Source organism: Micromonospora sp. RTBAU3-60 (genome assembly GCF_054963695.1).
On record NZ_JBUEGB010000029.1, the window covers coordinates 1 to 57,162 of the forward strand.

General features: G+C 70.1%; 52 protein-coding genes and 1 pseudogene (1 of these 53 only partly in view). 37 read left to right on the plus strand and 16 right to left on the minus strand.

Annotated features, from left to right (window positions below; all coding sequences use genetic code 11):
- Window positions 1-53: 53 nt before the first annotated feature.
- Entirely contained in the window at window positions 54-929 is an 876-nt protein-coding gene (locus ACY34I_RS24820; protein WP_462757433.1) for a cytochrome P450 family protein, read from the minus strand.
- Window positions 930-1,171: 242 nt separating this feature from the next.
- On the opposite strand from ACY34I_RS24820, the gene ACY34I_RS24825 reads away from it, so the two are divergent.
- On the plus strand, window positions 1,172-1,567 hold the full coding sequence (locus tag ACY34I_RS24825) for a hypothetical protein (RefSeq protein ID WP_462757434.1): 396 nt from the start codon (window positions 1,172-1,174) through the stop codon (window positions 1,565-1,567).
- Between the two features lie 7 nt (window positions 1,568-1,574).
- Here ACY34I_RS24825 and ACY34I_RS24830 read toward each other — a convergent pair whose 3' ends face one another.
- The gene (locus ACY34I_RS24830; protein ID WP_148797350.1) at window positions 1,575-1,793 is read right to left on the minus strand and encodes a DUF397 domain-containing protein; all 219 of its coding nucleotides are present in this window, start codon (window positions 1,791-1,793) and stop codon (window positions 1,575-1,577) included.
- 66 nt (window positions 1,794-1,859) lie between these two features.
- On the opposite strand from ACY34I_RS24830, the gene pepN reads away from it, so the two are divergent.
- Complete coding sequence (pepN, locus tag ACY34I_RS24835; protein ID WP_462757435.1) at window positions 1,860-4,376, plus strand: aminopeptidase N; 2,517 nt, start codon at window positions 1,860-1,862, stop codon at window positions 4,374-4,376.
- A gap of 69 nt (window positions 4,377-4,445) precedes the next feature.
- On the opposite strand, the gene ACY34I_RS24840 is transcribed toward pepN, so the two are convergent.
- Window positions 4,446-5,642 (minus strand): FAD-dependent oxidoreductase, encoded by a 1,197-nt coding sequence (locus tag ACY34I_RS24840; RefSeq protein ID WP_462757436.1) that lies wholly within the window; start codon window positions 5,640-5,642, stop codon window positions 4,446-4,448.
- Between the two features lie 213 nt (window positions 5,643-5,855).
- Window positions 5,856-6,503 (minus strand): PadR family transcriptional regulator, encoded by a 648-nt coding sequence (locus ACY34I_RS24845; RefSeq protein ID WP_462757437.1) that lies wholly within the window; start codon window positions 6,501-6,503, stop codon window positions 5,856-5,858.
- 150 nt (window positions 6,504-6,653) lie between these two features.
- On the opposite strand from ACY34I_RS24845, the gene nadD reads away from it, so the two are divergent.
- The 6 genes from nadD to ACY34I_RS24875 all read left to right on the plus strand — a co-directional run bounded on the left by nadD (window position 6,654) and on the right by ACY34I_RS24875 (window position 10,931).
- Window positions 6,654-7,250 carry a nicotinate-nucleotide adenylyltransferase gene (gene nadD, locus ACY34I_RS24850; RefSeq protein ID WP_073838284.1) on the plus strand — a complete coding sequence of 199 codons (597 nt, stop codon included), beginning with the start codon at window positions 6,654-6,656 and terminating at the stop codon, window positions 7,248-7,250.
- Window positions 7,251-7,359: 109 nt separating this feature from the next.
- Window positions 7,360-7,764, plus strand: coding sequence for a ribosome silencing factor (gene rsfS / locus ACY34I_RS24855; protein WP_073838283.1), 405 nt, complete (start codon window positions 7,360-7,362; stop codon window positions 7,762-7,764).
- Window positions 7,761-8,390 (plus strand): histidine phosphatase family protein, encoded by a 630-nt coding sequence (locus tag ACY34I_RS24860; protein WP_462757438.1) that lies wholly within the window; start codon window positions 7,761-7,763, stop codon window positions 8,388-8,390. The genes rsfS and ACY34I_RS24860 overlap by 4 nt, the downstream gene beginning before the upstream one ends.
- A gap of 48 nt (window positions 8,391-8,438) precedes the next feature.
- Window positions 8,439-9,290 (plus strand): DegV family protein, encoded by an 852-nt coding sequence (locus ACY34I_RS24865; protein ID WP_462757439.1) that lies wholly within the window; start codon window positions 8,439-8,441, stop codon window positions 9,288-9,290.
- A 112-nt stretch (window positions 9,291-9,402) separates the two neighbouring features.
- Window positions 9,403-10,179, plus strand: a complete 777-nt coding sequence (locus ACY34I_RS24870) for an SDR family NAD(P)-dependent oxidoreductase (RefSeq protein WP_462757440.1) — start codon at window positions 9,403-9,405, stop codon at window positions 10,177-10,179.
- A 5-nt stretch (window positions 10,180-10,184) separates the two neighbouring features.
- Window positions 10,185-10,931 carry an alpha/beta fold hydrolase gene (locus tag ACY34I_RS24875; RefSeq protein WP_462757441.1) on the plus strand — a complete coding sequence of 249 codons (747 nt, stop codon included), beginning with the start codon at window positions 10,185-10,187 and terminating at the stop codon, window positions 10,929-10,931.
- A gap of 182 nt (window positions 10,932-11,113) precedes the next feature.
- Here the strand turns inward: ACY34I_RS24875 and ACY34I_RS24880 are convergent, their stop codons facing one another.
- Complete coding sequence (locus ACY34I_RS24880) at window positions 11,114-11,425, minus strand: DUF4190 domain-containing protein (protein WP_462757442.1); 312 nt, start codon at window positions 11,423-11,425, stop codon at window positions 11,114-11,116.
- A gap of 856 nt (window positions 11,426-12,281) precedes the next feature.
- Between ACY34I_RS24880 and ACY34I_RS24885 the strand changes: the two genes are divergently transcribed.
- From ACY34I_RS24885 to ACY34I_RS24905, 5 genes are all read left to right on the plus strand, one after another.
- Window positions 12,282-12,452, plus strand: a complete 171-nt coding sequence (locus ACY34I_RS24885) for a hypothetical protein (protein ID WP_462757443.1) — start codon at window positions 12,282-12,284, stop codon at window positions 12,450-12,452.
- A 351-nt stretch (window positions 12,453-12,803) separates the two neighbouring features.
- Window positions 12,804-16,004 carry a helicase-related protein gene (locus ACY34I_RS24890; protein ID WP_462757444.1) on the plus strand — a complete coding sequence of 1,067 codons (3,201 nt, stop codon included), beginning with the start codon at window positions 12,804-12,806 and terminating at the stop codon, window positions 16,002-16,004.
- A complete protein-coding gene (locus tag ACY34I_RS24895) occupies window positions 16,001-18,760 on the plus strand; it encodes a hypothetical protein (protein WP_462757445.1) in 2,760 nt (919 codons plus the stop codon). The genes ACY34I_RS24890 and ACY34I_RS24895 overlap by 4 nt, the downstream gene beginning before the upstream one ends.
- 46 nt (window positions 18,761-18,806) lie before the next feature.
- Window positions 18,807-21,833: a DUF499 domain-containing protein gene (locus tag ACY34I_RS24900; protein WP_462757446.1), complete on the plus strand. Its 3,027-nt coding sequence runs from the start codon at window positions 18,807-18,809 to the stop codon at window positions 21,831-21,833.
- 252 nt (window positions 21,834-22,085) lie between these two features.
- Window positions 22,086-22,514, plus strand: a complete 429-nt coding sequence (locus tag ACY34I_RS24905; RefSeq protein WP_462757447.1) for a hypothetical protein — start codon at window positions 22,086-22,088, stop codon at window positions 22,512-22,514.
- Window positions 22,515-22,788: 274 nt separating this feature from the next.
- Here ACY34I_RS24905 and ACY34I_RS24910 read toward each other — a convergent pair whose 3' ends face one another.
- Window positions 22,789-23,406 carry a hypothetical protein gene (locus tag ACY34I_RS24910; RefSeq protein WP_462757448.1) on the minus strand — a complete coding sequence of 206 codons (618 nt, stop codon included), beginning with the start codon at window positions 23,404-23,406 and terminating at the stop codon, window positions 22,789-22,791.
- Window positions 23,407-23,730: 324 nt separating this feature from the next.
- Here ACY34I_RS24910 and ACY34I_RS24915 point away from each other — a divergent pair, with 324 nt between their 5' ends.
- Window positions 23,731-24,690 carry a hypothetical protein gene (locus ACY34I_RS24915; protein WP_462757449.1) on the plus strand — a complete coding sequence of 320 codons (960 nt, stop codon included), beginning with the start codon at window positions 23,731-23,733 and terminating at the stop codon, window positions 24,688-24,690.
- Between the two features lie 857 nt (window positions 24,691-25,547).
- Here the strand turns inward: ACY34I_RS24915 and ACY34I_RS24920 are convergent.
- The 3 genes from ACY34I_RS24920 to ACY34I_RS24930 all read right to left on the minus strand — a co-directional run bounded on the left by ACY34I_RS24920 (window position 25,548) and on the right by ACY34I_RS24930 (window position 27,229).
- A complete protein-coding gene (locus tag ACY34I_RS24920; RefSeq protein WP_462757450.1) occupies window positions 25,548-25,718 on the minus strand; it encodes a hypothetical protein in 171 nt (56 codons plus the stop codon).
- Window positions 25,719-26,032: 314 nt separating this feature from the next.
- The gene (locus tag ACY34I_RS24925; RefSeq protein ID WP_462757451.1) at window positions 26,033-26,818 is read right to left on the minus strand and encodes a TIGR02391 family protein; all 786 of its coding nucleotides are present in this window, start codon (window positions 26,816-26,818) and stop codon (window positions 26,033-26,035) included.
- Between the two features lie 129 nt (window positions 26,819-26,947).
- On the minus strand, window positions 26,948-27,229 hold the full coding sequence (locus ACY34I_RS24930; RefSeq protein ID WP_462757452.1) for a hypothetical protein: 282 nt from the start codon (window positions 27,227-27,229) through the stop codon (window positions 26,948-26,950).
- Between the two features lie 771 nt (window positions 27,230-28,000).
- On the opposite strand from ACY34I_RS24930, the pseudogene ACY34I_RS24935 reads away from it, so the two are divergent.
- The 3 genes and pseudogenes from ACY34I_RS24935 to ACY34I_RS24945 form a co-directional block, all read left to right on the plus strand.
- Window positions 28,001-29,594 (plus strand): annotated as a pseudogene (locus ACY34I_RS24935) (ComEC/Rec2 family competence protein); the annotation flags it as partial.
- 131 nt (window positions 29,595-29,725) lie between these two features.
- Window positions 29,726-30,706: a DNA polymerase III subunit delta gene (gene holA / locus ACY34I_RS24940; RefSeq protein WP_462757496.1), complete on the plus strand. Its 981-nt coding sequence runs from the start codon at window positions 29,726-29,728 to the stop codon at window positions 30,704-30,706.
- Entirely contained in the window at window positions 30,703-31,176 is a 474-nt protein-coding gene (locus tag ACY34I_RS24945; RefSeq protein WP_462757453.1) for a hypothetical protein, read from the plus strand. Before holA ends, ACY34I_RS24945 begins: the two co-directional genes overlap by 4 nt.
- 368 nt (window positions 31,177-31,544) lie before the next feature.
- On the opposite strand, the gene rpsT is transcribed toward ACY34I_RS24945, so the two are convergent.
- Together rpsT and ACY34I_RS24955 are read right to left on the minus strand one after the other, a co-directional pair.
- Entirely contained in the window at window positions 31,545-31,811 is a 267-nt protein-coding gene (gene rpsT, locus ACY34I_RS24950) for a 30S ribosomal protein S20 (protein ID WP_462757454.1), read from the minus strand.
- Window positions 31,812-32,013: 202 nt separating this feature from the next.
- The gene (locus ACY34I_RS24955) at window positions 32,014-32,991 is read right to left on the minus strand and encodes a phosphotransferase family protein (RefSeq protein ID WP_462757455.1); all 978 of its coding nucleotides are present in this window, start codon (window positions 32,989-32,991) and stop codon (window positions 32,014-32,016) included.
- Window positions 32,992-33,066: 75 nt separating this feature from the next.
- On the opposite strand from ACY34I_RS24955, the gene ACY34I_RS24960 reads away from it, so the two are divergent.
- From ACY34I_RS24960 to ACY34I_RS24990, 7 genes are all read left to right on the plus strand, one after another.
- A complete protein-coding gene (locus ACY34I_RS24960; RefSeq protein WP_462757456.1) occupies window positions 33,067-33,603 on the plus strand; it encodes a DUF4240 domain-containing protein in 537 nt (178 codons plus the stop codon).
- A gap of 93 nt (window positions 33,604-33,696) precedes the next feature.
- Window positions 33,697-35,577: a translation elongation factor 4 gene (lepA, locus tag ACY34I_RS24965; protein WP_148797338.1), complete on the plus strand. Its 1,881-nt coding sequence runs from the start codon at window positions 33,697-33,699 to the stop codon at window positions 35,575-35,577.
- Between the two features lie 319 nt (window positions 35,578-35,896).
- A complete protein-coding gene (locus tag ACY34I_RS24970; RefSeq protein WP_148797337.1) occupies window positions 35,897-36,178 on the plus strand; it encodes a GlsB/YeaQ/YmgE family stress response membrane protein in 282 nt (93 codons plus the stop codon).
- Between the two features lie 228 nt (window positions 36,179-36,406).
- A complete protein-coding gene (locus ACY34I_RS24975) occupies window positions 36,407-37,699 on the plus strand; it encodes an extracellular solute-binding protein (RefSeq protein ID WP_462757457.1) in 1,293 nt (430 codons plus the stop codon).
- Window positions 37,696-38,682, plus strand: coding sequence for a carbohydrate ABC transporter permease (locus tag ACY34I_RS24980; RefSeq protein WP_148797335.1), 987 nt, complete (start codon window positions 37,696-37,698; stop codon window positions 38,680-38,682). The genes ACY34I_RS24975 and ACY34I_RS24980 overlap by 4 nt, the downstream gene beginning before the upstream one ends.
- Window positions 38,679-39,509: a carbohydrate ABC transporter permease gene (locus ACY34I_RS24985; protein WP_148797334.1), complete on the plus strand. Its 831-nt coding sequence runs from the start codon at window positions 38,679-38,681 to the stop codon at window positions 39,507-39,509. The genes ACY34I_RS24980 and ACY34I_RS24985 overlap by 4 nt, the downstream gene beginning before the upstream one ends.
- 132 nt (window positions 39,510-39,641) lie before the next feature.
- On the plus strand, window positions 39,642-40,286 hold the full coding sequence (locus tag ACY34I_RS24990; protein ID WP_462757458.1) for an MOSC domain-containing protein: 645 nt from the start codon (window positions 39,642-39,644) through the stop codon (window positions 40,284-40,286).
- A gap of 182 nt (window positions 40,287-40,468) precedes the next feature.
- On the opposite strand, the gene ACY34I_RS24995 is transcribed toward ACY34I_RS24990, so the two are convergent.
- Both ACY34I_RS24995 and ACY34I_RS25000 read right to left on the minus strand, forming a co-directional pair.
- Entirely contained in the window at window positions 40,469-41,335 is an 867-nt protein-coding gene (locus tag ACY34I_RS24995; RefSeq protein WP_462757459.1) for a hypothetical protein, read from the minus strand.
- 127 nt (window positions 41,336-41,462) lie between these two features.
- Complete coding sequence (locus tag ACY34I_RS25000) at window positions 41,463-42,248, minus strand: enoyl-CoA hydratase-related protein (protein ID WP_462757460.1); 786 nt, start codon at window positions 42,246-42,248, stop codon at window positions 41,463-41,465.
- 19 nt (window positions 42,249-42,267) lie between these two features.
- Between ACY34I_RS25000 and hemW the strand changes: the two genes are divergently transcribed.
- Window positions 42,268-43,491 carry a radical SAM family heme chaperone HemW gene (hemW, locus tag ACY34I_RS25005; protein WP_462757461.1) on the plus strand — a complete coding sequence of 408 codons (1,224 nt, stop codon included), beginning with the start codon at window positions 42,268-42,270 and terminating at the stop codon, window positions 43,489-43,491.
- Between the two features lie 40 nt (window positions 43,492-43,531).
- On the opposite strand, the gene ACY34I_RS25010 is transcribed toward hemW, so the two are convergent.
- Entirely contained in the window at window positions 43,532-44,149 is a 618-nt protein-coding gene (locus ACY34I_RS25010; RefSeq protein WP_462757462.1) for a DUF4870 domain-containing protein, read from the minus strand.
- A 261-nt stretch (window positions 44,150-44,410) separates the two neighbouring features.
- On the opposite strand from ACY34I_RS25010, the gene hrcA reads away from it, so the two are divergent.
- The 3 genes from hrcA to ACY34I_RS25025 all read left to right on the plus strand — a co-directional run bounded on the left by hrcA (window position 44,411) and on the right by ACY34I_RS25025 (window position 47,385).
- A complete protein-coding gene (gene hrcA / locus ACY34I_RS25015; RefSeq protein ID WP_462757463.1) occupies window positions 44,411-45,433 on the plus strand; it encodes a heat-inducible transcriptional repressor HrcA in 1,023 nt (340 codons plus the stop codon).
- A 73-nt stretch (window positions 45,434-45,506) separates the two neighbouring features.
- Window positions 45,507-46,649 (plus strand): molecular chaperone DnaJ, encoded by a 1,143-nt coding sequence (gene dnaJ / locus ACY34I_RS25020; RefSeq protein WP_462757497.1) that lies wholly within the window; start codon window positions 45,507-45,509, stop codon window positions 46,647-46,649.
- Between the two features lies 1 nt (window position 46,650).
- Window positions 46,651-47,385: a 16S rRNA (uracil(1498)-N(3))-methyltransferase gene (locus tag ACY34I_RS25025; RefSeq protein WP_462757464.1), complete on the plus strand. Its 735-nt coding sequence runs from the start codon at window positions 46,651-46,653 to the stop codon at window positions 47,383-47,385.
- A 176-nt stretch (window positions 47,386-47,561) separates the two neighbouring features.
- Here the strand turns inward: ACY34I_RS25025 and ACY34I_RS25030 are convergent, their stop codons facing one another.
- Complete coding sequence (locus tag ACY34I_RS25030; RefSeq protein WP_462757465.1) at window positions 47,562-48,323, minus strand: SDR family NAD(P)-dependent oxidoreductase; 762 nt, start codon at window positions 48,321-48,323, stop codon at window positions 47,562-47,564.
- 95 nt (window positions 48,324-48,418) lie between these two features.
- Here ACY34I_RS25030 and ACY34I_RS25035 point away from each other — a divergent pair, with 95 nt between their 5' ends.
- The 8 genes from ACY34I_RS25035 to ACY34I_RS25070 all read left to right on the plus strand — a co-directional run bounded on the left by ACY34I_RS25035 (window position 48,419) and on the right by ACY34I_RS25070 (window position 55,883).
- The gene (locus ACY34I_RS25035) at window positions 48,419-48,769 is read left to right on the plus strand and encodes a histidine triad nucleotide-binding protein (protein ID WP_148797324.1); all 351 of its coding nucleotides are present in this window, start codon (window positions 48,419-48,421) and stop codon (window positions 48,767-48,769) included.
- A gap of 21 nt (window positions 48,770-48,790) precedes the next feature.
- Window positions 48,791-50,167: a serine hydrolase domain-containing protein gene (locus ACY34I_RS25040; protein ID WP_462757466.1), complete on the plus strand. Its 1,377-nt coding sequence runs from the start codon at window positions 48,791-48,793 to the stop codon at window positions 50,165-50,167.
- A gap of 130 nt (window positions 50,168-50,297) precedes the next feature.
- Entirely contained in the window at window positions 50,298-51,356 is a 1,059-nt protein-coding gene (locus ACY34I_RS25045; RefSeq protein ID WP_148797322.1) for a PhoH family protein, read from the plus strand.
- An 18-nt stretch (window positions 51,357-51,374) separates the two neighbouring features.
- Window positions 51,375-51,848: an rRNA maturation RNase YbeY gene (gene ybeY, locus ACY34I_RS25050; protein WP_462757467.1), complete on the plus strand. Its 474-nt coding sequence runs from the start codon at window positions 51,375-51,377 to the stop codon at window positions 51,846-51,848.
- Window positions 51,824-53,230: a hemolysin family protein gene (locus tag ACY34I_RS25055; RefSeq protein ID WP_462757498.1), complete on the plus strand. Its 1,407-nt coding sequence runs from the start codon at window positions 51,824-51,826 to the stop codon at window positions 53,228-53,230. Before ybeY ends, ACY34I_RS25055 begins: the two co-directional genes overlap by 25 nt.
- Entirely contained in the window at window positions 53,223-53,609 is a 387-nt protein-coding gene (locus ACY34I_RS25060; protein ID WP_462757468.1) for a cytidine deaminase, read from the plus strand. Before ACY34I_RS25055 ends, ACY34I_RS25060 begins: the two co-directional genes overlap by 8 nt.
- 5 nt (window positions 53,610-53,614) lie before the next feature.
- Entirely contained in the window at window positions 53,615-54,514 is a 900-nt protein-coding gene (era, locus tag ACY34I_RS25065; protein WP_462757499.1) for a GTPase Era, read from the plus strand.
- Between the two features lie 208 nt (window positions 54,515-54,722).
- Entirely contained in the window at window positions 54,723-55,883 is a 1,161-nt protein-coding gene (locus tag ACY34I_RS25070) for an acyltransferase family protein (RefSeq protein WP_462757469.1), read from the plus strand.
- A 142-nt stretch (window positions 55,884-56,025) separates the two neighbouring features.
- Here ACY34I_RS25070 and ACY34I_RS25075 read toward each other — a convergent pair whose 3' ends face one another.
- A complete protein-coding gene (locus ACY34I_RS25075) occupies window positions 56,026-56,799 on the minus strand; it encodes a DUF4097 family beta strand repeat-containing protein (RefSeq protein WP_462757470.1) in 774 nt (257 codons plus the stop codon).
- 102 nt (window positions 56,800-56,901) lie between these two features.
- Here ACY34I_RS25075 and recO point away from each other — a divergent pair, with 102 nt between their 5' ends.
- Window positions 56,902-57,162, plus strand: the 5' portion of a protein-coding gene (gene recO, locus ACY34I_RS25080; RefSeq protein WP_462757471.1) for a DNA repair protein RecO. It continues 612 nt past the right edge of the window; only the first 261 of its 873 coding nucleotides appear in the window; the start codon lies at window positions 56,902-56,904; the stop codon falls past the right edge of the window.

Below are 57,162 nucleotides of genomic sequence, written 5' to 3' on the forward strand. Positions count from 1 at the left end.
GGCGGATAAGACCGGGACCGTCCCACCGCAAGGCGGGACATGCCGATCAGTCGCTAGAGCGCACTGACAGGTAACGGTAGTAGCGGCGTACCTCCTGCACGAAGTTCTCGGTGGCCGCGTCGTCGCCGCGGACCCCGTTCGCGCCACTGCGGATGGTCGTGCAGGGCCAGCGCGGCGAACATCACGAAGCGCCCGACCGCGACGGCGGGGCGGAGGATGTTGAGCAACTCCACCGCGGCGATCCGGCGGGGCAGCGGGCGCCCCTGCTCGTCCTGGTGCTGGGCGACCACCCGCAGGGCGCTGCCCTCCGGCGCGGGCAGGGCCCCCGTGCGGGCCCGCTCGATCAGGTCGCCGGTCCACAGCTCGGCGCGGCGCCGGGCGAGCAGGCCGCGCCAGTGCCGGGGCCCAACCGCGACCGGGGCGTCGATCATGGCGTGCAGGTCGGCGGTGCGGCGCGCCTCGTCGGAGCCGGTCAGCGGCACTCCCGACCAGGCACAGACCGCCCGGGTCAGGAGCCGGCCGACTTCGTCGAAGAGCATCACCGGGCCGGCTCCCGACCAGCCCGGGATCCGGGCCCGCCACTCGTCGTCGAAGAGCTGCCCGAGGTGGCGGATCGCGGCGGCCGTCATGATCGACATGAGCATCGCCTTGCGCGCCCGGTGCGCCGGACCGTCGAGCCCCTGGACGGCGCCGACCCCGGTGAGGGTGAGCTGCCCCCGCAGCGGCATGGCCCCCCGGCGGACGAACCGGTCGTTGTCGTAGAAGAGCTCCGCGGCCGGGCGGCCCCGCAGGCAGATGGTCGGCTCGAGCAGCAGCCGGGTCTCGAAGATGTCCGTGCCGTACCGGTCGCAGCGGTCCCCGACGAACCGGTAGCCCTCGCGGAGGAAGGCCAGGGTGCTGTCCGGGCTGCGGTCGGTGGGGATGGTCATCTGCTGCTCCTGCGGCGCTCGGCGATGGTGCCTTCTACCCGGGGTCGGGGCGGTGAATCCGCCCGTTCGGGCGTTCTGCCGAGGCACCTGCGGCCGGCCGGGGGAGGGGCCAGCGAGGAGCAGCCGGGCTGGCCCCTCCCAGGGAGCGGAAAAGCTGGTTCGCTCCGTGCGGGACCGGCAGTGGGCCGGTCGTGGATCCGTCGGGCACGACCGGCGGCGGTCAACGGCGACGGGGAGGGCGCATGCGGGACAACAGGGCGTTGCACTGGCGGCAGCGGCGGGCGGTGACCGGGCTGAGCGCGCGCCGCGGCGACCGCGCGGAGCCGCTGATCGCGCCTCCCCGGCGGTCCGGGGCCCGGCCGCCCCGGTTCTTCACCGTGCATCTCGGCTTCGAGGCGGCCGATCCGGCCGTCGCCCGGGAGTTGGCCGTCGCGTACGCCGAGGCGCTGGGACTGCTCCGCCCGGAGCTGGCGCTCGGCGCGGCGGCGCTCTCCCCGGCTGACGCCTGGCACCGCGCCGAGCGGCTGTTCTGTGGGGCGCTCGGACCCGACGGCGAGCGCTGCGCGGACGTGGCCGGTCATTCCGGCTTCCACCACGCGCCCGGCCCGGGCGGTCTGGGCTGGGGCGACGGTGACTGACCGCCGCTCAGTCCAGGTCGAACTCGCCGTCCTGGGCACCCGCGACGAAGGCGTCCCACTCGGCCTGGGTGAAGACCAGCACCGGCCCGTCCGGCTCGGCGGAGTTGCGCATCCCGATCAGTTCGTCGACGAAGGCCACCTCGACCGCGCCGTCGGAGCTGTCTCCCTCGGCCCGCTGCCAGACCGCCCGGGAGAGGTCGAAGTCGCCCTTGGGGTGCTGACCCATTGTGTTCCTCCATCGCCACGCGTCACCGGGGACTCCGTTCGGATCCCCATCGGGCAGGATAAGCGGATGCCGAGCCTGACCCGTGTAGAGGCGACCGCGCGTGCCGCGTTGATTACCGTCGAGTCCTACCAGGTGGACCTCGACCTCACCGGTGCCGGCGAGCGGTTCCGCTCGACCGTCACGATCCGCTTCCGGGCGACCCCCGGGGCCGAGACCTTCGCCGAGGTCAAACCCGTGGCACTCCTCGGCGTACGCCTCAACGACCGGGATCTCGACCCGGCCCTCCTCGGCGACAACCGGCTGCCGTTGACCGGGCTGGCCGCGGACAACACGCTGACGGTCAGCGCCGAGATGGCGTACTCGAACACCGGCGAGGGCATGCACCGGTTCGTCGACCCGGCCGACGGCGAGACCTACCTCTACGCGATGTCCTTCCTCGACGACGTGCAGCGCATCTTCGCCGCGTTCGACCAGCCCGACCTGAAGGCGCCGGTGACCCTCTCGGTCACCGCCCCGCCGGAGTGGACCGTGGCCGCCAACGGGCAGCTCGCCGACCGGCCGGCACCCGGGCGCTGGGAGTTCGCCCCCACCGAGCCCCTGGCCACCTACTTCTTCACGCTGATCGCCGGCCCCTGGCACGTCCGGCACGACGAGCACGACGGCATCCCGCTCGGCCTCTACTGCCGGCGGTCGCTGGCCGCCCACCTGGACGCCGACGCCGACGAGATCTTCACCGTCACGAAGCAGTGCTTCGACCGGTTCCACCGGCTCTTCGCCGAGCGCTACCCGTTCGGCAAGTACGACCAGGCGTTCATGCCCGAGTTCAACGCCGGCGCGATGGAGAACCCGGGTCTGGTCACCCTCCGGGACGACTACGTCTTTCGCTCCGCGGTCACCGACAGCCAGCGGGAGCTGCGGGCCACCACCATCGCGCACGAGATGGCGCACATGTGGTTCGGTGACCTGGTCACCATGCGCTGGTGGGACGACCTCTGGCTGAACGAGTCCTTCGCCGAATACCTGGGCACCCGGGTCACCGCCGAGGCCACCCGGTTCGACCAGGCGTGGACCACGTTCGCGATGCGCCGCAAGGCGTGGGGCTATGCGGCCGACCAGCGCCCCTCCACCCACCCGGTGGCCCCGGACGAGGTGGCCGACGCCGCCCAGGCCCTGCTCAACTTCGACGGCATCTCGTACGCCAAGGGCGCCAGCGTGCTGCGCCAGCTGGTCGCCTGGGTCGGCGACGACGCCTTCCTCGCCGGCCTGAACGCGCACTTCGCCAAGCACCGGTTCGGCAACGCCACCCTTACCGACCTGTTGGAGAGCCTCAGCACCGCCAGCGGGCGGGACCTGGCCGACTGGGCCGCGCGCTGGCTGCGCCGCCCGCAGGTGAACACGCTGCGGATGGTGACCGCGGTGGACGCCGCCGGGCGGTGGACCGACGCGGCGGTGGTGCAGACCGCGCCGGAGGCGTACCCGGTGCTGCGCCCGCACCGCATCGGCGTGGCCCGGTACGCGCCGGACGCCCCGGTGCACCGCTTCGAGGTGGACCTGGACCCGGACGCCGACCAGGGCCGCACCGGGCTGAGCGAGCTGATCGGGCAGCCGGCCACCGGGCTGCTGCTGCCCAACGCCGGTGACCTCACCTTCGCCAAGATCCGGCTCGACCCCGCCTCCGCGGACGCGGTGCCGATGCTGCTCCCCGGGCTGGACGACCCGCTGGCCCGGGCGCTGCTCTGGGGCGAGGCCCTGGACGCCGCCACCGACGGTGAGCGTCCGGTGGCCTCGGTGGTCTCGCTCATCGCGGCGGCGCTGCCGGCCGAGACCGAGGTGATCATCGCCGAGGACGTGCTCACGCTCAGCCGCAACCTGGTCGACCGCTACCTGGAGCCGCTGGCCCGGGACGCGGCCCTGCTCCGGATCGCCGAGGCGTGCGCCGCGTTGCTGGCCGGCGCTCCGGCCGGAGGGTCGCTGCAGCTCGCCGCGGCCCGCGGCCTGATCGGCGCCACCGCCGACGCCGGGCTGCTCGCCCGCTGGCTGGCCGGCGACGGCGTACCGGAGGGGCTGGCCGTGGACGCGGACCTGCGCTGGGCGCTGCTGCGCCGGCTGGTGGTGCTCGGTGCGGCCGGCGAGCCGGAGATCGCCGCCGAGGCGGCCGCCGACCGCAGCGCCACCGGCGCCGAGCGGGCCGCGAGCTGCCGGGCCGCGCTGCCCGACGCCGATGCCAAGCGGGCCGCTTGGGAGATCATCACCAGCAACACCGAGCTCTCCAACCGCCTCGTCGAGGCGACCGCTGAGGGCTTCTGGCAGCCGGAGCAGGCCGAGCTGACCGCCGGGTACGTCGAGCGGTACTTCGCCGAGATGCCGGCTGCGGCGCGGCTGCGTACCCCCTGGACGGCCGACCGGGTCGCGTCCGTGGCCTTCCCCCGTTACGCCGTGGCGCAGGCCACCCGGGACCTGGCCGCGGCGCTGCTTGCCCGCGACGATCTCACGCCGGGCCTGCGCCGGCGGGTCGTCGACCTTGACGACGACCTGCGCCGCGCGCTGGTGGCCCGCACCGCGGTGGCCGCCGGCGCGGCCTGACCCGTCCCGCCCGGCCCCACATCGGGTCGGCTGAGCGTGCACCCGATGTGCGCCACCCACGGTGCGGGTTCAGCGTGCGGCCGGAGCCGGCGTCACGGGGGCGTCCCAGTCGATGACGTGCCGCTGCTCGGGGCCGAGCGTCTTCTCCGGGTTCATCGCGATCCGGATCAGCAGCGGCATCAGCACCGGCATCAGCGCCCGGGCCACCGGGCCGGGGGCCTTCGTGCGATTGACCTTCGCCGCTCGCGCGGCGATCCCTTCCACCCGATCGCGCCGCAGGTGCTCGTAGGCGGTGAACGCGGACGGGAGGTCGGGCAGGTCGCGCAGGCAGCGAGCGAGCTGCACGGCGCTCTCGATGGCCAGCGAGGCGCCCTGGCCGGAGCTGTTCGACGGCGCGTGCGCCGCGTCGCCGACCAGCACCATCCGCCCGCGGTGCCAGTGCCGGACCGGCGGCATGATGTGCAGCGAGCCGACCACCTGCAGCTCGTCCTCGCGGCTGGTGCGCAGGAGGTCGGCACCCGGATCGTCGTCGGCGTATGCGGCCCGCAGCGTCCGCAGCCAGTCGGCCGCCGGCACCGCCTGCGCCTCGGTGAGGCTCATCGGCCGCTCCTGGGGCAGGTTGACGCCCCACCGGGTGCCGCCGCCCGGCTCCGGCCAGTAGAGGTAGTAGCCACCCCGGCCGAAGGCGAAGGTCATGGTGCCCGGTTCCGCCTCGACCTCGTGCCGGGCCACCGCCTCGAAGCCGAGCAGCCCGGTGAACTTCGGTCCGGCGGCGTCCGGGTCGATCAGGGTGCGCACCGTCGACCGGATGCCGTCGGCGCCGATGAGGACGTCCGCGGTGGCCCAGCTGCCGTCGGCGAATTCGGCGGTGATCCCGTCGCCCGTCTCCCGCACGCCGGCCAGGCGCTTGCCGTGCTCGACCACCACCCCCTCGGCGCGGGCACGGTCGTGCAGCACGCGGTGCAGCTCGTTGCGGTGCACCACCCGCAACGGCGGCAGGCCCGCCAGGCCGGGCAGGTCGATGCGCTTGCGGCCCACCGCCATCACCGTCCGGCTGATCGGGGTGGCGATCGCGGTGACCGCCCGGTCCGCGTCGACGGTGCGCAGCGCCGCGACGCCGTTGGGCGCGAGCGCGAGTGTGCCGCCGATGCCGTCGGTGGTGCTCCGGTACGCCTCGTACACGGTGGCGGTGATGCCCGCCCGGTGCAGCGCCAACGCGGTGACCGGTCCGGCGACGCCGCCGCCGATCACGATCGCTGTCTTCACTCTGCTCACGGTTCCCTCCCAGGGATCGTCGGTTGTCGTGCGGACGAACCGACCTGGAGGGGAGTCCGGCTATCCTCGTGGTTGCCGCTTCGGGCCGGACGCCTCCGGGTGTCGGTTCGAGGTAGGGCCTGCGTCATGTCGCTCGGGCGAGCCTCATGACACCGGCCCTGAGGGCCCCGGCCTGGTGTTGGCGCACCGTGCCGGGGCCGCCCATCACGGTGCGGAGTCGCTCCTCTCCTCGGGCGCGCCCGGCTCCGCCGGGAGCGCGCCGGTTTCGTGGAAGGCCCGCCATTCGTCCAGGCCGGGGTAGCTGCCCGAGGTGAGCTCGGCCAGCAGGGCGCGGATCCAGGCCACCTCCGCCTCGCGGAGGGCCACGTCGTACTCCGACTCGACGAGGAACAGCCGCGGCAGGGTGCGCAGGTGCTCCACGAGCGTGGCGCGTTCGGCTCCGAGCTCCTCCTCCAGCAGCGCCAGCCGTCGGCGCAGGAGGGCCGTCGCCTCGTCGGGGTGCAGCGCGGCGAGCACCGACAGGCCGGCCCGGAACCGGGACTGCTCGGCGACCGGGGTCGAGACCAGCTCGCGGGTCCAGTCGACCAGCTCCGTCCGACCGGAGTCGGTGATGCGGTAGACGGTGCGTTCGGGGCGCCGCCCTGCGCGGACGCTCTCCACCGCCGCGATCAGGCCGTGCCGTTCCATGTTGCGGACGACGGTGTAGAAGGACCCCCACTTGATGCTCATGTCCTGGTCCTTGCCCCAGCCGCGGAGGGTGGTGGCGATCTCGTACGGGTGCATCGGCCGCTGGACGAGGGCGGACAGCACGGCCAGGGCCAGCAGGTTGCCGACCTTCCGCCGTCCCGACATGTCGTCCTCCACGGATGCTCGCTGACGATTACTCGTAGACGAGTATATGACCGACCGGACGATCGGGGAAGTCCGTACGGAACTCTGCCGGGGGCCGGTGCCGGCAAGGGCCGAGGCTGCCGGCGCCGGGCACCGGCCTACGATCGCGTGGTGGAGGAAGACATCCGGCGGATCGGGATCATGGGCGGCACCTTCGACCCGATCCACCACGGTCACCTGGTGGCGGCCAGCGAGGTGGCGGACCGGTTCGGCCTGGACGAGGTCGTCTTCGTCCCCACCGGCCAGCCCTGGCAGAAGGCCGACGAGGTGGTCAGTTCCGCCGAGGACCGCTACCTCATGACGGTGATCGCCACCGCCTCCAACCCCCGGTTCCAGGTGAGCCGGGTCGACATCGACCGCGGCGGCCCGACGTACACCGTCGACACCCTGCGCGACCTGCACGCCGAGTACGGCCCGAAGGTCCAGCTCTTCTTCATCACCGGCGCGGACGCGCTGGAGCGCATCCTGTCCTGGAAGGAAGTGGACCGGATGTTCGAGCTGGCCCACTTCATCGGGGTGACCCGCCCCGGGTTCGAACTCTCCGACAAGCACCTCCCGGCCGACACCGTCAGCCTGGTGCAGGTCCCGGCGATGGCCATCTCCTCGACCGACTGCCGCGCCCGGGTGGCCCGGGGTGAGCCGGTCTGGTACCTGGTGCCGGACGGTGTGGTGCAGTACATCGCCAAGCGGCGCCTTTATCAGCGGTGATTCCCCCCGAATGTGAGCGTTTGTCCGGGTAATCGGCCAGAACTGACAAGTCGGCGCGCGACCTGGTGTGAGAGGCTTGGAGGGTCGCACGGTTGATCGAAGGAGAACGGTGACAGTTTCCGAACGCGCTCACGAGCTGGCGATGGCCGCCGCCCAGGCCGCGGCCGACAAGAAGGCGCAGGACATCGTCATCATCGATGTGGGCGACCAGCTCGCCATCACCGACGCGTTCCTGCTGGCCGCCGCTCCGAACGAGCGCCAGGTGCTCGCCATCGTCGACGCCATCGAGGAGCGCCTGCTGGAGCTGCCGGAGAAGGCCAAGCCGGTCCGGCGCGAGGGCGAGCGGGGCGGCCGCTGGGTGCTGCTCGACTACGTCGACATCGTGGTGCACGTGCAGCACACCGAGGAGCGCGAGTTCTACGCCCTCGACCGGCTCTGGAAGGACTGCCCGCAGATCCCGTTCGTGGACCGGGACCTGGCCGACTCCACCGCCGGCACCGCCAGCGCGGAATGACCCGCCTGATCATCTGGCGGCACGGCAACACCGACTGGAACGCCACCAGCCGGGTCCAGGGGCAGACCGACGTCCCGCTCAACGACCTCGGTCGTGAGCAGGCTCGCGCCGCCGCGCCCGTGCTGGCCGCGCTGCGCCCCGACGCCATCGTCTCCAGCGACCTGCGCCGGGCCGCCGACACGGCCGCCGCCCTCGCCGCGCTGACCGGGCTGCCGGTACGCGCCGACGCCCGGCTCCGCGAGCGCCACTTCGGCCAGTGGCAGGGCCTCGCCCTCGCCGAGGTCGCCGCGCGCTTCCCCGACGAGTACGCGCGCTGGCGCGCCGGCGACCCCGACCCCGGCGCCGGCATCGAGCACCTCGACGACCTGGGCAAGCGCCTCGGCACCGCCATGCAGGACGCGGCCGACCTGGCCACCGGCGGCACAGTCGTGGTGACCACGCACGGCGGCGGCGCCCGGCAGGGCGTCGGCCACCTGCTCGGCTGGGACCACGCCGTCCTACGCGCCGTCGGTTCGCTGGCCAACTGCCACTGGACCGAGCTGCGCCACGACGACGTCCGGGGCTGGCACCTGCGCGCGCACAACGTCGGGCTCATCACGCAGCCGGCGCTGACCGACGCGGTCTGAGCCATCCGGCCCGGGCGCGCCGGGCCGACATCGGCTAGCGTGCCGGTCATGCCCGTCGCGGTCGTCACCGACTCCACCGCCTACCTCCCGCCCGACCTGGTACGCGCGCACCGGCTCACCGTGGTCCCGCTGACCGTCGTGCTCAACGGCGCCGAAGGGCGGGAAGGGGTCGAGACGTTCCCGGACGACGCCACCCGGGCGCTGAGCGGGCGGCGGGTCACGGCCAGCACCTCCCGGCCCGCTCCGGAGCAGTTCGCGCAGGTCTACCGGGAGCTGTTCGCCGCCGGCGCCGACGGCGTGCTCTCAGTGCACCTGTCGGCCGAACTCTCCGGCACGGTGGCGGCGGCCCGGCTGGCCGCCGCCGAGTTCGGCGACCGGGTCGCCGTGGTGGACAGCCGCTCGACCGGGATGGGGCTGGGCTTCCCGGCGCTCGCCGCCGCCGCGGCCGCCGCCGGGGGCGCGGACCTATCCGGGGTACGCCAGGCGGCCGTCGACGCCATCGCCCGGACCACCATCTTCTTCTACGTGGACACCCTGGAATTCCTGCGCCGGGGCGGCCGGATCAACGCGGCCGAGGCGCTCCTCGGCACCGCGCTGTCGGTGAAGCCGATCATGCACATGCCGGACGGCACGATCGTCGTCCGGGACAAGGTCCGCACCGCCAGCCGCGGCCTGGCCCGCCTGGTCGACCTGGCCGTCGAGGCGGCCGGCGACGCCGAGGTGGACCTGGCCGTGCACCACCTCGCCGCCCCGCAGCGCGCCGAGCAACTGGTCGAGGCGCTGACCGAGCGCCTCGGCGACCGCCTGCACGACACGTACGTCACCGAGGCCGGGGCGGTCGTGGCGGCGCACGCCGGGCCGGGCCTGGCCTGCGTGGTGGTCCACCGCCGCCCGGCGTGACCAGTCTTGCCGCCACTTCGGCGAGGGGACGGTATCCGGTGCGCCCGGACACCGCCGCATCGCCGATGTGCAGTGGCCTTCACGACAGCGGCGGCCACGTCTGCCCGGCAGAATGACGCTCGTGTCGTACGTGGTGACCGGCGGGGGCCGGGGCGTCGGGCGGGCCATCGTGGAACGGCTCGCCGCCGACGGCGGCACCGTGGTGGTCGTCGAGCGGGACGGCGAGGCGCTGCGCTGGCTGGCCGACCATCCCGCCGCCGCCCGGCTGCGCTCGGTGCTCGGCGACGCGGCCGACGAGGACGTCGCCGGGCGGGCCGCCGACCTGGCCGAGTCGGCCGCCCCGCTGGCCGGCTGGGTCAACAACGCCGCCGTGTTCCGGGACGCCTCCCTGCACACCGCGCCCGTGGCCGAGGTGTTCGACCTGATCGCCCAGAACCTGCGCCCCGCCGTGGTCGGCGCCGCCACCGCGGTACGCCGGTTCCTCGCCGCCGGCACCGGCGGCGCGATCGTCAACGTCTCCTCGCACCAGGCCGGTCGGGCGGTGCCGGGCGCCCTGCCGTACGCCACGGCGAAGGCCGCCGTCGAGGGGCTCACCCGCTCGCTCGCCGTCGAGTACGGCGTCCGGGGCGTCCGGACCAACACCGTCGCGCTCGGCTCGATCCACACCGAGCGGCACGCCGCCTTCCTGGACGGACGGGAACCGGCCGAGGCGGAGTGGATCACCGCAGAGCTGGCCCGGCTGCACCCGCTCGGCCGGATCGGGCGTACCGGGGAGGTGGCCGAGGTGGTGGCATTCCTGCTGTCGGAGCGGGCCGGCTTCGTCAACGGGGCGACTGTGCCGGTGGACGGCGGCCGGGCGGCCCTCGGCATCGACCCTGAGGCACGGTGAGAACCGTGGACCGACCACCGATCGTCTTCGTGCACGGCACCCGTTTCGCGCGGGGCCAGTGGCAGCCGCAACTGGCCGCTCTCGCCGCCGAGTTCCAGGTGGCCGCGGTCGACCTGCCTGGGCACGGCCGCCGGTCGGCCGAGCCGTGGGACCTGGAGCAGGCCGCGGACGTGGTGGCCGAGGCGATCCAGGACCTCGACGCCGGTCCCGCGCTGGTGGTGGGGCACTCGCTCGGCGGGTACGTGTCGCTGCACGCCGCCCGACGGCACCCGGACCTGCTGGCCGGGTTGGTGCTGATGGGCGCCAGCGTGGCCACCACGGGGCCGCTGACCGTGCCGTACCGGCTGGTGGCGGCGCTGGTCGCGCGGCTGCCGGCGGTCCGGCTCACCGCGTGGAACGACCGGCTGCTGCGCCGCCTGTACCCACCGGAGGTCGTCGGGGCCACCATCGCCGACGGCTACGCCTTCCACACCCTGCCGGTCGCCTGGCGGGACGTGATGGGCCGGTTCGACGCGACCAGTGTGGCTGCCGTGCGCGCCCCGGTGCTCATCCTCAACGGGGAACGGGACCGGCTGTTCCGCTCCGGGGAGCAGGAGTTCGCCCGGGCCCGCCCCGGCACCCGGATCGAGTTGGTCCCGGGCGCCGGGCACCTCGCCAACTTCGACGCCCCGTCGGTGGTCACCGATGCGGTACGCCGGTTCGCCCGCGAACTGTCGCCCTGTGCCCCGCCTGATAGCACGGTTCGGCCATGATCAGGCGCTCGTCCACAGGGGAGACCCCTGTCCACAGGCTGACCAACTTGATTAGGAATCGACCGTTTGATGTATGGCAGGGCCGATCGATGGACCTTGCCGTGGGACCCGTCCCAATGCGAAGACTGCGCCACACCATCGCAGCTGCTAGCGGGTCCGCTCGCCGTTACTTCCGCTCTAGCTCACGGAGTCCCTGCGCCGAGAACCATCGAGATCGAGAAGAAGATGGCGGGGATCAGCATGAGGTAGCCGAGGACCAGCCCGGTGATTGCCACCCCATGCCCGCTCTTGCCGCCCTTCGTAGTCTCGGGCAGGGCTAAGTGCCCGAGGGTGACCGCCACGAGGCTGAAGACCCCAAAGGTGCAGCAGGCGCCGACAACACCCAGCAGCGAGAAGACCAGGCTGAGGACCGCGAAGGTCGAGGTTTGTTTATCGGTCTTGACCGCAACGACCAGCTGCTGAGGCTGACCGTAGGGGACCGGGCTGACCGGCATCGCCGCGAACTGTTGGGTCGGCGGCGGCTGACCGAAGCCGGCGCAGCCTGGATGCGGGCATGTGGATACCGGGCCCCGCAGGTGGGTGCAGGAAGTTGCCCGTAGCCACCAAGGGTTGGTCCATAGCTCTCGCTAGCCGCATGGTTCTCTCTTCGCCGAGCCGAACATTCCCTACCAAAACGCCCCAGCGGGGCGAATGCCACGGCTCTCCTGCAAGATCTTTCGACACCCTTGGCATTGGCCAGGTATAGTGCGAGACGGCCGAGCGCGCCGTAATGGTGCCCGGCCCCTCGTGGAGCGCCCCGTAATGGGAGGGTGAAGAGCCCCCGCGAGGTTCGACTCCCTGGTTCCGGCACGGGGAGTTCCGAACCGATCGAAGCGATCGAGGCTAGGCGCCACCCAGCGGTGAAGACCCGCTGGCGCAACTGCACCACGACTGAGATCCCGACCCGCCGGAACCGCGGACTCAGCCGAACCAGTGTTGACAAACATTGGTTGGGCTGGGTCTTTTTTGTACCCCGCTCCAACCAGCGAGAGGGGTCGAGAACATGTTCACCAGCTTGGAAGCGATCACGTCGGCCGGATCGTTGGCTGTCCACGGCGGGGTGCTGCTATTAGGCCTCCTCGTCGTGGGCGAGATCGTTGTGGCGATGGTTGTCATCTCGAAGACGCCGCCCGACAAACTGGCCCCTGTCCTCCGTGCGCTGGCCGAGCTGTTTCGGTCTTGGCGGTTCCCATGGGGACGGTAAGCCCAAAGGGACTGCAGGTTTGCGGGTTCCGGGCTGCTCGGACTGTCGGGCCGTCTCGTGCGCCGACGGGTGTCCAAGGTCTTGCGTAGTCGCACGATCATGGCAGGGTGACATCAGAAGTCATCGCAGCGCTGGTCGCCTCCGGCTTGACGGCGTTCGCCTCCCTGGGCGTGGTCGCGGTGCAATCTTGGCTCGCTCGCATCCGAGAAGATCGCGCCGCGCTGCAACGGTCGTACGTTGTCCTCCTGGCGCTCGCTGCGCCGCACGCAGAAGGCTGAGGTGCTCAGGCGCCAGAAGCACTTTCGATCCGGGATGCGGGAGGCGAGCAACCTCCTATGGGGGTCCCAGAAGCCGCTCGACCTGATGGAACTTCACGATTGGCTGGCACGCCCCTCGCTGCTCGGCCGCAGAATGGTGACGCCTGGAAATTGATCATCACCCAGAAGGCCGATGGAGCTGCGGTTTTCCGCCATGGAGACTGAGGTCAACGGGGACCATCTTCAGCCGACTGCGAGGTGTGGCATCACCGCGCTCTTGGTTGAGCTGTCGCTCGGCTCGTATGGTGAGGTCACCACGAGCCGTAGCAGGATGTTCGTCCATCGTTAGGCTTTGTCCTCGATTGGAGAGCGGTGTTTGAGCAGGGGCAGCGCGTACGGGTGTGCGCGGAGGGAGCACCAGACTTCGCCACGGTCCGCCTCGCGATGCCGAGTTCAGACGGCGGCTGGGTTCTGATCCTGCTTGACGACCAGGCGAGGCTGCATGAGGTCTCGATACAGGCAGGCGACACGGAAAAGGTACGTGGCATCTTTTCGGACGGCGGGGCTGACTCTGCGCGTGTGCTAGCTGGGATGTGGACCCGTTGGATGGCCGCTGCGGCTACCAACGCCGAGTCGAGTGCGATCGCCTCGACCCAGCTGAGGCCTTACGCTCACCAGACGACAGCCGTCTACGGAGCGATGCTGCCGCAGCCGCTGCTGCGGTTCCTCCTCGCAGACGAGCCAGGTACCGGCAAGACGATCATGGCTGGTTTGTACCTCCGCGAGATGCAACGACTCGGACTGGTACGGCGCGCGATCATCGTCTGCCCGGCCAACCTGGCAACGAAGTGGGTCGCTGACTTCAGGCGGTTCCTCGGGGGCGGGCTGCGCCACCTGACGGCCAACACGGTCCGCGAGGACGCCGTGGGTGGCAACGACCTTTGGGTCGTCTCGCTTGAACTCGCCGCAGTCAACCCGGCGGTCCAGGACGCCATCCGTCCAGACAAGGCTGGCTGGGACTTGGTCGTGTTCGACGAGGCGCACCGCCTTACCCCGACGGCCAAGAGCTTCCACCAGGTCGGGCGGCTGCTCGCCAAGAACACCCCGCGTGCGTTGCTGATGACTGCGACACCCCATCGGGGCAAGGAGTGGCTGTTCCGGCACCTGCTGCACCTGGTCGATCCCGACATCTATCCCGACCCAGGTGACGATCCGAACGTTGCGCTGCCACCCCTGCGACCCGGTCCCATCCACTTCCTGCGCCGGATGAAGGAGGACCTGGTCGACTACGACGGCAAGACTCGGCTGTTCAAGGGCCGCACTGCGGCCAATTACCGGGTGCCGTTATCCAAGCTGGAGTTCGGCTACTACCAGGCCGCCCTAGACATGGTCGACCAGTACTTTCCTGCGACCGCACAGCCACTGGCGCGCATGGTGTACGGCAAGCGAGCTGCCTCCAGCCTCTGGGCCCTCGTAGAGACGCTGCGCCGGCGACACGCGCACATGGGCGAGATGAGCGGAGCGGAGGCAGCGCTTGAAGCTGATCGCGAGCATCAGGGCGACGAGAGCGAAACCGACGAGGCCAAAGTCGTGCATGCAGGCTCGACCGCCGCACGAGCAGAGCGCTCCGCGATCAAGACGCTAATCGACCAGATCGCAGCTACCGTGGCCGATCGCGGCTGGCAACCGTCCAAGTGGCGCCGGCTCATCGACGATTGCCTCGGTAAGCATGGCATCCACCCGGGCAACACCGAGCAGGCCGTCATCTTCACCGAGTACGCCGACTCGGCCGCCTGGATCACTCAACGCCTTTGCGACGCTGGCTACAGCGCCCGCATGTACTCTGGCCGGCAAAGTAACGCAGAACGGGATGAAGCCCGTCTCGCGTTCATGCGCGGCGAATTCCAGATCATCGTCACGACCGATGCCGGCAACGAGGGCATTGATCTCCAAGCCGCCCACGTTCTAGTCAACTACGACATCCCCTGGTCGCTCGTGCGCCTCGAACAGCGCATGGGCCGCATTCACAGGGTTGGTCAGATCCGTGACGTGTTCCTGTACAACCTCGTCGCCACCGATACTCGGGAAGGCGACACATTGCTGACCCTGCTGGACAACTTCGTCACGGCCGCCAACGAGCTGCGCGGCCAGATGTTCGACAGCCTGTCCGCCGTCGCGGAGATCACCGGCGTCGATTACGAGAAGTGGCTCAGCGACCTCTACGGCAACGATGATGTCAAGAAGCAGGCGGCGATCGACGCCGCCAAAGCAGTTCAGGCGCAGGACTTGGCTCGTATCGCTCGGAAGGTCAAGGACACAGAGCGACGGCTCGCCAGCCAAGTCGACGCCGTCGCCGCGCTCACCTTGCTTCAGCGTGACCTGTTCGCCCGTATCAACCCCGCTATCGTCGAGGCCTACCTCGACCGACTCGACGCCGCCCGCTTGCTCACCGCTCAGCCAACCGCGGCCGGTCCCGGCTTCCGGCGACTGGCCATGACCATCGGCACGCTTCCCGCAAGTCTCGGCGGTGGCGTAGAGGCGCATGTCGCCACCAGTGGTGACGCGGTCCGTGAGGCCACCAGCATCGACACCACCGGTCTGATCACTCTTGGCCCTGGAGAACCCGGCTTTACTGACCTCATCCGGCTCGCAGACCAGGAACTGGCGGAAGATGTCCATCGTTCGGGAGCAGCCGAGGATCCCACGAGCCTCACGCCGTACGACCTGTACGCGTTTGAGGCCACGCTCACCGAGTCCGACGGCAAACGTGCCAGCGTCTGGGCCACCCTCGTGAAGGTGGACGGTGCGGGCAGCTCCCGCGCTGTTCGATGGGAGACGCTTGCAAACCTCGTCCCCACACAACGCTCCGGCACGGCTCCTCACCCAGCGCGGCAGGCCGCTGCCGAGGCCGCTGCCGCAGCCCTCGCAGCCGAAACCGTTGAGGAGCACCGTAGAGTGCGCTCGGACTGGTTTGCCCAGGCCCGTAAGGACTTGACCAACCTGCCCATCGCACTCACGGATAGCATCGGCGATCGCGATCAGCGCATCGCGCTCCGCAATCAGCTACGGACTCAGACGGCCAATCGACTTGATCAACTGGAGAAGCTCGCCCAAGTGCAGCTCACCCAGCCCAAACTTGTCGGCCGACTCCGTGTCCTGCCGGCCGCGGCTCCAGAGACGGCCGCAGAGGCGAACTCCGAGTGGGTCGCCATGCGGCATGTGAGGAAGTGCCTTGAGGACGAAGACTGGAATGTAGACGACGTCCACAACGAAGGCCGCGGTTACGACCTAGAGGCGCGTCGCCATTCGCAGATTCGTCACATCGAGGTCAAGGGTGTTGCCGGCAGCGCTGCAAGCGATGGCATTCGGATGACTGGCAACGAGGTTTTGATCGCCACGCAACACCGAAAAGCATATTGGCTTTACGTCGTTGATCAGTGCGGAGACGGTAAGGGGCGGCTCTTCGGAACCTACGAGGACCCCGCCGCACTCTTTTCGAACGACATGTCCGGCAACGCCATTTTCCGGGTTCCGGGCGCCAGCCTAAAGAACGCCCCTGGGAGCCTTGCATGACCCGTATGATCGAGCGGTGGTTTCCAAGCACGGAAGTCAGTGCCAATAGCAATTCCGGTTGGGGAAGCGGAAACACGGAACGTAATCTCTTCACGTGGTTCGCTGGACGCCCCACATCGCAAGCAAAGGCCGCCGTTCTGTGTTCATTGCTTCCATGGCCTGATGATGAGAACAAGCAGCGCCAGCTGCAGGGACTTGTCCAGGAAGCCATGACGGGGCGTTTCGCCGCTTGGGTCGAGGTTCGAGAGGAGATCCTAAAGGCGAACCCTGCCGGCCCCACAGTACTCGACCCGTTCAGCGGTCGAGGAATGATTCCACTAGAGGCTGCCCGCCTTGGTCTGCCGTCCTTTGCGGTCGACTACAGCCATGTGGCTGTGCTGGCCTCCGAGTTGTTGACAGGCCACTGCTTCCGGGATTGGTCCGACGAGAAATCCCTGCCGTTCCGGGGCCCAGAGGCTCCTACCCTACCATCGACCCGGGCGCGCTTGCTAAAAGACGTCGAAGCGGTGTTGCATCAGGTCGGGATTCGCTTCACCGAAGCGATGGACGAGTTCTATCCGACATTGGAGGGAAAGCGGCCTTGGGCCTACCTTTGGGCGGTCTCCTTGCCATGTCAGGAGTGTGGCCGTCGTTACCCGTTATACGGTAACAACATCCTGCAAACTAGCTACTGGCGCGGTGGCCGACGGGGGCGGGAAAAGCGCTTCAACCCGGGGCAATCGTTCCGACTTCAGGTCGACAAACCCAGCGGCGCCTTCTGGGTGGAAGTCCACGATGGAAAGCCGCAGCAACCGCCGACGATGACCAGCGTCCCTGGGAGTGGCAAGTCGGCCGTCTGCCCGTTCTGCGGTCATGTCGCCCAGTTGTCCGTGTGCCGTCGCCTCACGAACGAGGGGATGGGCCGCGACGAGCTGCTGCTTGTTGCTGATCACGATGAGCTTCGAGGGAAAGCCTTCCGACTGCCGACAGCCGCTGACCGAGAAGCCGTTGTAGCTGCGGCTGAGGCACTCCGGGTGGAGGAAAGCTTCGGTCCCTTCCTGCCCGCCGTTCCGGACGAGGCAATCGCCCCCGGAAACAACAACATTATTGGTCCGTCAATTTATGGAGCCAGGACCTTCGGAGATCTTTGCAACAGCAGGCAAACTTTGTCGTTCGTCCGCTTATCTCGGACCCACGGCGAAGTTTACAAAGAACTTGTAGAGGCGGGCCTTTCCTCCCACTATGCGACGGCCCTATGCAGTTTCGCCGCCTCAGCGATGATGCGGAAGATAATGCGTTCCACGCGTGGCGCGCAGTTGCTTACGTATAAGGATGGTCGCCCTAGCGGCATCAACAACATCTGGAAGAACGAGACATCGCTGACTTTCTCTTACGACTACTTGGAAGTTGGGATCTCCTCAGGCGCGGGTAGTTGGAGCGAGGTCTCCGCTCGCACGCTAAAGACGCTTGAGGCTCTTCTCGATGGCTCGCCGCCTGGTCACCCAACCGAGGTGTCGCGAGGCTCGGCAACGTCGCTGCCGCTAAGGGACGCATCGGTGGCTGCTGTAGTCACTGATCCGCCCTACGACGAAATGATCCCCTACGCTGATGCGTCCGACATCTATTATGTCTGGCTTCGGCGCGCCCTTGCAGAGGCAAAGCCGGACTTGACCTTCTCTGCGGATCCGTCCCGTGCCCAGGAGAAAGCCGAAGAGATCATCGTGAAGCGATCGCGCGGCTTGGCTCGCCAAACTGAGTATGTTGAGCATCGCACTCAGGAGCACTATGACGAGAAGCTTGCCGAGGCCTTTCGTGAGATGCGCCGAGTGATTCGGGACGACGGCGTCGTGACGATCGTTTTCGGGCATGGCGAGCCGGAAGTGTGGCAGAGGTTGCTGGCCTCCATCACTCAGGCCGAACTTGTAATGACCGCATCGTGGCCAGCTAACACTGAGTCCGGGGGTCAGCAAGGCAAGGCGAACATTGAGACGACGCTGACGATGGCCTGCCGGCCTGCACCCGCCAATCGTCGAGCCGGCCGCAAGGGTGCGGTGGAGGCAGAGATCAAGGCTGAGATCAGGCAGCGCTACCCAGACTGGGAACGTTGGGGCTTGGCTCCTGCGGACATGCTGATGGCGGCTGCCGGTCCTGCCATGGAGGTCGTCGGGCGTTACAGCGAGGTTTTCAACGCCAAGGGCGAGGCTGTCGATATCTACACTTTCTTGCCTCTGGCCCGGGCAGCAGTGCAGGAAGCAATGGCTGTTGAGATCGACCATCTGCCCCTGGAAACATTCGATGCCCGGACTCGATTTGCGCTTTGGTGGGTTCGGCTGTTCGGCCGTCAGGTTCAAGCCAAGTCAGAGCTGCGCTGGCAAACGCTCGCGTCCTCGATGGACCTCGCAGATGTTCGCGACTTGGTGCCTGATGCGGATAAGGGGGTGCGGTTTGCGTCCGCACGGCAGCTGAAGCTGGCTGTGCACGCAGAGTCAGCCGTGATCGATGTTGCCTTCGCGTTAGCGGCCGCATCGGAAGACGGCCTCGCCGCTATGGGCGATGTCATGGCGGCCTCAGGACGAGGCGCAGGTGATACGTACCTCTGGGCCGCCGTCAAGTTCCTCGCCGATCGCCTCCCTGATTCTGATCCAGACGCGGTCGCATTTACCAGGGTTCTACGGGCACGAGACGGTATTGCACACGCTGCCGAAAACGCCCTTCTCCTCAAGGAGCAACGACAGCAGCGCCCAAGAAGCGAAAACGTCCAGATGACGCTGCTCTAGCGGAGCAGCATGCGGTGGCCGAACTAGTAGACCGGAGTGCACAGGGGTGGGTGACGTGGCGGGCGGTGTAACGCCGTGGTGGAAGGCGCTGAGGATTCGCAGGGAGATCATTAGCGCTTCTGGTCAGATTGACGACGTCCAGATGTCGCTCTTTCAGGCCGTGCACGGGCTCGGCGCCGACAAGCCACCCTACGCCGAGCCTGCGTACTACGGCGAGATTACTCACCCTACCGAGCGGCTGACCGATCTACTTACTGAGATAGCGGTTCGGATCGGCGGTGGTCCAGACTATCTGAGGGCCCGGGCTGTTACCCGCCTAGACCAAGGGATGGGCGGCGGTAAGTCGCACGCATGCATCGGCGCCTATCATCTTGCAGCTAACCCTGATGCATTGCTAAACACCGAACTAGGACAACGAGTCGGCAGGCAAGCGGCAGCAAAGGTAGGCCGCAGTCTTCCGATCGACCTCAACCGGCCGCATGTGGTTGTGCTGCCCTGCGACAACATGACGCCAGGTGCACCCGTCCAAGACCTTGACGGTCCGGCCGTCAACTTGTTTGAGCGCTTCCTATGGAGGCTGTTCTCTAAAGACTATTCGCTTTACGAGAGATATCAGCCCTACTGGAGCGATAAGAGTAAGATCGCTGAAGCCATCAGAGCAATCAACCGTCCACTCCTCATCATCGTCGACGAGGTGTTGGATTACATTGGCAACGGCCTCGATGGTACGAGGAAGCCGGAGCTGGTCGCGCAGGACGTAGCATTTCTCCGTGCGCTGCTAGACGTAGTCAACGACGTCCCGAACGTTGCGATGCTGGTCGTGATGATCGCGTCTGATCGAGACAAGACGGCGCTATCGCCTGCAGGTCAGGCGAGGCGAGACGACTTGAATAGCCTCCTAGAACGTAACGGCACACCGGCAACCGTAACTGAAGTGGGCGATTTTGCAGATATTCTTCGTCGCCGTCTATTCGATTCCCAACCTCCGGCGGAGGTGCTTGCGGCGACCGCGGCTCTTTATCGGCCCGTCCTAGAGGACAAGTCCTGGATCAAGGCTGTCTGGGCTCCGATCGGCGCAGACTGGCGGACCCGCTGGGACGAGGAAGTTGTCGCGTGCTATCCGTTCCACCCGATGCTGATGTCAATGGCCAAGGAGGAGTGGAGCAAGGTCACCGGGTTCCAGCGCGTTCGCTCGACGATCAGGATCTTCGCTGCAACCGTCTATGCCTTGCAGCAGCGGGGCCAACGAGAGGAGTGGGTGCCGCTCCTCATTGGTCCTGGCGACCTTCCGCTAAGCGATTCGGCTGTCCGGGAGGCCCTGCTTGGTTCCGGGCTCGTCGAAGACGAACGGACAGTGTCGAACTATCGCAGCTTGGCCGAGATAGAGGTCGTTAATAACGACGGCACGGCGGGCACAGCGCGTCGGCAGGACATCGAGCGCCAATCCCTGATGTGGTCGGATTCCAATCCACGAGCCGCTGAGCGGGCTGCGACCTTCATATTCCTCGCTAGCATCGTCGGGACCCTGCGGCCGGGACGCGGACGGGGAGCCAGCGCCCCCGAAGTCCGGGGAGCCATAAGCGTACCCAATGTGGCATACACGGTGACTGACGCAGACACCGTGGTCGAGGAGTTGGTCAACCCGGGCCGAGGTATGTCGGCGGTTGAAACGATATCTGGGCAAGGTCACAACAAACCCGCCCGCTACTTTCTGTCCACTCGGCTTACGCACCGTATGCTCGTAAACAACATTCGGCGTACTATTAGCGATAGTGAGCGCGACGAGGTCATTGCTGAGTTCGCTCAGCGGTTGACAAATAGCGGTCCTTTCCGCGATGTCAAGTTCGTTGTCGCAGAGCCTGACCGCAGCCCTACCGATGTCCTAGCCGCCGCCGGCTTGGACACCGCCTACGTGAACAGGCTGATTGTCCTCGACCCTGCGCAGTACAGCCTCCGCAACGGCATGGAGCAGCCGACGATCTCGGCACTCACTGTGGCTATGGGGCTAGGCAAGGGGGTCCAACAGTTGCCAGTTCAATGGTCCTCGAGCGCGGTCTATGCAGTGGTCAACACCCAGCGTCGGGCTCTCGCCCGCAACCTGGCCGTCGAGTTCCTCGCTCACCAACGGGCTCTCGCGGCGCCCGAGGTCCAAAATGATGTTGACCTCAAGGCTACCGGGACAAAGGAGCTCACTGGCGCTAGGGAGCAGCTAGAAAAGGCAATCAAGCGTGCCTACCAACACGTCGTTTATCTTGCGCAGCCGGACCCCGACGGCGAGCGCTACCTTGATCAGCTTACTTTTGATGACGAGCACAGCACCGCGCTGAACGGCGTAATTGTCTGGAAAGCGCTGGCCGAACGCGACAAGGTCTTCGACGAAGCTCAGTTCGGTGCCAAGGCGCTCCTGCACAACATGCGCGACGGTGACTACGGCAAGACGCTGTCGGACATCCGCGCTGCCTTCTACTCGGCGCCGCGACTGCCACTGCTGTATAGGGGGGACCGCGACCTGCAGCAGGCAATCTTCGACGCCGTGACTGCAGGACTCATCGACGTGGTTGATGGTGCGGGCAACGTCGTTGCAGTGACAGCGGCAAACCAGGTGAACCTTTCCAGCGCCGGCCTGCGCCTCGCCAAGCCCGAGCCAAGAGTGTGTCAGTCCTGCGGCGAGGCCGTTCACCAGGGCCGTTGCGAGGACAAGACGAACGTAAAGGCGGGCACCGGCGCTGGAGGCGGTGGGGGTACCGGTTCGACCGGCACGGGGCCCGGCTCGAAAACTTCCTCGGCCAACTGCCCCACCTGCGGGAAGCCAAGTCATGAAGGCAACTGCCAGACGGAGCCGTCAGCCACCGAGCAGCAGGCCTCCTTCTCCTTCACTCGCAGCCTGCTCGCAAGCCCGAGCGACGCGGATAGCTTGGCATCCCTGTTCAAGACCCTGTACATGGCACTCGACGAACGGAAGATCAGCTACCTGCAGGGGACACTTCAGTTCGTTCTCGATGCGGACGTGGCCGCCGACCTGCAGCAGCGGCTCCGGGAACTCGGTATCCATGGCACCGTGAAGGACATGTGAGCGATCGCTGAGGGGTACCGATGTCTCCAACCCCCTTCCCCATTGCAGAACTGACGAGCGGGCCCGCCGAGGATCGCCTCAACCTCGGCGAGGTCCGATCGCAGCAGCCCCGCGGCGAGCCCGAGACGGGACGCCTCCTCGATCAGGTTTCGCAGCCGCTTAGGCGGCTCTCGGCGACGGCCTGCGGGCTCAGCTCTATGTGAGGCGGACAGAGGATGGCAGGATAGGTCTACGCAAGTTGGGGGGAGGCCCATGGACCTGGATCACCTAAACAACCACCAGGTACATCAGGTCGCTCGGTTCTACGCGGCGGCGATGGCGGCGAGCCAGGGATACAAGGTGGCTATCGATGGCCCGCGGACTCGCCTCTCGGTCGATGGCCGCACCGTGCAGGTGCTGTCACGCAGGCAGCCCAACTCCCCATGGCAGACCAAGGCGGACCAGCCGACGGTGGAGGATGCAGAAGCCGTCATCTTCGTGGACCTCACTGAAGAGACGCCCGACTTCTATGTGGCGCCGGCGTCCTGGGTGCAGGATGACGTTCGAGGCCGCTATGCGGCGTGGCTGACCGGGCACAATGGCCAGCGTCCGCGGAACCCCGATAGCGATCACATGACGGTACCATTGCAGCGGATCCAGCAATGGCATCAACGGTGGGACGTCTTGAGTTCCAACAGTTGACGTCCAGAGACGAGGCTAGCCCTGTCCTGCGGCTGCGAGTGTGGCCGCGCGGTGTGGGGCGACGATCTCTTAGCGCCGAGGTTCGTACTCGCCTTCCAGCCAACGGATGAAGCGCGATGCGCGATCGACGTACGTGTCCACGGTCATGGCCCGTTTACCAGCCTGTTCAAGCTCAGCCTGGTAGCGGATCAACTCTTCCCGGAGTTCCTGCTCCGTCCAGCATCTCTGTGCCATGAGTCCACGCTAGTGGTGTTTCTACGGATCCCCGCAAGTACTACATCGGACCTTGTTTCGAAGAACTCGGCGATGGTCTGCCAAGCCAGTAGAGGGCTAGGTCAACCTCCCGGGCCGTGTGAGGACCGGCACCGTGCTCTGCCAGCTCAACGCGGCATTGTTCTACAAGCTCCATGTACCGTCGGTATCGACCTCGGCCGTTGCTGAATGACAGGCAGACCTTGTTCAGCCCTCGATGGGCCCGTTTGTCGTACACCGCCATCCGGTCGGGTGCGGCAGCTAGGATCAGTGCCGATGCGAGAGCATCGCCCTTCCTCATGCCATCCAGTGGAGAGAGAGCCGTCCTGGCGGCGGCTGCCGCTTCGGGTACAGATAGGTTCCTGTCGCGCGCTGCTTCGACGGCAACGGCGGTGATCGCCCGCACCGTCGCCTCGGGTGTCTTCAGCAACGGCTCGTTCCATGGCCCCAGCTGGATGCGCTTCCAGAAGTACAGCGCACCGATGTCGACCTTGCCGATGCTGCCGGTACGTGCAACACGCTCGATGACCTCATGTAGCGGTTCGTCGTAGCAGTCAGGGACCGTGGTGCGGTATCCGGCGAGCGCCTTGACGATCTCTTCGCAGCGTTGGGCTGGCGTCATCGGGCACGGCGGGTTCATGTCTGCTCCGCTGGGCTTGAGGGGACTGTCGCGGTAACGGTACGAGCTGCCTTCCTGCCCCGCCTCCTCTGTAGAGACAGATCTATTTCGAGTCCGCGGGCAAGCCTGGTTTCTGCGCTGGCCAGTAGGTGCCTTGCTTGGTCGCGTGCTGGCCGCGAAGCCGTTGTCCCGCAACTTGAAGGCCAGAGCATGGGAGGTAGCTGGCTACCGAGGCGGGCGGCTGGTGGCTACCTTGGTCGTCAAGCCCATCGTCGAAGGTGAGCCGCCCGTGAGTAGTTGGGTTCCGTCACCGTCCGCACCCTCAATCAGAGGCAGAGGAGTGACATGAGTCTTGAGGAACACCCTGGCTTTCTTGGGTTCACCTCGCGAGGCGTGATGCTGATCCACGCCAACTGGCCGGCCTACCCGTTCGAGCACGGATGGGAGGTGGCGGTGACAAGTTTAGGCAGCTTTCCCTTTGGTGCGCAATTCGAGCGTATTGACGATATTGACAGATGCGCCCTCTTCTTGGCGCGAGGCCACGGCAAGTACAAGGATCCCCGCGACGAAGGAGCCTTTCATGTCGCGATTTGGCATGAGGACCTGCTGGAGGCGCACGATCTTGGCTTAGTGGATGGCGTCGAGCGACTTACCCATCGCCGATACGAGGCACGGCGACGCGAGGAACTCAGAGCAAGGCTCCTGCAGGACATTGAGCGGGAGGGTGGGAAACCACTTCCGGGCGACATCCTCTCGTCGCTCTATGCAGAGATTGGTGGCCGGAAGGTTCCCTTGGAACTGCCGCCGCTTGAGGATTATGACGACGGAGAGGACGACATCACTCCTTATCGGCCCTGGCTCGGTATCGACGGCTCAGGCACCGTGCGACTGACCGATCAGGGCTGGATCCGACTGGAAAGCCTTTGGGCCGATGCGTTAGATATACCGGAGCGCGCGCGCCCACGGGTCGACCCTATGATAGAGAGGGGGTTGTACGATTCGGCCCTTCGCGAACTTGGCGTTCTTATCGAATCGCGGGTACGCGAACTGACGCCGTCGTCGTCCCGGCTCGTCGGGTTCAGGCTCATTGATTCATTCATAAAAAACCTTGATCAGTCCAATTGTCTGCATAATGCTGGTTTGAAGATTCTGCGGAGCGAGCTTAGGGCGGCATTTAGTTTTGTGCGGAACGAGTTCGCTCATAATGTTGTCGACCTTCCAAAGCCTCGTGCCTACGCCCTGCTGGGTCGCATGTGTCACGTCTTGATGGAGGTCGACGAGGTGGCTGCAGAGCTTGACCAGTGAGAGCCGTCCGCTAGATCTTGAAGCTGAGAGAGGAGACGCCGAACGGCAACACTGACACCAGCGCAGCCTGTTGAGAGCGCCAGGCGCGAGAGCCGTGCAGATATCATCCTGTCCGGTGTCACACGTGGTGAGGATGTCGGCCCCGGCCGTGTCGGCGGTAGCGGAGCCGCATCCTCTGACGGTACTATTACCCTGCGAGCTAGAAAGCCTCCCTGCCCGGGGAATCGTGGCTTATCTGCCCGGTGGACGGCCGGCGGTCCCGACAGACCTAGTTGTGCCGGCCGCCCTCCACTATGATGGCCATCCTCGTCCCCTCCCTCCGGGGTGGTCCCGGCGGCTCCTCTGTGGTCGGTCCGGGTGTCCCCGGACGCGCAATTCCACTATGCACCGGGAATGGGTGGGCGTCAAGGCCTATTGGCCGGGCCAGTCCGCTTTTTCTTTCTATCTCGGCTATTTCTGCGGTTCATTATTCTGTTTGGTTTAGAGGCTTTAAATTAGCTAGTTTCTTGGAGCCTTATTAGGATCGTGGGATCAGAGCTAAGGCTGTGACGTCGTTCTGAGAGCATTCTAGGCCAGACAATCTAGAGTTAACGTAGACTGCTTAAGTAGCAGCTCTATGGTTTCCGGGTTTCCGCTACCTCTAAGTAGATTCGAGCAAAGCTTTCCGGAGATTACTAGCCCGCTTAGTGGCGGACACAGCGGAACGTCACTCGCGTCCTGCAACGGCCCAAGGCCGCTGACCGTGCATGCCGGACGCACGGAGCGGATCACGCTGGCGGTCGACCCAGCGGAGCGGGGCGGAGGACAAGGAAGAGGGCCCCGAAGCTCGGGACCCTCTTCCTACCGCTTCGCCCAGGTCAACGTCCGGGTCGCTCCCACGTCATGTACAGAAGGTCCCCGTCGCCCTCGGCGTCGACGCAGTAGGTGTCCGCAGGCACCATCCTCGTAAGCTCGCTCACCTCGGCCGGCGTGAGTGGCACTTCAAGCACGGCCACGAACACGCCTGGCTCTTCCTCGCTGATCTTCACGGCTCCTCCTGGACCGGCATCTTGGCGATGGCGCGGCAGAGGTTTTCTCCGGGCGGGACCCTCGGCCGTTCCGCCTCCCCGATCCGGGAGAGCACCTTGCCACGGAGACCAACGGGGTCGCGGACCTCGCGGACACGGCCAGCCCGGCTTCGGGTCGCGCCTCTGGCCGGCACTCGGCTCGGATGTGGTGGCCGACCATGGTCGGTGCCAGCTCGGGCACGACGAGGTCGGCGAAGATCCGCTTGTAGTACTGCAGTTGTTCTGGACGTGCGGCTAGCGAACGGTCGGAAGCCGCGCTGAGCTGATCCGCTGCCTCAGTCCTGAGCATCAGGTGTGGGAGTTCGGGAAGCCTCGCTAGCTGGCTTCTCCTGAATCTCTGCCCTGTCGATCCATCGAGCAAAGAGGCTAAAGGCTGCCAGGCACTCCAGGGCCTCCTGCTCCGGTAGGTCGTGATCCTCGTCCGAGAGATGAGCGACCGGGTTACGCACTGCGCCGAACAGCCCGCAGCCGAGGTTGGTGGCCCCGACGTGGACGCTCTTGAAGTGGTCCGGGTCATCCGGAGGGCACAGACGCAAGCGCGGCCGGCCAGGCTGAGGGTCCTCAAGGCTGAACGCCTCCCGTACAGCCTTGCTCTCGGAGACGTCAAACCGGCTCAGCTTCTTGCGAAGCCGAGAGTTGACGTTGACCGCTGCGGCGTGAATCGCCGCTCGGTGGTTGCCGCTCTCCCAATGCGGCCTAGCCGCGCTCCACGCCCAGGGGTGAAGGTCGTCCGCTGCGATCTGCGGGCCTGGCTCATCGAAACTGAGGTTTGCCTCGATCTCGTCGCGACGCTCGATCAAGGGAAGAGCAGCAAGAATCTCCCTACGCATCTCTGCGACCTGGCCGACGAGTTTCCGGGTGTAGTAAGGCCACTGCCAGTCCTCTAAGACACGCTCCATCGAGTGGCGTACAAGGGAGAGTTGCTTCTCCACCTCATCGTCAGGCATTCGGAAGCGCATCTCGTCGCTGTGCGTGCGGGTGCCTCGCCCGGTCTTGACGCGGTCCGTCATGTAGAGGAACTTCCTCCACTCGTCCAGGACCCAGGCGTAGTTGATCGACATGCTTCCCCACCCGTGACGCGAACGCTGTAGCGATCAGCAAGCCTACGGGTATCGAGGGTGCTCGACCAGCGAGAAGGGCCCCAGCATCGGGCCGCTGGGGCCCTTTCGGGTTGATCCTGGACTATCGGGTTACTGCGCGCGGTTGGCAGCTGCCACCTGCTCCCCGGTACGGCCGCAGCCGGCCCCGTTGCCGCAGATGACTAGATCCTCTTTGGTGCCGTAACCACCAAGCAGGCCCGACCCCTGGTGTCCGCAGATGAGACAGGCGAGCCCCTGCCGCTTCGCATCAGTGTCTGCCATCCGGTCGAACTTCTCAGCCTCGGTCGCTGGTTTCGTCCAGCCGAGGAACCTGCCGAATACCTGCCCCTGGTCTAGGTCAGGTTCGGGATTGAGCTTCCGTAGATCCTCCACTGCCTCTCCCATCATCGACGCTAGGTAGACGCTCAGTGCTACGCGATCGCTTGCGTACTCCGCGGACAGCCTTGCCCGTGCTTCCCCGCACGGCCACGGTTGCGCGCAGACTCGACACAGCCACAGCGGCCGTAGCGGCAGGTGGTCTCTGGGCGGTGCGCTAGGCATGCCTGCCGCCGTTCGCTCTGTACGCCTGCCCTCGCGTCAGGAAGTTTCCGAGCCATAGGACCTGTGTTGGCTGGTTCCAATGCGGCTCGATCCGTGCGGGCGGCTCGGGTATCGGCTCGACGGGCACGGCCTGGTGCTTGTCAGGACATGTCTTCCACCTCAGCCCGCAGGAGCAGTCACGGCGGAGCCAGCGGCGCCAGACAGGCCGGTGAACAGGAGCAAGTGGTATCGGTTTGAGGACCCTCCGTATGGGCATGCTCCAACTCTTGCCGAAGGGTTGACGAGTCGTCAACCCCTTCGGGTGACCCCTGTTGACGAGTCGTAAAGGGCCTTACCTGGATGGTCTAGATCGATGACCGAGGACGTTATGGCCATGGCCGAGATAGCGGCCTTCCTCGGTGTGTCCAGGCAGCGAGCTAACACGCTCGCTGACCGTGCGGACTTCCCTAAGCCGATCGCTCACCTGACAGTGGGCCGCGTGTGGGCGACAGCCGACATCCGGGCCTGGGCCGAGCAGCGACGCAGGGACCTTGAGGGCGAAGCGGGCTAGATTAGGCCGCCCCTGAGCTGCGGAAACCCCAGTCACCTGTCTAGCTGACGTTCTCCGGCTCCAACGTGGCCATCGTCCTCGGGGCGGTGCTGCTGCTCGCCCGCTGGGCCCGGGCCGTCCCCGGAGGCCGCCGTCCTCTGCGTGATCGCCCTGGTCGGGTTCGTGATCCTGGTCCGGCCGTCGCCGAGCGTGGTCCGCGCCGCGGCGATGGGAGCCATCGGCCTGGCCGCGCTCGCCGCCGGGCGGTCCCGGGCCGCGCTGCCCGCGCTGGCCGCGGCGGTCACCGTGCTGGTCCTGGTCGACCCGGAGCTGGCCGGGGACCCGGGTTTCACGCTCTCCGTGTGCGCCACCGCCGGGCTGCTGCTGCTCGCCCCCGGCTGGCGGGACGCGCTGCGCCGGCGCGGCGTACCGGTAGGGTTGGCCGAGGCGCTCGCCGTGCCGGCCGCCGCCCAGCTCGCCTGCGGTCCGGTGATCGCCGGCCTGTCCGGGACGGTGAGCCTGGTCGCGGTGCCGGCGAACCTGCTCGTGGTGCCGGCCGTCGCGCCCGCCACCGTGCTCGGCGTGCTCGCCGCCGTGGCGTCGCCGGTCTGGCCGGCGGACGCCGAGTTCGCCGCCTGGCTGGGAAGCTGGCCGGCCTGGTGGCTGGTGACGATCGCCCGGCACGGGGCTCGACTGCCCGCCGGGACGCTGCCCTGGCCGGGCGGAGTGACCGGCGCCCTGCTGCTGGCCGCACTGAGCGTCGCCCTGCTGCTCGCCGCCCGGCGGCCGCTGGCCCGGCGGCTCGTCGCGGTCTGCGTGGTCGCGGCGGTGCTCGGCGCGCTGCCCGTCCGGCTGCTGGCCGCCGGCTGGCCACCCACCGGCTGGGTGGTGGTGGCCTGCGCGGTGGGGCAGGGCGACGCGGTGGTGCTGCCGGTGGCGGCCGGCCGGGCGGTGGTGGTCGACGCCGGCCCGGACCCGGCGGGGGCGGACGGGTGCCTGCGCCGGCTCGGCGTACGCGAGGTCCCGCTGCTGGTGGTCAGCCACTTCCACGCCGATCACGTGGGCGGGATCGCCGGGGTGTTCCGCGTTCGGCGGGTGGCGGATGTGGTGACTCCCCAGTGGTCCGAGCCGCCCTACGGGGTGTCCCAGGTACGCGCCGGCGCCCGTGCCGGCGGTGCTGGGCTGCGTGCCGTCCCGGCCGGCTGGCGTTGGCGGTTCGGGTCGGCGGAGCTCGCGGTGCTCGGGCCGCCGTACCCGCTGCGGGGCAGCCGGTCGGATCCGAACAACAACTCCCTGGTGCTGGCGGCCACCGTGGCCGGCGTGCGGATCCTGCTCCCGGGCGACGCCGAGACGGAGGAGCAGCGGGCGCTCCTGGAGACGCTGCCACCCGGTGCCGTCCGGGCCGACCTGCTGAAGGTGGCCCACCACGGGTCGGCGTACCAGGATCCGGAGTTCCTGGCGGCGGTCCGGCCCGCCGTTGCCCTGGTCTGCGTGGGCGTGGACAACGACTACGGGCACCCCAGCCCGGGCCTGCTGGACCGGCTGACCCGCGCCGGCGCCCGAGTGCTGCGGACCGACACGGACGGGGACGTCGCCGCGGTGCGGGACGGGGCGGGTCTCGCGGTGGTGGCCAGGGGCGTGGGGCCGGGAGGTCGGGGCGGCCGGTGACCTCGGCGGATCGAAGCGACTTGTTGGGATAGCGGGTGGATCGACTCAAATGTCTGGATTCGCGCTGACTGCGGGCTGTGCCGTCACAGTCGCCGATGAGCAGGCACGATCCGGTCGGGGGCCGTGCGAATATGGGCGACGTGACCCCCGCCAGCCTGCCTCCTATTCTGCTCGTTCTCGGCGACGAGGAGCTGCTCGCCACGCGAGCGGTCACCGAAGCCGTCGCCAGGGCCCGCAGCGTCGACCCGGACGTGGACGTCCGCGAGTACCAGGCCGGTTCCCTGACCGTGGGCGAGATCGCCGAGATGCTCAGTCCGTCGCTCTTCGGCGGCCGCCGGGTCCTTGTGCTCCGGTCCGGCCAGGACGCCCGCAAGGACCTGGTCACCGCGCTGCTGGCGTACGCCAAGAACCCGGACCCCGACGTGCAGCTCGTGGTGCTGCACCTCGGTGGCGCGAAGGGGAAGGCGTTCGCCGACGGGCTGCGTGCCGCGGGCGCGACGGTGGTGCCCGCGGCGAAGCTCAAGGGGCACCGGGAGCGGGTGGCCTTCGTGCGGGACGAGATCCGCCGCAGCGGGGGGAGATGCACCGAGGACGCGGCCGAGACGCTGATCGCCGCTGTCGGCACCGACCTGCGGGAGCTGGCGGCCGCCTGTGCGCAGCTCGTCGCCGACACCGACGGGCGGATCGGGGCGGACACGGTGGCCCGCTACTACCGGGGCCGGGTGGAGGTGACCGGCTTCACGGTCGCCGACGCGACGATGGTCGGCGACGTCCCGGGCGCCCTGGAGGCGCTGCGCTGGGCGCTGCACGTCGGCGTCGACCCGGTGCCGATCGCCGACGCGCTCGCCGACGGCGTCCGTACGGTGGCCCGGGTCGCCTCCGCCGGGCGGGGCAGCCCGTACCAGCTGGCCAGCAGCCTGGGTATGCCGGCGTGGAAGATCGAGCGGGCCCAACGGCAGGGCCGGGGCTGGACCCCTGAGGGTCTGGTGGCGGCCATGCGGGCGGCCGCCGAGTGCAACGCGGCCGTCAAGGGCGGCTCCGACGACCGGGCGTACGCGCTGGAGCGGGCGGTCTTCGCGGTCGCCGCGGCCCGGCAGGGCGGCGCCCGGTGACCCGACCCGCCCGGTCCTGGACGACGGTCCCGACGGACGAGGAGCGGTACCGCCCGCTCTACGCCCGCGTTCTCGGGCTGCGCTTCGTCAACCCGGGCGGGGTGCTCTGCTTCCTCTTCTTCGAGGGGACGGTGGCGCTGGCCGTGCTGCTCGCCCTCGCCGAGCTGGTCACCTGGTGGGCGGTGCTGGTGCTACCGGCGGCGGTGGCGGTGATGGTGAAGGTCAACGACATGGTCGCCGAGGTGGTGATCCGCACCGCGGCGCAGGTGCCGGAGCAGGAACGGGACCGCTTCCGCCGGCAGATCGAGCCGGTGATCGGGCGGGCCCGGGTGCCGTCGACGGCCCGGGCGCTGCCCGGCGTGGTCCGCACCGGCGACCCGACGCTGCCGGGCGTCCGCCCCGCCGGACCGGTCCTCCCCGGCGACCGGGCGGGGCGCTGGCCGGACCAGCCTCGGAAGCCGTTCCGCTGACGGGCTCGTCCGTCGGCGCACCCCGCCGCGGCCGGGGTCGGCTCCGCGCCGGCGGCCCGCCGCATGGCGCCGGCGCCGGCGGTGGGCATGATCGACTCAACGTCGCCGACGTGGCGGTGTCCGAGGACCCCGGACAGCGCCGTTCCGCCGACGTGGCGGTGTGCGAAGACCTCGGACAGCGCCGTTCCGCCGACGTGGCGGTGTGCGAAGACCCCGGACAGCGCCGTATCGCCGATCCGGAGGCCGGGTCGACGGGCCCGCGTCCGGAGCGGAGTCAGCCGCGGGAACGCGGGCAGCCCGGAGAACGCAGACAGCCGGAAGCCCCGGGGCGGGTGCCCCGGGGCTTCCGGCCAGGTCTGCGGCGCTCGTCAGGCCGAGAACGAGGCGACGCGCTTCGCGATCGCCGACTTCCGGTTGGCCGCCTGGTTGGCGTGGATGACGCCCTTGCTGGCAGCCTTGTCCAGCCTGCGGGTGGCATCCCGCATCAGGGTGGTGGCCAGCTCGGTGTCGCCAGCCTCGGCAGCCTCGTGGAACTTCCGGACGGCGGTCTTCAGCGACGACTTGACCGACTTGTTACGCAGCCGGCGCTTCTCGTTCTGCCGGTTGCGCTTGATCTGGGACTTGATGTTCGCCACGCGACAGCCTCGTCTTGATAGCTCGGGTTGGTCAGCTTCCGCGCACGACGAGCATGCGTCATCGCCGCGCGAAAAGCCAGGTTACCAGGTCGGCCGGGACGAGCCAAAACGGCCCAGGGCGGGACGAGCCAAAACGGGGGCAGCCCGCGGCGAGCCGGAACGGCTCAGGCCGGGACGAGCCGAGGCCGCGAGCCGGGACGGCTCAGGCCCAGCCCTGCCGGGCGGCCAGCCAACCGAGCGCCTGCTCGCCGCTCCACCGCTGGTGCGCCCGGATGTGCGGGGAGGCGGTCGACGGACCGGCGGCGGCGCTGGTCAGGAAGTACCCGGACAGCGCCGCGAGGGTCACGTCCAGCGCGTCGGCGGGGGCGTCGGCGGCCGCCGGGTGGGTGGCGAAGGCCACGTCCACGTCCAGGCCGCTGGCGTACCCGGTGATCAGCAGGCTGACCAGGTCGAACCAGGCCGGCCCGTGGCAGAGCCAGGTCCAGTCGCAGAGCCACGCCCCACCCGCCGGGTCGATCAGGAGGTTGTCCACCCGCAGGTCGCCGTGCGCCAGCCCGCCGGTGACGGCGTACCCGGGGAGGCGGGACTCCAGCGTGACCAGCTCCGGGAGCGGGGCCCAGGCCGGCAGCTCCGGCGCGGGCTCGCGGCCGGCGGCCACCTCGCCCCACCAGATGATGTCGTCGCGGGCCAGGTCGGCGAGGCGGGGCAGGCCGAGCGCCACCAGCTCCCCGGGCGGATCGGCGAGCGCGGCGGCCACCTCGGCGTACGCGGCGAGGGCGGCGTCCAGCTCCGCCGGGTCCCAGGGCAGCCGGGGCGTCCGCCCGTCGACCGCGTCCAGGGCGAGCGCGTACCAGCCGGCCTCGGTCAGCGCCCAGCGTGGGCGGGGGACCGGTAGGCCGGCGGGGAGCCGGGCCAGGATCGCGGCCTCGTGGAAGTACCAGTCGGCCAGCTGCCGCTGCGTGTCCAGGGGCGCCGCCTTGACGAAGACCCGGCCGCCGTCGGGACCGGTGAGCACCGCGGCGAAGCCCCGGGTGAAGCCGGCACCGGCCAGCCGGACCGCCACCGGGGGGCCGCCGAGTCGGGCGGCCACCGCCTCCCGCAGCCCGGCCGGCAGCGCGGCCCAGTCGGGGCGGACGGCCGTCGCCTCGTACGGCACCGGGGGCAGGGACACCGCGCGCACCCGCCCATGCTGCCCTACCGGGTGGCGGCCCGGGTACGCGCTCGCCGTCGGTCGGCTCTGCCAGACTGGCGAGCCATGAGGACCGACGACTTCTGGCAGCTGATCGACCGCGCCCGCGCCGGCGGCGGGGGAGAGCCCGCAGCGATCGCCGCCCGCGCGGTCGCCCTGCTCGCCGAGCGGTACCCGGCGGAGATCGTCGGGTACGCCCACCACCAGCAGCGGGTGCTCGCCGCCTCCTACCGGGTCGACCTCTGGGGCGCGGCCTACCTGATCAACGGGGGCGCCTCCGGCGACGGGTTCGAATACTTCCGGGGCTGGCTGATGACCCAGGGCCGGGGCGTCTTCGCCAAGGCCGTCGCCGACCCGGACTCCCTGGCCGAGCTGCCGCAGGTCCGGGCCGCCGCGCTCAGCGGCGAGGAGTTCGAGTGCGCGGACATGCTGGCGGTGCCCTGGGAGGCGTACCGGAAGGCGACCGCGACCGAGCTACCGGCGGACCGTGATCCGGTGCCGGTTCCCGACCTGAACGACTTCTGGGACTTCGACGATGAGGAGGAGGTCACCCGCCGCCTGCCTCGGCTCGCCGCCCTGTTCGCCGCGCCGCCGGAGGAGTGACCGGGGAGGACCGGCGTCCCGGGCGGCGTGGGAGCATAGAGGGGGCCGGCGCCACGCCGGCCCGCTCACGTCAGCCGACCAGAACGGACCGCTGTGCCACCGACGCTCGATCCCGGCGCGAACGCTCCTGGTGCCACCGACCCCGGGCGCATCAGGAACTTCTGCATCATCGCCCACATCGACCACGGGAAGTCGACCCTGGCCGACCGGATGCTGCAGCTCACCGGCGTGGTCGATCCTCGGCAGATGCGCGCCCAGTACCTCGACCGGATGGACATCGAGCGCGAGCGGGGCATCACGATCAAGAGCCAGGCGGTCCGCATGCCGTGGACCGTCCGGGAGGGTGACCGGGCCGGCGAGACTGCCGTGCTCAACATGATCGACACCCCGGGTCACGTGGACTTCACCTACGAGGTGTCGCGGTCACTGGCCGCCTGCGAGGGTGCGATCCTGCTGGTCGACGCCGCGCAGGGCATCGAGGCGCAGACCCTGGCCAACCTCTACCTGGCCCTTGAGAACGACCTGCACATCATCCCGGTGCTCAACAAGATCGACCTGCCGGCCGCCCAGCCGGAGAAGTACGCCGAGGAGTTGGCCCACCTGATCGGTGGCGACCCGGCGGACTGCATCAAGGTCTCCGGCAAGACCGGTGAGGGCGTGCCGTACCTGCTGGACGAGATCGTCCGGCAGTTCGTGCCGCCGGTCGGCGAGGCCGAGGCCCCGGCCCGCGCGATGATCTTCGACTCGGTGTACGACGTCTACCGGGGCGTGGTCACCTACGTCCGGGTGATCGACGGCCGGATCAGCGCCCGCGACCGGATCAAGATGATGTCCACCGGCGCCACCCACGAACTGCTGGAGATCGGCGTCATCTCGCCGGAGATGCAGAAGTCCGACGCGCTCGGGGTCGGCGAGGTGGGCTACCTGATCACCGGCGTGAAGGACGTCCGGCAGTCCCGGGTCGGTGACACCGTCACCATCAACGCCAACCCGGCGAAGGAGGCCCTCGGCGGCTACAAGGACCCGAAGCCGATGGTCTACTCGGGTCTCTACCCGATCGACGGCTCGGACTACCCCAACCTGCGCGACGCGCTGGACAAGCTCAAGCTCAACGACGCCGCGTTGACCTACGAGCCGGAGACCTCCGGGGCGCTCGGCTTCGGCTTCCGCTGCGGCTTTCTCGGCCTGCTGCACCTGGAGATCATCCGGGAGCGGCTGGAGCGGGAGTTCAACCTCGACCTGATCTCGACCGCGCCGAACGTGGTCTACCGGGCCGTCCAGGAGGACGGCGAGGAGATCGTGGTGACCAACCCGAGCGAGTACCCGACCGGCAAGATCGCCGAGGTGTACGAGCCGACGGTGCGGGCCACCGTCCTCACCCCGAACGACTACGTGGGCGCGGTGATGGAGCTGTGCCAGGGCCGGCGGGGCAGCCTGCTCGGCATGGACTACCTCTCCGCCGACCGGGTCGAACTGCGCTACACGCTGCCCCTCGCTGAGATCATCTTCGACTTCTTCGACCAGCTCAAGAGCCGCACCAAGGGCTACGCCTCGCTGGACTACGAGCCCTCCGGCGAGCAGGCGTCCGATCTGGTCAAGGTGGACATCCTGCTGCACGGCGAGCCGGTGGACGCGTTCAGCGCCATCGTGCACAAGGACAAGGCGTACAACTACGGCACGACGATCGCGGCGAAGCTGCGCACGCTGATCCCGCGCCAGCAGTTCGAGGTGCCCATCCAGGCGGCCATCGGCAGCCGGGTGATCGCCCGGGAGACAATCCGCGCCATCCGCAAGGACGTGCTCGCCAAGTGCTACGGCGGTGACATCAGCCGTAAGCGCAAGCTGCTGGAGAAGCAGAAGGAAGGCAAGAAGCGGATGAAGATGGTCGGCCGGGTGGAGGTGCCGCAGGAGGCCTTCATCGCCGCCCTCTCCTCCGACTCCGGCGACGGCAAGCCACCGGCCGGCAAGAAGTAGGCCCATCGCCGGTACGCCGACGCGCGGCCGGCGCCCCGCCACGGTGACCCGTATCCGGGTCCCGCGGGCGGGGCGCCGGCCGTTTTTCGCGTACCCCGGAGGTGCCTTTCCGCGCCGCGGACGCCCGCCGTCCAATCGGGTCGGCACCCCGCGCCACCTGCGCAATCACCTTGTCGAGGAGGCGGGTCCAGGGCCGGGCATCGACCGGGTGCCATCCGTCCGGCGGCGAATCGGTTTGGGTTTTCGGCCGGTCGGGAACTTAGCGGTCACGACAGACAACACGCGACAACGTGTGACAGATCTTAGGAGGAGAGCGACCATGACCGTCATCGGAATCATCACCGCGCTCATCGTCGGTCTGATCGTCGGCGCGCTGGGCCGCCTGGTCGTGCCGGGCCGGCAGAACATGCCAATGTGGCTGCACATGCTGATCGGCGTGGGTGCCGCGCTGCTCGGCACCGTGCTGGCCCGGGCCCTGGGCATCGCGACCGAGACCGCCGGCATCGACTGGATGGAACTGCTGGTCCAGGTTGTGCTGGCCGCGATCGCGGTGGCCCTGGTCGCCGGGGTCGGTGGGCGGCGCAGCGTCTCGCGCTACTGACCTCACAGCACAACCCCCGAAACGCTCAAGCGGGCGCCCGACCTGGTCGGGCGCCCGCCGGCGTTGTCCGGCCTGACCTGCCCGGACGTCACCCCTGCCGCCCGGGCGGCGGGCTGCGATACGGTCGCCTCGCCCCCGCCCGCACACTGCCCCCTGTCGTAAAGGAATTTTTCCTACTAAGGTGCGGCGGAGAAGGTTAGTGCCAAACGGCGTGAGGGAGATATAGGCGTGAACAGGTGGAAGCGGCTGGCGCCGGTCACCGCCATCGTGGCCTCGGCCGCGATGGTGCTGACCGGGTGCGGTGGCTCCGGAGACGACGAGAAGGCCGCCGACAACAGCAAGCTGACGGTCTGGATGATGGGCGAGGGCGGCGACGCCCAGAACAAGTTCCTCGACAGCGTCGAGGCCGAGTTCAAGAAGAAGCACCCCGAGACCGACGTGGTGGTGCAGTACATCCCGTGGCTCGAGGCGCCGAAGAAGTTCCAGGCGGCGCTCGCCGGCGGTGAGGGACCGGACGTCACCGAGCTGGGCAACACCGAGACGCAGGGCTGGGCGGCGCAGGAGGCCCTTGCCGACGTCAGCGGCAAGTTCAACGGCTGGGCCGAGGGCAAGGACATCCTGCCCGACCTGGTGAAGAACGCCCAGCTCGACGGCAAGCAGTACGGCGTGCCGTGGTACGCCGGCGTCCGGGCGATCTTCTACCGCACCGACTGGTTCGCCGAGGCGGGCGTGAAGCCGCCGACGAACTGGGACGAGCTGGTCGCCGCCGCGAAGGCCGTCCAGGCCAAGAAGCCGGGCACCTACGGCATCGCGCTGCCCGGCAACTCCGAGCTGCCGTTCTACTCGTTCCTCTGGTCGACCGGGGCGGAGATCGCCACCAAGCAGGGCGACACCTGGAAGTCCGGCTACAACACGCCGGAGGCGCAGAAGGCGGTCAAGTTCTGGACCGACCTGGTGACCGTGAACAAGGTCGCCCCGCCGGCCGCCGCGGGCTGGAACGAGATCGACGCCCGCACCCAGTTCTCGACCGGCAAGGCCGCCATGGCGTTCGCCGGCTGCTGGCAGGGCGCCGCCATGAAGAAGGACAACCCCGACATCGAGAAGGTGTGGGCCACGTTCCCCATCCCCGGCGCGGACGGCAAGCCGGCCCCGGCCTTCGCCGGCGGTTCCGACATCGCCCTGTGGAAGGACAGCAAGCGGCAGGACCTGGCCTGGGACTACATGACCGTGCTGCTGAGCAAGCAGAAGGACAAGGAGTTCGCCAGCAGCCTCGGCTTCTTCCCGGTCTACAAGGACCTGGTCGGCGGCGGTGACTACGCCAGCGACAAGGTGATGTCCGGGTGCGCCACCGCCATGCAGAACACCAAGCTGACCCCGCTCACCCCGAAGTGGGTCGAGGTCAGCCGGACCAAGACGGTGACCCAGGCGATGAACAGCTCGGTCATCAAGGGCCAGAAGACGGTCGAGAAGGCCACCGCCGACGCGGCCACCGAGATGGAAAGCATCCTCAACGCCAAGTGACCACGCTGACCGAGGCCACCGGCACGTCCGCCGCGCGGGAGACCCCCGCGCGGCGGCGTCGCCGCGTGGACCGCCTCCCGTACCTGTTGCTCCTGCCCTGCCTGGCCGTCATCGCGGTGCTGCTGCTCTGGCCGCTCGGCCAGGTCGTGATGATGTCCTTCTACAAGCTGGACAGCGTCCGGCAACTGCGGGGGGACCGCGAGTGGCCGTGGGTGGGCCTGGCCAACTACGCACAGATCCTCGGCGATCCGTTCTTCCGTACGGTGCTGCGCAACACCGTGCTGTTCGCGGTGGCCAACGTGGCGCTGACGATGATCCTCGGCACCCTGGTCGGGCTGCTGCTCAACCGGCTCGGCCGAAAGATGGCCACCTTCGTCGCCAGTTGCGTGATGCTGGCCTGGGCCACCCCGGCGCTGACCGGCACCATCGTCTGGAAATGGATCTTCGACGACACCAGTGGCCTGGTCACCTGGCTGTTCAACAAGCTCCCGGACGGGCTGTCCACCACGCTCTTCGGGCGCAGTGACTGGACCGGCTACGGCTGGTTCAACGACCCGCTGCTGTTCTTCGCGATCCTGACCCTGGTGGTGGTCTGGCACTCGTTCCCGTTCATCGCGGTGAGCGTGCTGGCCGGGCTGAAGAGCGTGCCGAGCGAGTTGCAGGAGGCGGCCCGGGTGGACGGCGCCGGGCCGTGGCGGGTCTTCTGGTCGGTCACCTTCCCGATGCTGCGCCCGGTCTTCGGCATCCTCGTGGTGCTCTCCACGATCTGGGACTTCAAGGTCTTCACCCAGCAGTTCGTGCTGGCCGGCGGCACCCAGGACCGGCCCACGTTCATGCTCTCGATCTACTCGTACGCGGAGGCCTTCTCGCCGCCGCCCAAGTACGGCCTCGGGTCGGCGATCGCGGTCATCCTCACCCTGATCCTGCTCGTGGTGACCGGTGTGTACGTCCGCATGGTGCTCCGGCAGGAGGACGAGTCGTGAAGAAGGTCGCCCTCAACGGCGCCGGTCTGCTGGTCGCGCTCTTCGCAGCGTTCCCGGTCTACTGGATGATCGCCACCTCGTTGAAGCCCAACCGGGAGATCTTCTCGGCGACGCCGCGTCCGGTGCCGGCCGAGCCCACCCTGGAGCACTACCGGGAGATCCTCACCGGCAACCTGATCCCGGGTGTGACGTTCACCGACTTCTTCCTCAACAGCGCGCTCGTCGCGGTGGCGACGGTGCTGCTCAGCGCGCTGGTCGCGTTGCTCGCGGCGACCGCGGTGGCCCGGTTCCGGTTCCGGCTGCGGACCAGCTTCCTGATCCTGCTGCTCGTGGTGCAGATGATCCCGCTGGAGGCGCTGGTCATCCCGCTGTTCCTGATGATCCAGCGGCTCGGGCTCTACAACACCCTGCCCAGCCTGATCCTGACGTACCTGGGCTTCTCGCTGCCGTTCGCGGTGTGGATGCTGCGCGGCTTCGTGGCCGCGGTGCCCAAGGAGTTGGAGGAGGCGGCGGCGATCGACGGCGCCAGCCGGGCGCAGACCTTCCGCCGGATCCTCTTCCCGCTGGTCGCGCCCGGCCTGGTGGCGACCAGCATCTTCTCCTTCATCACCGCGTGGAACGAACTGATCTTCGCGCTGACCTTCGTCAACGACCAGCAGAAGTACACCCTGCCGGTGGCGATGACGTTCTTCTTCGGGCGGGACGACACCGCCTGGGGTTCGGTGATGGCCGCCTCCACGCTGTTCACCCTGCCGGTGATCGTGTTCTTCCTGCTGGTGCAGCGCCGGATGGTCTCCGGACTGGTCTCCGGCGCCGTCAAGGGCTGAGGTGCAGGGCAGGGGCCCCTTCTCAACGTCTCCGGGTCGAGCAGGGGTCCCTTCTCAACGTCTTTGGTCAAGCAGGGGCCCCGCCTTGACGCGCGATTCTGCGGCCGGAGCGGTGCCCGTAGGCTCACCGCCATGACGGGACGGCTGGCAGCGGTGAACGTGGGCGTGGTGACCGAGGCGGAATGGGCGGGCGACCCGAGCGGCCGCAGCGGCATCGACAAGCGGCCGGTCGACGGCCCGGTGCGGGTCCGGTTCGACGGGCTGGCCGGCGACTTCATCGGCGAGCGGGCCCACCACGGCGGCCCCGACCAGGCGTTGTACGCGTACGCCGAGGAGGACGCCGGCTGGTGGGCCACCGAGCTGGGTCGGCCGCTGCGCCCGGGCGCCTTCGGCGAGAACCTCACCACCTGCGCGGTGGACGTCACCGGAGCGATCATCGGCGAACGGTGGGCGGTCGGTTCCGCCCTGCTGGAGGTGACCAAGCCGCGCACCCCGTGCACCACCTTCGCCGGTTTCTGGGGCGTACCGGACCTGATCAAGCGGTTCACCGTCCGGGCGGCGCCCGGGGCGTACCTGCGGGTGCTGCGCGAGGGCGAGATCGGCGCGGGCGACCCGGTCGAGGTGGTGGCGCGCCCGGCGCACGGGGTGACCATCGGCGAGGTGTTCCGGGCGACCACGCTGGAGCCCGACCTGCTGCCCCGGCTGGCCGACGTGCCCGAGCTGCCCGAGCGGATCCGGGAGAAGGTCCGCCGCCGCCTCGGCGCCGCCGGCCGCTGACCGTCGCTGCCGCTGGCCGCCGCTGACCGCTGGCCGCCGCTGACCGCTGACCGCCGCCGGCCGCTGACCGCCGGCCCGCTGGCCGCTGACCGCCGCCGGCCGCTGACCGCCGGCCCGCTGGCCGCTGACTGCCGCCGGACGCTGGCCGCCAGTCGGTGGCCGGGCGCGCTGCCCGGGCCCGGTCACGTCGCGGCGAAGACCTCCGTCAGCACCTCGGTCGACGCGGCCCGGCCGCCCTTCACCCGGTCCCAGGTGCCGTGCTCGGCGGTCCACTCCAGGTCACCGAAGCGGACCCGCTTCACCCCGTGGTCGTCGGCGTGGGAGACCAGCCAGTGGGCGTACCGCCAGCCGTTGCGACTGTCCGGCGCCGGGACGGCGAACCCCGTCAGGTCGGTCGGCGGGGTGAGGCCGGACAGCCCCCAGTCCTGGGTCAGGCTCTCCACCAGGGCCGCCGCCGCGGCCGGGCCGCGCATCGTCGGCTGCGGCCCGACCGTGCAGGCCACCGCGCCGGTCGCGTCGCCGAGCAGCGCGCGGGTGAGGACCTCCGACTCGTCGGCCCACTTCTGGTACGCCTCGGGGTAGGCCGACCGCTGCACCCGCTGCGCGGCCTCGGTGACCCGCATCTCCTCCCAGCCCCTGACCTTCTTCAGCGCGGCGTAGAACTTCTTCGCCGCGTAGCGCGGGTCCTGGATCTGCTCGGGGGTGCCCCAGCCCTGGCTCGGGCGCTGCTGGAACAGGCCCAGCGAGTCCCGGTCGCCGTGCGCGATGTTGCGCAGGTGCGACTCCTGGTACGCGGTCGCCAGCGCCACCACCACGGCCCGCTCGGGCATCCGCCGCTGCACCCCGATCGCCGCGATCGTGGCCGCGTTGGCCATCTGCTCGGCGCTGAGCACCACCTGGCCGTCGGCCTGGACGGTGCAGGTCCGGCTGGCCGTCGGCAGGCGGAGGTGCTGCCCGAACTGCTTCGTGACGAAATAGACGCCGAGCAGGGCGACGACCGCCACCACCACACCGCCTGCCACGACTGCAACCCGAGTTCGCACCCGCACCCCCTGTCCCGACAGTCCGACAAGCGTACGTCCCGCGCCACGGCGGACGGGTCCTCCGACCGGCTGCGTCGCGCGCCGTCACCGGCCCGCCACCGACCGCGTCCGGCGCACCGGACTCCGTCGCCTCTCAGTCTCCGCTGGGCACCCAGGCCGCCGGCCGCTTCTCCCGGAACGCGGCCACGCCCTCCCTGCCCTCGGCCGAGAGGAAGTACCCGGTGGACAGCGCGGCCAACTCGGCGATCTCCGCGCGCAGGTCGGTCGCGGCCGGCCGGCGCAGCAGCTCCTTGGCGCCGGCGAGGGCCCGCGGTGCCCCCTTGACCAGCGACGCGCAGTAGCGCTCCACCGCGGCGCCCAGGTCGCTCGCCGGCACCGCGGCGGTCACCAGACCGATCTCGGCGGCCCGCCGGCCGTCGAAGGTGTCGCCGGTCAGGTACAGCTCGGCGGCGGCCCGGGGGTGCAGCCGCGGCAGCACGGTCGCCGAGATCACCGCCGGGATCACCCCGATCCGGACCTCGGTGAAGGCGAACGTCGCCTCCTCGGCGCAGACCGCCAGGTCGGCCGCGGCGATCAGCCCCAGCCCGCCGGCCCGCGCCGGCCCGGCCACCTTCGCCAGCACCGGCTTCGGGCACTCCCGGACCGCCACCAGCACGTCGCCCAGCATCCCGGCCGGCACCGTTCCGCTGGCGTACGCGGCGGCGGTCTCCTTCAGGTCCGCCCCGGAGCAGAAGACCGGGCCGGTGTGGTCCAGCACGATCGCCCGGACCGCGTCGTCGGCGACCGCCGTGGCGAGCCCGGCCAGCAGCTCGGTCATCAGCGTAGTGGAGAGCGCGTTGCGGTTGTGCGGGCTGTCCAGGGTGAGGGTGGTCACCCCACGGGCCGTGGCGACCCGCACGAGAGCGTCCGGAGAGGTCATGCCGGGCACACTAGTGGCCATGCCCGGCGTCCTTCCAGAAGGCGAATCCGTCCCGCGCGACGGATCGCTGCCCGCTGCCGCCCGCCGCGCCGTCGGCGCCCGCGGCTTCGGCGTGTACGTGCACGTCCCGTTCTGCGCCAGCCGGTGCGGCTACTGCGACTTCAACACGTACACCGCCGCCGAGCTGGGCGGCGGTGCCGGCCGGGAGACCTACGCCGACACGGTGCTGGCCGAACTGGCCCTCGCCGGCCGGGTGCTGGGCGACACCCCGCCGCCCCGGGTGGACACCGTCTTCGTGGGCGGCGGCACGCCCACCCTGCTCCCCGCCGACGACCTGGCCCGGATCCTGGACGGCATCGACCGCACCTGGGGGCTGGCCGCCGACGCCGAGGTGACCACCGAGGCCAACCCCGAGTCGGTCACCCCCGAGTCGCTGAAGGCGCTGCGGGCGGCCGGCTACACCCGGATCTCGCTCGGCATGCAGTCCGCCGCGCCCGGGGTGCTGGCCGTCCTCGACCGGCAGCACAGCGCCGGCCGGGCCACCGCCGCCGCCCAGGAGGCGCGGGACGCCGGCTTCGACCACGTGAACCTGGACCTGATCTACGGCACGCCGGGGGAGACCGCCGCGGACTTCGCCGCCTCGCTGGACCAGGTGGTGGCCGCGGGCGTGGACCACGTCAGCGCGTACGCCCTGATCGTGGAGGACGGCACCCGGCTGGCCGCGCGGATGCGCCGCGGCGAGCTGCCGTACCCGAGCGACGACGTGGCGGCGGACCGCTACCTGGCCGCGGAGGCCGCCCTCGACGCGGCCGGTTTCTCCTGGTACGAGGTCTCCAACTGGGCCCGCTCCGAGGCGGCCCGGTGCCGGCACAACCTGCTCTACTGGACCGGCGCCGACTGGTGGGGCCTCGGCCCGGGCGCGCACAGCCACGTCGGCGGGGTGCGCTGGTGGAACGTCAAGCACCCCAGCACGTACGCCCAGCGCCTGGCCGGCGGGGAGTCCCCCGGCCTGGCCCGGGAGGTGCTCACCGCCGACGAGGCGCACATGGAGGACGTGATGCTGCGGCTGCGGCTCGCCACCGGCCTGCCGCTGGACGTGCTAGACCCGGCCGGCCGGGCCGGTGCCGAGCGCGCGCTGGCCGACGGCCTGCTGGCCCCCGACGCGTACGCGACCGGGCGGGCCGTGCTCACCCTGCGCGGCCGGCTGCTGGCCGACGCGGTGGTCCGCGACCTGCTGCCCTGAACGATCGCACCCGGCCGGCCCGGAGGCCGGCCGGGCGGGATCACTTGATGAAGCTGGCGGACATCGGGTAGCGGTAGAGCTGCCCCTCGTTGGCCTTCATGCCGGCGATGATCCCGAACAGGATCTGGATCACCACGACCGCGATGCTGGGCAGGAAGAGCAGGCACCAGCTCACGAAGAGCAGCACGAACGCGATGATCGACCAGAGGATCTGGAAGTTCAGCGCGGCCAGGGCGTGCGCCCGGACCGCCGGCGACTGCTGACCGCGGGCCAGGTACGCGATGAGCGGCGCGACGAAGCCCAACGGGCCGAAGCTGATCAGGGCGCCGGCAGCGCCGCCGAAGTGCGCGACCAGGGCCCAGGTCTTGTCATCGTTGGTGGGGTAGCCGGCGGGCGGCCCGTACGCGCCGCCGGTCGGGTAGCCGGCGCCGGGCGCGGCGTGGCCGCCCGGAGGTGGGTAGCCACCCGACGGCGGCTGGCCACCGGAGGGCGGCGGATAGCCACCGGGCGGGGGATAGCCGCCCGCCCCCGGTGCGCCGGACAGTGGTGCGGTGGGGGGCTCGTCCGCCGACGAGCCGAACGGTGCCGACGGCGGGGTCGCCTCCGGCGGCTGGGCGCCGGAGTCCCCCGCTCCAGGAGGGCGAGGAGGTTCAGTCATGGACGTCACGGTAGGTCCCGTTGGCAAGGGCGCACCAGAGCGAGATCGCCCGGGATGTCCGACTGTTCGGCCCAGGCGAGGTGACTGTGCGGCGGGCCGCACCGGAGGTCCGTCGCTGATCATCGCGTCGGCGGGCACACCGACGTAGACTGGCACTCGCTACAGTCGAGTGCCAGACGCTCAGTCGGCACCGCGTGCCGCCTGGTCGAGACTGGGTTGCGCCGGGTGCCGGCGGGCCGGGGTGCGTCAGGAGGTGGGGAGATGGGTCTCGACGACCGCAAGCTCGCCGTGCTGCGCGCGATCGTCGAGGACTACGTCGCCACGCAGGAGCCCGTGGGCAGCAAGGCCCTCGTCGAGCGCCACCAGCTGGGCGTCTCCCCGGCCACGGTCCGCAACGACATGGCGGTGCTGGAGGACGAGGGCTACATCCGGCAGCCGCACACCAGCGCCGGCCGGGTGCCCACCGACCGCGGCTACCGGCTCTTCGTCGACCGGCTCTCCCGGGTCAAGCCGCTCAGCCCCGCCGAACGGCGGGCCATCGAGCGCTTCCTGGTCGGCGCGGTCGACCTGGACGACGTGGTGCACCGCACGGTCCGGCTGCTCGCCCAGCTCACCCGGCAGGTCGCCGTGGTGCAGTACCCGAGCCTGGCCCGCTCCAAGGTGCGCCACCTGGAGCTGGTGCCGATCTCCACCACCCGCCTTATGGTGGTCATGATCGCCGACACCGGGCGGGTCGAGCAGCGGCTGGTCGAGCTGCCCGGGCCGATCCCCGCCGACGATGTCACCGACCTGCGTCGGCTGGTCAACGAGAAGCTGGTCGGCAGCCTGCTGTCGGAGACCCCGCCGCTGGTCCAGGCGCTGGTGGACGAGTCCGCGCCGCGGCTGCGCCCGGCCATGGCCACGCTCTCCAGCGTGCTGCTGGAGACGCTGGTCGAGCGGCACGAGGAGCGCCTCGCGCTGGCCGGCACCGCGAACCTCACCCGCGGTGGCCTGCTGGACTTCCAAGGGTCGCTGCGCCCCATCCTCGAGGCTCTCGAGGAGGAGGTCGTGCTGCTCAAGCTCATCGGCGAGGCCGAGCCGAGCACCACCCGGGTGCTGATCGGCGACGAGAACGAGGTCGACAACCTGCGCGCCGCCTCCGTGGTGAGCACCGGGTACGGCCCCGGCAGCACCATCGTCGGTGGCCTCGGCGTGCTCGGACCGACCCGGATGGACTACCCCGGCACCATCGCCACGGTGAGGGCCGTGGCACGCTACGTGGGCGATCTGCTGGCCCAGAACTGACCAGTCAGGGCCGCCGGCCGCCCAACGGCCGACGACCGCGCAACGCGAGACGAAAATGGGGACACCGAACGCAGTGGCCAGGGACTACTACGGCATTCTCGGCGTGAGCCGGGACGCCTCCGACGACGAGATCAAGCGCGCCTACCGCAAGCTGGCGCGGCAGTTCCACCCGGACGTCAATCCGGACCCGGAGGCACAGGAGAAGTTCAAGGACATCAACGCCGCGTACGAGGTCCTCTCGGACGACCGGAAACGGCAGATCGTCGACCTCGGCGGCGACCCGCTCGCGCCGGGCGGCGGGGGCGCGGGCCCGGGCGGCCCGGGCGGCGCCGGCCCGTTCGTCGGGTTCCAGGACATCATGGACGCGTTCTTCGGTGGCGCGGCCGGCGGCAGCCGGGGGCCGCGTCCGCGTACCCGGCCGGGTGCGGACGCGATCCTGCGGCTCGAACTGGATCTGCACGAGACCGCGTTCGGCGTCGAGGCCCCGATCACCGTCGACACCGCAGTGCTCTGCACCACCTGCTCCGGCGCGGGCACCGCGGCCGGCACCCACCTCGCCACCTGCGAGGCGTGCGGGGGCCGGGGCGAGGTGCAGTCGGTGCAGCGGACCTTCCTTGGCCAGGTGGTCTCGGCCCGGCCGTGCACGGTCTGCCAGGGCTACGGCACCACCATCCCGCACCCCTGCCCCACCTGCGCCGGGGACGGCCGGGTGCGGACCCGCCGTTCCCTCACCGTCAAGATCCCGGCCGGGGTCGAGGACGGCATGCGGATCCGGCTGGCCCAGCAGGGTGAGGTCGGCCCGGGCGGCGGCACCGCCGGCGACCTCTATGTGGAGATCCACGAGCGGACGCACGACGTCTACTCCCGCAAGGGCGACGACCTGCACTGCCGGGTCACCGTGCCGATGACCGCCGCCGCGCTCGGCACCCGGCTGACCATCAAGACGCTGGACAGCGAGGAGACGGTGGACGTCAAGCCCGGCACCCAGCCGGGCAGCACCCTGCGGCTGCGCGCCCGGGGCGTACCGCACCTGCGCGGCACCGGGCGGGGCGACCTCTACGTCCACCTCGACGTGCGCACCCCGACCAAGCTCGACGCGGACCAGGAGCGGATGCTCCGCGAGTTCGCCAAGACCCGCGGCGAGGAGGTCGCCGAGCTGACCAAGCAGGGCGGCTTCTTCTCCCGGATGCGCGACGCCTTCAACGGGCACGCCTGAGGTGTCGGCGCCGCTGTTCCTGGTCGAGGCGCTGCCCACCGGTGACACGGTGACGCTCGACGGCCCGGAGGGGCACCACGCCGCCACCGTGCAGCGGCTGCGGGTCGGCGAGGAGTTGCTGCTCGCCGACGGCCGGGGCGGCACTGCCGCCGCGGTGGTCACCGCCGTCGGCCGGGGCACCCTCGACCTGGCGGTCACCACCCGGGGGTACGTCGACGCGTCCGTCCCCCGGCTCGTGGTGGTGCAGGGCATCGCCAAGGGCGACCGGGGTGAGCTGGCCGTGCAGGCGATGACCGAGGTCGGGGTGGACGAGATCGTCCCCTGGGCGGCGTCCCGCTCGGTCGTGCAGTGGCGCGGCGACCGGGGCGTACGGGCGCGGGAGAAGTGGGCGGCCACCGCCCGCGAGGCGGCCAAGCAGGCCCGGCGCGCCTGGCTGCCGATCGTGGCCGGCACGCCCGACGAGTCCACCGCGACGGTGGCCCGGCGGATCGCCGGGGCGGCCACCGCGTTCGTGCTGCACGAGGAGGCCGAGGAGCGGCTGGCCACCGTCGCGCTGCCGGAGACCGGCGAGATCGTGCTGGTGGTCGGCCCGGAGGGCGGCATCGCCCCGCCCGAGCTGTCCGCCTTCGGCGAGGCCGGCGCGCGTACCGTCCGGCTCGGCCCGTCGGTGCTGCGTACCTCCACCGCCGGCGTCGCCGCCCTCAGCGTGCTCGCCGCCCGCCTCGGCCGCTGGTAGGCCGAGCGGCGTCCCCCGCCGCCGCGCGCGTCGCGGCACCCACCGGAACGCCCCGCCTCTGCTCTGCAGCCATGGATGCAACACCCCCGACGTCGGTAGGTGCTGCGTGGGTGGCTGCAGAGCAAAGGGGACGACGGAGTGTCGCGCGGGCCGGCTCGGGAGGGCGCCTGCCGAAGTCAGCTGCGCAGGTAGGAGGCGCCGTTGAGGTCGACGATGGTGCCGGAGGCCCACTCGGCCTCGGGGCTGGCCAGCCAGTGCACCGCGGCGGCGATCTCCTCCGGGCGCGCCACCCGGTGGAATGGGCTCTGTGCCCGGATCGCGTCGCCGCGCTCGCCGCTGAGGTGCGTGGTGGTCATGTCGGTCTCGACGAAGCCGGGCGCCACCGTGGCCACCGCGATGCCGTACGGGGCCAGGGCCAGCGCCAGCGACTGACCGAGCGCGTTCAACCCGGCCTTGCTCGCTCCGTACGCGGGCTGCTCCGGCTCGCCGCGGAAGGCGCCGCGGGAGGAGACGTTGACGATCCGGCCGCCCCGCTCGCGCATGTGCTGGGCGGCGCACCAGGTGACGTTGGCGGCCCCGGTCAGGTTGGTCTCCAGCACCAGCCGCCACTGCTCGCGCCACTGCTCGTACGTGTTGCCGAAGACCGGGTGCGGCAGGTCCCGTGGGCCGTACACGCCGGCGTTGTTCACCAGCACGTCCAGCCCGCCCAGCCGCTCCGCCGCCGTGTCGACCATCGCCCGGACGGCCTCCGGGTCGGTCAGGTCGGCGCGGACCACCACGTGCCCCTCGCCGGGCAACTCGGCGCGGACCCGCTCGGCCAACTCCGCCGAGTCCCGGTGGTGGATCGCCACCCGGTCCCCGCCCACCCCGAACGCCCGCGCCACCGCGCGCCCGATGCCGCGCGAGGCCCCCGTCACCAGTACCGCCCGTCCCGTCATGCGCGCCATGTTGCCGCACGGGCTGCCGTCGGTTAACAAGGGGTCCTTCCTGTGCAGAACGCGTTAACAGGGGGACCCTTCCTTACACTGCCCGAATGGGAACCGACTGCCTGTTCTGCCGGATCGTCGCCGGGGAGATCCCGGCCACCATCGTGCGGGAGACCGCCACCACCCTCGCCTTCCGGGACATCAACCCCCAGGCCCCGACGCACGTGCTGGTCATCCCCAAGGAGCACTACGCGGACGTGGCCACCCTGGCCCAGGGTGACCCGGGCCTTGCCGGTGAGGTGCTCGCCACGGCCGCCACGGTGGCCGAGGACGAGGGGCTGCTCGCCGACGGCTTCCGGCTGATGTTCAACACCGGGGCGTACGCCGGCCAGGAGGTCTTCCACGTGCACGCGCACGTGTTCGGCGGTGCACCGCTCGGCCCGATGCTCTGCCGCTGAGGCTGTCCCTAGACTGCTCGCATGATCACGGTGCATGACCGGCTCGACCGGATGGTGCGGCAGGCGCAGGCCCACGGCCGGATCCCGGCGGTCTCGGCCGCCCTGCACCGGGCGGACCGGCCGCTCTGGACCTGCACGGTGGGCGGGACCGGCAACGACAGCCCGCTCGGCCCGGAGACGGTGTTCCGGATCGGCTCGGTCACCAAGACCTTCACGGCCGTGCTGGTCATGCAGTGCCGCGACGACGGGCTGCTGGACCTGGACGACCCGATCGGCCGGCACCTCGACCTGCCGGCGCACGGCGAGCTGACCGTACGCCGACTGCTGTCGCACACGGCGGGCCTGCAACGCGAGCCGCACGGCGACGTCTGGGACAGCCTGCGGGCGCCCGGCGTCAGCGAGCTGATCGCGGACCTGGCCCGGGTGGAGCGGGTGCTGCCGACCGGCCGGCGCTACCACTACTCCAACCTCGGCATGGCGCTCCTCGGCGAGCTGGTCGCCCGGCTGCGCGGCGGCACCTGGGCCGAGGTGCTCGCCGAGCGGGTGCTCGCCCCGCTCGGGCTGACCGCCACCGGCCGCACGCCCGGCGAGCGGGCGGCGACCGGGTTCCTGGTCGACGCGTACTCCGACGAGGCGCACCCGGAACCGCCGACCGACTTCGGCGCGGTGGCCCCGGCGGCGCAGCTGTGGAGCACCGCGCCGGACATGGCGCGCTGGGCCGCCTTCCTGGCCGACCCGGCGGCGCTGGATCCGGCCGGCGCGGTGCTCGCCCCGGCCACCCTCGACGAGATGCGTTGGCCGCTCACCACCACCGACGAGACGCTGTGGGGCGCCGGCTTCGGGCTCGGCCTGATCCTGGTGCCGCAGCCGCAACGAGTGATGCACGTGGGGCACGACGGAGCCATGCCCGGTTTCCTGGCCGCCGTCTACGGCCGGCGCGGCGGGGACGGCACGGCCGGCGCGATGGGCTGCGCCGTGCTCGGCTCGTCCGGCACCGGCGTGCCGGTGTTCGAGCTGGCCCACCAGCTGCTCGCCGCCGCGGCCGAGTACGACCCGGCGGAGATCGAGCCGTGGCGTCCCGGCCCGCCCGCCCCGGCGCACCTGCGCGGGGTGCTGGGCCGCTGGTGGGGCGAGGGCTTCGAGTGCGTCTTCTCCTGGCACGACGGGGCGCTGCGGGCCCGGGGCGCGGACGACCCGGCCGGCAAGCCACCGGCGGTCTTCGCCCCGCTGCCGGACCGGCCGGACGTGTTCCGCACGGTCGCCGGCCGGGAGGTGGGCGAGCTGCTCCGGCTGACCCGGGACGAGCGCGGGGCCGTGGTCCGGATGCACTGGGCCACCTACCGGTTCACCCGCCACCAGGAGACCTTCGAGGGGTACGACTTCCGCGCCGGCAGTTGATCTCCTACCGCCGGAAATGGGCGAGGTGCGGGCGGTGTTGAACCGATACGATGGGAGTCACGACCGCCGCGCCAGCAGGGCCCGGCGCCGAGTTCGAGAGCAGGTGGCGTAGGGCCCGACGGCCCGACCTATGACCGGCACCCCACCTCCCGGCCCGCCCCGGGTGCAGACCAGGATCACGGTCCCCGACCAGAAGATCATGGTGAACCTGCTCGGCGCGGGCGACGAGATCCTGCGACTCGTCGAACGCTCGGTCAACAGTGACGTCCACGTGCGTGGCAACGAGATCACCATCACCGGCGCGCCCGCGGACAACGCCCTCGCCGAGCGTCTCTTCAGCGAGCTGCTCGAACTCATCGAGAAAGGCGAGACCCTGACCACTGACGCCGTCCGGCGGACCGTCGGCATGCTCGAGCAGGGCAGCACCGAGCGGCCCGCCGAGGTCCTGACGCTCAACATCCTCTCCCGGCGCGGCCGCACCATCCGTCCCAAGACGCTCGGGCAGAAGCGGTACGTCGACGCGATCGACGGCAACACGATCGTCTTCGGCATCGGCCCCGCCGGCACCGGCAAGACCTACCTGGCCATGGCGAAGGCCGTCCAGGCGCTCCAGGCCAAGCAGGTCAACCGGATCATCCTGACCCGGCCGGCGGTCGAGGCGGGCGAGCGGCTGGGCTTCCTGCCCGGCACCCTGAACGAGAAGATCGACCCGTACCTTCGGCCGCTGTACGACGCGCTGCACGACATGCTCGACCCGGAGTCCATCCCGAAGCTGATGGCGGCCGGCACGATCGAGGTGGCGCCGCTGGCGTACATGCGCGGCCGGACGCTCAACGACGCGTTCATCATCCTGGACGAGGCGCAGAACACCACGCCCGAGCAGATGAAGATGTTCCTCACCCGGCTCGGCTTCGGTTCCAAGATCGTGGTCACCGGTGACGTCACCCAGGTGGACCTGCCCGGCGGGACGACCAGCGGCCTGCGGGTGGTCCGGGAGATCCTGAGCAACGTCGAGGACGTGCACTTCGCCCAGCTCTCCAGCGCCGACGTGGTCCGCCACAAGCTGGTGGGCGAGATCGTCGACGCGTACGCCCGCTGGGACGCCGAGCGGGAGAACCAGCAGGCACAGGGCGTGCACGCCGTGCCCGGGCGGACCGCCCAGGGCGGCCGGGCCGGCCGGCGCCGCTAATCCACCAGAGGAAGACAGTTGTCCATCGAGATCGCCAACGAGTCCGGTGTCGAGGTCGACACCGACGCCGTGCTCGCCGTCGCCCGGCACGCCCTCGACGAGATGGGGGTCAACCCGCTCGCCGAGCTCTCCATTCTGCTGGTCGACATCGACTACATGTCCGAGCTGAACCATCGCTGGATGGGCGGCGACGGCCCGACCGACGTGCTCGCCTTCCCCATGGACGAGGGCAGCGTCGACCACGGTCCGGGGGAGAGCAGCCCGGCCGGCGGTGAGCCGGCCCTGCTCGGCGACATCGTGCTCTGCCCGGAGGTGGCCGCCAAGCAGGCCGCCACCGCCGGCCACTCGCCCGCCGACGAGCTGCACCTGCTCACCGTGCACGGTGTGCTGCACCTGCTCGGGTACGACCACGCCGAGCCGGAGGAGGAGCAGGAGATGTTCGGTCTCCAGGCCCGACTGCTGGCGAGCTGGCGGTCGTCCCGGTCGAAATGATGACCACCCTGGCGGCCGGCACTCCGGCGGGACTGCCCGATCTCCAGCTCATCTTCGTCGCGGCGGGGCTGGTGGTGCTCGCCGGCCTCATCGCGATGACCGAGGCGGCGCTGGCCGCGGTCTCCCCGGCTCGCGCGGCCGAGCTGGCCCGGGACGGGGCGCGCGGGGCGCGTACCCTCCAGGCGGTCGCGGGTGACGTGGTCCGCCACCTCAACCTGCTGCTGCTGGTCCGACTGCTGGCCGAGCTGACCGCCACCACGCTGGTCGCGCTGGTGGCGGTGGACAGCTTCGGCGCCGGCTGGCGGGCCGCCCTGGTCACCGCCGGGGCGATGACCGTGGTCAGCTTCGTGGTGGTCGGCGTCGCGCCGCGCACCCTCGGCCGGCAGCACGCCTACGCGGTGGGCCGCGCGGTCGCGCCGCTGGTGCGCTGGCTGGGCCGGGCGCTCAACCCGCTCGCCTCGCTGCTGATCCTGATCGGCAACGCGGTCACCCCGGGGCGCGGCTTCCGTGAGGGGCCGTTCGCCACCCAGGTGGAGCTGCGTGAACTGGTCGACCTCGCCGAGCAGCGCGGGGTGGTGGAGCACGGCGAGCGCCAGATGATCCACTCGGTCTTCGCGCTCGGCGACACCATCGCCCGCGAGGTGATGGTGCCGCGCACCGAGATGGTGTGGATCGAGGAGAGCAAGACGCTGGCCCAGGCTCTGGCGCTCTTCCTGCGCTCCGGCTTCTCCCGGATCCCGGTGATCGGGGAGAGCGTGGACGACGTGCTCGGGGTGCTCTACCTGAAGGACCTGATCCGGCGCATCCAGGGCGGCCCGGAGGCCCGGCAGCTGCCGGTGGCCGAGCTGATGCGCCCGGCGACGTTCGTGCCGGAGTCCAAGCCGGTCGACGACCTGCTGTCGGAGATGCAGGCGGCCCGCAACCACCTGGTCATCGTGGTCGACGAGTACGGCGGCACCGGCGGTCTGGTCACCATCGAGGACATCCTGGAGGAGATCGTCGGTGAGATCACCGACGAGTACGATGTCGAACGCCCGCCGGTCGAGCACCTGGCGGACGGGGCCGTGCGGGTGACCGCCCGGCTGCCGGTGGAGAATCTGGGCGAGCTGTTCGACACCGAGCTGCCCACCGACGAGGTGGAGACTGTCGGCGGTCTGCTCGCCCAGTCGCTCGGCCGGGTGCCGATCCCGGGCGCCGAGGCCGAGGTCGCCGGGCTCCGGCTGATCGCCGAGGGCACCACCGGGCGGCGCAACCGGATCGACACCGTGCTGGTGCGCCGGGTCGCGCCGAGCGACGCGTCCGACAGCGGGGGGCGTGGCGACCACGCCGAGTCCCGCGGCAACCACAACCGTTCCGAGGAGAGGCAACCCGCCGATGCCTGAGTCACCCGTCGTGCCGGCTGCCCGGCCCACCCCGTCCGACCCGGCCGAGCTGACCGCCGAGGACGGCAAGCTGGTCGTCCTGGCCCGGGGCGCACGCGGCCGGGTGGGCGCCGTGGAGGGCGCGGCGGTTCGCGACCAGGACGGCCGGACGTACGCGGCGGCCAGCGTCGCCCTGCCGTCGCTGACCCTGACCGCCCTCCAGTTGGCCGTCGCCTCGGCGGTGGCCGCCGGCGCCAGCCGGCTGGAGGCCGCCGTGGTGGTGACCGAGGCCTCGACGCTGGACGGCGCCGGGCACGCCGCGGTCCGGGACCTCGCCGTCGACGCGCCGATCCACGTGGCCGCCCCGGACGGCACCGTCCTCGGCACGGTGGTCGAGTGACCGGGGTGCCGGACCCGGAGGAGCCGCGTCCCTACCGGGCGGGTTTCGCCTGTTTCGTCGGACGGCCGAACGCCGGCAAGTCGACGCTGACCAACGCGATCGTCGGCACCAAGATCGCGATCACCTCGAACAAACCGCAGACCACCCGGCACGTCATCCGGGCCGTGCTGCACCGCCCGGAATCGCAGCTCGTGCTGGTCGACACCCCGGGCCTGCACCGTCCCCGTACGCTGCTCGGCGAGCGGCTGAACGACCTGGTCCGGGAGACCTGGAGCGAGGTCGACGTGATCGGCCTGTGCATCCCGGCGAACGAGCCGATCGGCCGGGGCGACCGTTTCATCACCGGCGAGCTGGCCAGCCTCAAGGCGACGGTGCTGGCCGTGGTCACCAAGACCGACCTGGTGGACCGCAGGCGGCTCGCCGAGCAGCTCCTCGCGGTGAGCGAGCTGGCCGACTTCGCCGATGTGGTGCCGGTGAGCGCCGTGTCCGGTCACCAGGTGGACACCCTGGTCGACGTGATGACCGGCTACCTGCCCGAGTCGCCGCAGCTCTACCCGGACGACATGCTCACCGACGACCCCGAGCAGGTGCTGGTCGCCGAGCTGATCCGCGAGGCGGCGCTGGAGGGCGTACGGGACGAGCTGCCGCACTCCATCGCCGTGGTGGTGGAGGAGATGATCGTGGAGGGGCAGCTCACCAAGATCTACGCCGACGTGTACGTGGAGCGGCCCAGCCAGAAGGCGATCATGATCGGTCACCGGGGCAGCCGGCTCAAGGAGGTCGGCACCACCGCGCGCCGGCAGATCGAGGAGCTGCTCGGCGCCCGGATCTACCTGGACCTGCACGTCCGGGTCGCCAAGGACTGGCAGCGCGACCCGAAGCAGCTGCGCAAACTCGGTTTCTGAACGGAGCCCCCGCACCGGCGGGCCGGAGCTTTCCGGCACCGCCGGTGCGCTTTTTTGGGGTCCGGTGACCGGTCCTCACCGGCTGGTCCGGATCGGTCGGCTTTATGGGAAGTTTCACTTTTGGCCCCGGCACCTCGCGGTTTCGCACGCTCGGGTCGGAGGGTAGGGAGAGGTTGATCCCCGAGCCCCCGGACATAGATGCAGGGTTATGCGAAACCGATACCTGGACCTGCTCCGCTTCCTGGCCATCGTGCGCGTCGTCGTCTACCACGTCATCGGTTCGGCGACCCTGACGCTGATCTTCCCGGCGATGTCGGTGATGTTCGCGCTCGCCGGTTCGCTGATGGCCGCCTCGCTGGACCGGACCGGTGTGCCGGCCGTGGCGCGCCGGCTGCGTCGCCTGCTGCCGTCGCTCTGGGTGCTCGCCCTGGTGTTCGTGCCGGCCATGCTGTTCACCGGGCTGCCGTTCAGCCCGAAGGTGCTGCTCTGGCTCTTCCCGGTCAGTGACCCACCGGCCAACTACTGGGGCGGACTGGCCCTGAGCCCCATCTGGTACCTCCGGGACTACCTGTGGTTCGTGCTGGCCTCGCCGCTCGCCCTGTGGCTGTTCCGCCGGGCGCCGCTGCCCACCCTCCTCGCCCCGTACGCCCTGCTCGTGCTGATCGAGTTGGGCGTCTATCCGGACGCGCCGGGGGTGCTGCGCGAGTTCGGCCTGTACTTCGGCGCCTGGCTGCTGGGCTTCGCCCACCACGAGGGCATGCTGCGCCGGATGCGCAACCGGATCCTCGTACCCGCCGCGCTCGCCCTCGGTGCCGCCGGCCTGACCTGGATCTTCACCCACCCCGGTCCACGCGGCTACGACCTGAACGACATCCACCTCGGCAACGCCCTCTGGTCGGCGGCCTTCATCCTGGTGGCGATCGGCCGGGCCCCGACCGAGGCGCGCTGGGTCGACCGCATCCCGCTGGTGAGCCGGGCCGTCACCCTGTTGAACCGGCGCGCGCTGACCATCTACCTGTGGCACATGCCGTTCGTGGTGGCGCTCACCCCGCTGGTCGGTCTGGTCGGCTGGACCCCGCGCGACCCGCTCGGCCTGGCGATCCGGGTGGTGCTGGTGTTCGCGCTGGTCGGCGTGGTCACCCTGCTGGTCGGGTGGGTCGAGGACGTGGCGGCCCGGCGTACGCCGGAGGTGCTTCCCGGCCGGCCCCGGCCCACCCTGGCCGAGCGGGCGGCCGCCGTCCCGGCCAGCCCCGCGCCGGCCGGCGCGGAGACCGAACTGGCGGCGGCCGGCGCATCCCGTGCCCCGCGCGGGGTTCCCGCGCCCCGACGGGCCGACGACCGCGCCGGGACCGAACTCGGCACCGGCTGACCGGCCGCCTGCGGGGCCTCACTCACGGAATGAGTGGCCATCGCCCGGGGAATGGCCGGTGCATGAGCGCGGCTGCCGGGGAGGCGGCGCTGTCCGGGCGGTCCGGCCCGCCGGAGAGCAGGTGGGTGGGGTGGACGCGCGGTCAGCGGCGGGTGAGGGTCACGTTGCCGCTGCCGGTGCTGACGTCCAGCACCAGGGCGGCGGCAGGATCGTCGGTCACGCCGAGGTCCCGGTCGCCGGAGCCGGTGCTGCCCCGCACCCGGTACCGGCCGTCCGGCACGGTCAGCTCGACGTCGCCGCTGCCGGCGTGCACCCGGGCCGAAGCCGGCGTGGTCAGATCCACCGTCACGTTGCCGGAGGCCGTCTCCGCGTCCACCCCGGCGGCGAGCCGCTGCGCCGTGATGTCGCCGGAGCCGGCGCGCAGCCGCACCGCGCCGGCCGCGTCGACCACGTCGATGTTCCCGGAACCGGTCTCGGCGCGGACGTCGCCGCGCGCCCCGCTGACCGAGACGTTGCCCGAGCCGAGCTTGAACTCGACCGCGCCGACCTGGCTCAGCTCGACGTCCCCGGAGTCGGTCTCGCCGCGTACCGCCACGCCCTCGGGGGCGGACACCTCCCAGGAGATGCTGCACCGGGGGCCGCAGTCGGTGCGCAGCACCAGCTCGTCGCCGTTGATCTCGTACCGGGTGTCGGGTTGCCCGCCCTGGTAGCGGACCGTTCGCTTGATGCGTACCTGTGCGGCGGAGCCGGCGGCGCGGACGGTGACGTTGCCCGCGCCCGGTTCCACGGTGATCCGGGTGATCTTCACCGCCTCGGTGTTGTCGTAGTCGAGCCGGCGGAACGAGATGGTGTCACACCCGCAGAGGAGGATCAGGGAGGCCGCCGCGGCGGCGGCGACGGTCCGGTGCACAGCCATGGTCAGCACGCTACGGGCGACCTCCGGGGCGGCACATCCGGGTTCGACCGCCGATCCACCCCGAACCGACCCTGAGATCGCACCCCGAGGGAGAATGACCCGATGGCCGGGTACCGCCGACAGCTCTACCGCGACGACGCGGTGGTGCTGCGCGTGCAGAAGCTGGGCGAATCCGACCGGATCATCACCCTGCTCACCCGCCGGCACGGCCGGCTGCGCGCGGTGGCCCGGGGCGTCCGGCGCACCACCAGCCGGTTCGGTGCCCGGCTGGAGCCGTTCGGGCACGTCGACCTCCAGCTCGCCGGCGACCCCAAGGGCAACCAGGGCAGCTCGCTGCACACCATCAGCCAGGTCGAGGGGATC

Excerpts from the sequence above, each read along its gene's own strand:
- ACY34I_RS25040 (WP_462757466.1), top strand. The coding sequence starts at position 48,791 with ATGATCACGGTGCATGACCGGCTCGACCGGATGGTGCGGCAGGCGCAG.
- ACY34I_RS24960 (WP_462757456.1), top strand. The coding sequence starts at position 33,067 with ATGAGGACCGACGACTTCTGGCAGCTGATCGACCGCGCCCGCGCCGGC.
- ACY34I_RS24910 (WP_462757448.1), bottom strand. The coding sequence starts at position 23,406 with ATGAACCCGCCGTGCCCGATGACGCCAGCCCAACGCTGCGAAGAGATC.
- ACY34I_RS25035 (WP_148797324.1), top strand. The coding sequence starts at position 48,419 with ATGGGAACCGACTGCCTGTTCTGCCGGATCGTCGCCGGGGAGATCCCG.
- holA (WP_462757496.1), top strand. The coding sequence starts at position 29,726 with ATGGGCGACGTGACCCCCGCCAGCCTGCCTCCTATTCTGCTCGTTCTC.
- hrcA (WP_462757463.1), top strand. The coding sequence starts at position 44,411 with ATGGGTCTCGACGACCGCAAGCTCGCCGTGCTGCGCGCGATCGTCGAG.
- ACY34I_RS24895 (WP_462757445.1), top strand. The coding sequence starts at position 16,001 with ATGACCCGTATGATCGAGCGGTGGTTTCCAAGCACGGAAGTCAGTGCC.
- ACY34I_RS25070 (WP_462757469.1), top strand. The coding sequence starts at position 54,723 with ATGCGAAACCGATACCTGGACCTGCTCCGCTTCCTGGCCATCGTGCGC.
- hemW (WP_462757461.1), top strand. The coding sequence starts at position 42,268 with ATGCCCGGCGTCCTTCCAGAAGGCGAATCCGTCCCGCGCGACGGATCG.
- ACY34I_RS24820 (WP_462757433.1), bottom strand. The coding sequence starts at position 929 with ATGACCATCCCCACCGACCGCAGCCCGGACAGCACCCTGGCCTTCCTC.
- ACY34I_RS25010 (WP_462757462.1), bottom strand. The coding sequence starts at position 44,149 with ATGACTGAACCTCCTCGCCCTCCTGGAGCGGGGGACTCCGGCGCCCAG.
- ACY34I_RS24925 (WP_462757451.1), bottom strand. The coding sequence starts at position 26,818 with ATGTCGATCAACTACGCCTGGGTCCTGGACGAGTGGAGGAAGTTCCTC.
- ACY34I_RS24905 (WP_462757447.1), top strand. The coding sequence starts at position 22,086 with ATGGACCTGGATCACCTAAACAACCACCAGGTACATCAGGTCGCTCGG.
- ACY34I_RS24880 (WP_462757442.1), bottom strand. The coding sequence starts at position 11,425 with ATGCCGGTCAGCCCGGTCCCCTACGGTCAGCCTCAGCAGCTGGTCGTT.
- ACY34I_RS24845 (WP_462757437.1), bottom strand. The coding sequence starts at position 6,503 with ATGTCGGGACGGCGGAAGGTCGGCAACCTGCTGGCCCTGGCCGTGCTG.
- ACY34I_RS25030 (WP_462757465.1), bottom strand. The coding sequence starts at position 48,323 with ATGACGGGACGGGCGGTACTGGTGACGGGGGCCTCGCGCGGCATCGGG.
- ACY34I_RS24870 (WP_462757440.1), top strand. The coding sequence starts at position 9,403 with ATGACGCTCGTGTCGTACGTGGTGACCGGCGGGGGCCGGGGCGTCGGG.
- ACY34I_RS24865 (WP_462757439.1), top strand. The coding sequence starts at position 8,439 with ATGCCCGTCGCGGTCGTCACCGACTCCACCGCCTACCTCCCGCCCGAC.
- ACY34I_RS24915 (WP_462757449.1), top strand. The coding sequence starts at position 23,731 with ATGAGTCTTGAGGAACACCCTGGCTTTCTTGGGTTCACCTCGCGAGGC.
- ACY34I_RS24830 (WP_148797350.1), bottom strand. The coding sequence starts at position 1,793 with ATGGGTCAGCACCCCAAGGGCGACTTCGACCTCTCCCGGGCGGTCTGG.
- ACY34I_RS24825 (WP_462757434.1), top strand. The coding sequence starts at position 1,172 with ATGCGGGACAACAGGGCGTTGCACTGGCGGCAGCGGCGGGCGGTGACC.
- pepN (WP_462757435.1), top strand. The coding sequence starts at position 1,860 with ATGCCGAGCCTGACCCGTGTAGAGGCGACCGCGCGTGCCGCGTTGATT.
- ACY34I_RS25045 (WP_148797322.1), top strand. The coding sequence starts at position 50,298 with ATGACCGGCACCCCACCTCCCGGCCCGCCCCGGGTGCAGACCAGGATC.
- ACY34I_RS25060 (WP_462757468.1), top strand. The coding sequence starts at position 53,223 with ATGCCTGAGTCACCCGTCGTGCCGGCTGCCCGGCCCACCCCGTCCGAC.
- ACY34I_RS24860 (WP_462757438.1), top strand. The coding sequence starts at position 7,761 with ATGACCCGCCTGATCATCTGGCGGCACGGCAACACCGACTGGAACGCC.
- ACY34I_RS24970 (WP_148797337.1), top strand. The coding sequence starts at position 35,897 with ATGACCGTCATCGGAATCATCACCGCGCTCATCGTCGGTCTGATCGTC.
- ACY34I_RS25000 (WP_462757460.1), bottom strand. The coding sequence starts at position 42,248 with ATGACCTCTCCGGACGCTCTCGTGCGGGTCGCCACGGCCCGTGGGGTG.
- ACY34I_RS25075 (WP_462757470.1), bottom strand. The coding sequence starts at position 56,799 with ATGGCTGTGCACCGGACCGTCGCCGCCGCCGCGGCGGCCTCCCTGATC.
- ACY34I_RS24990 (WP_462757458.1), top strand. The coding sequence starts at position 39,642 with ATGACGGGACGGCTGGCAGCGGTGAACGTGGGCGTGGTGACCGAGGCG.